This is a genomic window from Paeniroseomonas aquatica (genome assembly GCF_030409335.1).
GTDB classification, from domain to species: domain Bacteria; phylum Pseudomonadota; class Alphaproteobacteria; order Acetobacterales; family Acetobacteraceae; genus Belnapia; species Belnapia aquatica.
On sequence record NZ_JAUFPN010000015.1, the window covers coordinates 1 to 57,315 of the forward strand.

The following is a 57,315-nucleotide window of genomic DNA, read 5'->3' on the forward strand; positions in this document are numbered from 1 at the left end:
TGCTGCCCGCGAGCAGTTCGAGTTGCTGCGTGAGCGCCAGACCCAGATCCGAGAATTGCGAGCCGACCTGGCTCGTAGATCGACGATCGAGCGGCCGCGTATCGCCAATTTTGATGTCCTATGGGCACGCCAGGCCCGGCGACCAGACCCAGATAAGTTCGTGACCCTCGACCGCGACGTAGCAGAGGCGCGCAAGAACTTATCCGCAGCGAAGGTGTCCGGCGTCGATAAACAAACCTTGGTTGGCCTGCAGACCGCAGTCGACGTGACCGAGTACCAGGTCCGCCGCGCAGAGCTGGCGGCCCGGAGTGGAGAGGCCTGGGAGAAATTCCGCCAGGTCCAAGCCCTCGCTCAGCCTATGTTGACTGAGCTCAAGCGGCTCGAGGACAGCGTCCTGGCTGAACACGAGGCGTCACTGACGACAGCGCTTGAGGGAAGCAACACCCGACCGGATCGAGTTTACCGGGCAGCGCCAGAACCGGATCATCTTCACGCGGCGCCCAGCCCTTCGATGTAATCGCCGGGTATTAAGCCGCGCTGCATCCCGAAGCCACTGTGGAGCAGTGTCGATGGGTGGTGTGAGGGCGGGAGGGCTCCATTCGCGCCAGCAGGTCTCACAGTCCTCATTTTAGAGGAGTGGACGATGCGACGGATTCTACTTCTGGCAACCACAATCTTGGCTGCACCAATGATGGGTGCTGTTGCTCAGACCTGTAGCTTGGATGCCGCAGCAGCGCCGGTGGATCAAACTCCGGTTGTAGCAGCCGCGGTGCAAACGCCCCGTATCAGTGATGAGGAGATCAGGAGCCATCAGGTCCTGCGTCGTCTCGCCAGCCGGGGCGCGATCCTTCGAGACCTCGGCAGCGAACATGGCGTGCGGGGCATCCTGGCACAGGCCCCCGGCGGCGAGGCGCAAACCTTCTACCTGCTGCCTGATGGGATGGGGGTGGTGGCAGGAATGCTCTGGGATGTGACGAACCCGGACCGCAACGCATGGGATGCCACCAGCCGGCAAGTCCGGCCATTCCTGCCGGCAGTGCGGGTGCAGGATAGGGGGCCAGCTCTCCAAGCCAGGGGGGCAGCGCTGCCACCTCTGACCGGGGTAGACGATACCGTTCGCCCAATCAGTGGGGGGGCGGTCACCGAGAGTCCAGTCCTCACGTATCTGGCGAGCGAGGGCGCCGCGCTGTCAGACATCGGTTTGGACCATGGCGTCCGAGCAGTCTTCGGCAGGACGCCAACCCAATTCCAGACGTACTATGTGACCCCTGATGGCCGAGCCGTCATCACCGGCATCTTGTGGGACCTGACGGCGGCAGACCCTGGTAGGCGCAATGTGACGCTACGGCAGACGCGGTCCATTCCCGGTGTGGTTCCGACAGTAGCGATCGGAACACAGGCTGCGGCAGCACTGCAGCAGCAGGGGCAACCGGCCGTGGAGGTCGAAAGGGTGCAGGCGGTTGACGGTCTTTCGCTGCTCGCAAATGCCCATGTTGGCGTCGTTGGCCAGGCAGGAGCGCCGATCGTCTATATGGTCTTCGATCCTCTCTGCCCATATTCGGTCAGAGGAATGGATGAGCTGCGGCCGGCGATCGCTGCCGGCCAGTTGCAGATTGCACTGCTGCCAGTGGCAGGGCTCGATAACCACAACAACGGGCAGAGCACGCTGGCCGCGCGCTCTCTCCTCTCTGTGCCCCCCGAGGACATGGCCGATGCGTGGACAAAGGTCGTTCAGGCGACCCGGCGTCGGCAGTCATTTGGGATTGGGATCCTGACAGGATCGGATGTGCAGTTGCAGGATAACAAATCCATTGCGGTAAGCCTGGGCGTTGAATCCTTCCCCACCTTCGTCTGGCGTCAGCCAGACGGCACTGCTGGCACGTTCGTAGGCTCGGGCGGTGTTCAGCAGATCCTGCGGGCGGTAGGGCGCTGACTGCGATGAGCGACCTACCAGCGGCCTTCCGGCCCAAAAGCGGATTTTGGGGGCAAGCGACCAGGCCAATCGTGGCGGTCGCGCGCTACAGCTACCAATGTGCTAACCCGCGAGCGATCGCAGCGGGCGCAAGAGACATCCAGTCGCTTTGGACACTGGTGCGCCAAAAGCGTCCGGAGGCCATGCGTATTATCACGACTGGTGGCGGGGAGTTCGACGTCGCCGCAACCGCGATGCTGCACAAGATGCAGGAGCAGGAAGTCGAACGGCGGTTGCACGCCACTCTCTGGCGGAGTGGCTGGACAGCGCGGTTTTGCCTCGCAACAGCCTTGGGAGCCCTGGTTGGTTGGATCGGATTGATCATCAGTGGGCAGAGCATGGGCGGCTTGCAATCGGCCGCCCTCCTCGTTCTCGTTCTGACCGTCCTCACCCTGAAAACCGCCGAGCATTCCCATCGGAATTGGCAAATCCGGCGGCGGCGGATGGGCACGATGGGCGAATTTCTGCTTACGGACGAAGCGTGGTGGCCGACGACGCGAGCGCGACCGTCGACCGACAGCCAGGCGGCGCCGTAGTGCAAAGATCCCGACCGCGTCTCCCTGGGCCGGTCGTTGGTCGGCGGGGGCCAGCAGCGGCCCCGCCATACCTTACTCGCGTCTTAGAACGTACCCGCGGGCCGTCCATAGGGGCTGCCTGAGAGGTTATGGCTGCCGGGACGGAACACGGTTCCGTCCCGGTCAAACACGCTTGGTCGCCACCGCGCGTTGGCTGAGCCGACAGCCGCGTAGGGGTCGTAAAACGGGTTGGCGATGGGCCTGGCCGAGACATTGCCGTAGTCGGCGGCCGCACGAAGGTTGCCGCGATGCTCACACCCCGGCAGGGCCAGAAGGCCAAGGGCTACTAAGATAGTCACTCGCATCTAACTCTCCATAACTGATCCTGGAAGAAGGATCAGCTATGGCGGCGCGAACGGATCAGTTCGTCTGACGCAGAGCGTCACGCTTCGAGAGCTCGGTCGTAGCCCGGAGGATAGCCTCGTGTACCGACAGCTCTTGCCTCAGATCCGAGACCTGGACCTCTAACTCTATGGCTCGGCTGTGGTACTGCCGGGCGCTAGTCTCCCAACCTGTAGCCAAGGCCTCAGCCCTGGCCAGGCGCTCCTCCAGAGCCTGCCGATCAGCTGCAGCCTGCTGGAGATGCTGCGCAGCCTCCTGCAGCATACCCTCGGCGATAGTCAGTTGCGCGTCGAGGTGCCGTGCCGAAGCCTCCCATTCGGCAGCATGCTGCTGCCAAGATGCTACGGTGCAAGCGGTCCGGCGGTTCTGCCGGAGACGCTGGAAGTGAAGGACGGTTTCCTGGGTGTGCGCGGCGCTCTTCGCCGCGGTGTTCCCAAGAATCCATCCTGTCATGAAACTCATGGCTAGCTGTCCTTGGCCGGGGGAGAGGAAGGCGGCGGAGGCACAATATCAGAGGATGCGGCTACTGTCCGATCCAGAGCAAATGGCCCCTTAGAAGTTCCCTCCGGCGCCGGCATCGCAGGCGAAGTGGCATCTCCTCCTTCTTGCACCGCAGACTTGGCCATCGTCGCCACGCTCGTCTTGATAGATTCGAGGCTCGTGGCCATCCCGGCCAAGCCCATCTGCTGAGCAACAGAGTCCATGTCGACCCGATTTGCCGGCGCGATGCCAGCCAGCTTGACGATATGGTGGGGCGCCAGGCTGATCAGGCGAAAAGCCTGGGTGGTAGTGACGATGTGCATGACGACGAAGCAGCACATCAGCAGGACAACGCCGAGCAGGTTGCCAACAAACCAGCCATTGCTGAGGGCGAAGCTGGCGACGACGCCGAAGCTCCTGGCCAGGACCCAGGAGCCGACGCCATAGATTACGTAGCCCAGGAACAGGCCGATGAGCATCAATGCTGGCCGCAAAAGGATGTTGAAAATAAGCGCATAGCCCTCGAACCCGCGCCCGTGCAGTCCTTCACCGCGATAAGTCAGGTGAGCAAACATCCAAAGGGGAACTGCGATCACCGCCTCGATCACCAGAATCAACCACCCCAGGACCCCGGCGTACCAGAAAAAATAGGGCATTAGGGGCAGCAGGAAAGCCAAGATCAGGCCGGGGATCAGTAGCGCCATGAGCCCGTAGAAAATGGGCGTGGCGAGGAATTGCATTGTCAGGTACCCGGCCGCTGTCGCTGCCGCCCCGCTGAAATTGAAGGTTAGCACGTTGACTGCCATCGTGCCCGCAGCCCCGGTAGTCGACGCCAGGATGCTCGCCATGCCGAGCGCGCTGAGCGAGATGAGAATCAGCCGGTGGCCGAGCTGGATCTGCGCCGCGAAGGGATCCTGCCAGATCTGGGATGCTGGCGCGGTCACGGTGATGAAGGCATTGAGGACCCGCTCATTGATCCGCAGACTGCGGACCACACGCTCCAGGGTAGTGGCGCCGTCATCACCCGGGGTCGCACCGACGAACAGATCAGAGCTACCGCCAGGCACGTCGAGGCCATCAACCGTTTGGACGTAGTTGTTGAGCCGGTCGCGCCAGGTCAGCGCGGCATGCACAAAGGGTGCGAGATCGGCCGAAAGATTGGGCCCAAGTCCGGCATAGGTGGGAGCGGTCACCGATGGCAGGGCTGACAACAGGCTGAGCGTTGAGCCATTGAGCCGCATCATTTCGAGCGCATAGGAACCAGCCGACCACCAGCCCAACGCTGACAGCCGGTCCATGCTTCCCTGCACGGCAATTGCGCCGGTGCGGGCACTGTCGGCCGAGACGGCACCGCGGAGCTTGCTGACAATCTCTGTGGCGGTGCTTGTCAGCTGTTGCGTGTAGGCATTGGTTGCGGTGATCAACACCGCCTGCATTGGCGCCAGGGAGGCGGCCTGCCTGCTCCGCCAGAAATTCGCCGCTACTTGCTCGATCTGGGGCCGGATGTTTTGCTCAAGCACGTTGGTGAGGATCTGACGCTGTCGATCCGACATATCAACGCTCACCCCCATGATGTTGGCGCCAGCCGTCTCCGTGGGTTGGCGGACGGTCACTGTGCCGCAGACCGGGGCGCTGGTCTCATTGCCTGGAGCCAGGGAGTAGGACCAGGAGACATAGCCACCCATGGACCGGAGCCCGCCGGTTGACGGCGTAGGCACGGGCACCATGCGGGGATTATTGGTGGCCAGATTGATCAAGGCACGGCACAGCTCGTTGTGCATCAGCCCCGACACGATCGTTTTAGTCCCGGGGACCATGGGCGTAGCGATGGGCACGGCGTCCGGCCCAATGCCCTTAACTGCCGCAGCATATAGGGTACGGGTAATGCCAATAGAGGCCAAGCCGGATTGGACGACCAACTGTGCTCCGGTGGAGGTGCCGACGTCGGCGTGGGGATACATCATGATGGCTGCGATCGGGATGCGGACGGCGGCAAGCCAGGACGTTTTTTCGTCCAAAACCACACCCTTTTCGCCGGCGGCAAACATGGCCACGAGCGTCTGATAGATGATCAGTGTCATGGCAATGATGCCGACCGTCGCGGAGAACAGACCCATCAGAATGCCGATGATTGTTCTCTGATTGGCGATCCCCTGGCCTGAGTTGGTCAGGAAGAGGTCGCGCAACACCTGAGCCAAAACGTCGTCGCCAGGGTCGAAGGCGGCCCAAGTGAGGTCGAAGGGGCCAGCCGAAGCAACGGATGGGATGGCCAGGAGTAAACCGGCCAGGGCTAGTTTCGGCATCATAAGAAAGCACCCTCAAGGTTTCCCCTGAGGGTGCTCTGCGCTGGCGCGAATAGACTGCGGTTTACGGGGTGGGGGAGGGTGACGGGCCGGAGGAGGCACCGACCGATGCCCGGACGGAGTTGACCGTGCTGGCAACCTTTTCGATAGCTCGGCGGAAGAACTCGGCCAGACGCTGCGCCATCTCCTCGAGGTGGGATTTTCCAGCCTCGACGCCGGGGAGTTTGGAGGCCTCCTCGCCGATCATCGCATCCGTCCGATCGAACCCGGCAGTCCGCGAGCCGTCTAGCCCGCGGGCGACTTGATCCATGGCAACCCGCTCCCGCGCCGCAGCATACGTGCCGATCGCGGAGGTCGTGGCTTGGTAGGCTCTGGCGAACTCCGGCCGGGCCATCATGGCCGTGAACTCGGACCGGAGCGCCTCGTGCCGCCCGCCAGCACGCATCTCAGACATCACAGCCTGCATGCCGCCCGGTTCGGAAGCTGCGACGGCCTCCAGCTTTGAATAGAGCTCACGGGCAGGGCCCGCGCTGAACCGACGTACGGCATCCATGGCAGCCCGAGCCCCTTGCTCCGCCGTGCTGATGAGGCGGTCCGTTTTAGAATCCGCTAGGAGGGTGCCGAACTGGCCGAGACGCTGTGCCAGGCCGACTGAGTTTGTCTCCCAAGGCGCAGGACCGGATCGCTCAGCTGGACCCTGCGGCAGGAAGCGCGAGAACAGAGTGCCGCCAGGATTAGCTCCGGCGGCGCGACCTGCCACAGCCGCGGCCGCGGGCATCGCGGCGGCCGGAGGAACCTGGCCCTGCAGGCCCGCGGCTGGCGGAACATGGTGGCCAGGGCCTGGGGAGGGGATAGTGTGCCGGGTGGCGGCCAGAGCCTCCGGAGCCGTGTCTGTGCTGCCCGTCTGCTGCGCAACAGATGGGGGTACCTCAGTTGCGGGAGTAATCGCCGCAGGGGAAGGGGGCGCCACTTCGGCCGGCTTGGATCCGGTGGCTTTGGTGGCCTCCTGCACTGCGACGGCAGCCTGGTCCAGTCCGGCTGGAATGGGCGGGCCGAACATCTCCGCAGTGCCAGTAGGTGGGGGTGCGGTCGGGCTGGTCGTCGCGGCGGCAGAGGTATCAGCCGCAGGCGCCTTGCCCGTCTTGTAATCGGCGACGGCCATCTGCAGGGCGGTGACGCGCTCCTCGGCGGCAGGGCACTCCTGCGCGGAGCCCATATGCCGGAGCAGATCGGCACCATCGCGGATAGTCTGCACGAGGTGCTGGCTACCAATCGTCGAGGTGACTGCCATGAGGTCAGCCATGCGGGTGTTGGTCAGGCCCGGCGCAATCATGGCGAGGTCAGTCATCTCCTGGCGGATGGCAGGGGGTAAGTCCAGTTTGAAGCCAGTCCGTTCGGCATCCTGGACGGCGTAGGCGACCCTGGCTCTGAACTCGGGGTTGCTGGCCAGCTCTGGCATCTGGGTGACGTTCGCACCCAGCAGATTGAGAATCTTTGCGGCCTTGATCGGGACGTCAGGTGCGCCACTGACCTGCTCTGTGATCTTCTGCAAAACGTCGTGCATTGGAAAGTCCTTTGGTACCGCCTGCTCTGGCGCATTCGGGGCAGGCGAGGGAGTGGTGGGAGGTGACGCCGCCACGGCGCCGGGCACGGCCGCGCCCTTTGCAGAGGAGGGCAGGTGTTGGAGGACTGCATCATCGCTCAGTTGGCTGACGGCTGACTGAGCCAAATCCAGAGCGCGGTATGGCGAGAGGCCCATGACGTTCTCACCATCCGCCACCATTGCTGCGACTAGACGCTGACGCGGTGTCGGCTCAAAGGCAGCGGGTACGGCGGACTGAGACGCTGTCGCCGCCGGTGCCTGAGCATCAAAGAGCACGCTGTCGGGCATTAGCACGTTGTCCTTTCTGGCTATGTTTCGCAGACCGTTGAGCAGTGCGGCGCCGATCTCCTCCGCGGTGCTGACTGTGCCCGCGCGACGGTGCCGGTCATTCCAGTCCGAACCCTCGGATGGATCGACGAACTGCGGTAAAATCGGGATGGAGCCGACGATACGCTGCAGGTGCCGCGCCATGGCGGCGCCGGCGTTCTGCTTGCCGGCCACGTCGTTGTCGGCAGCGTCCAGCAGGAGCTGGTCGGGATGCCGCTGCCGCCAAGCGGTCATCACCGCCTCTTTGTTGCCGACATCCCAGCAGACGACGACAGGCAAACCGGTGCAGACGTTGAAACTCTTGCCGGTTGCCCAGCCTTCGGCAAAGGCCACGGGGCGGGTTGGGTCACTGGCATCGCCGATGACCATGTAAGTGCCCTCTTTGAGCACCCCAGCCGGGAACATCTTGTTTCCTTGCACCGGAAACTTGAGCTCCCGCCACTTCTCGCCGCCGTCGGGAGCGATGCGCTGCACACCCACCATCTCTCCGGTTGGCGTCCGCATTGGCGCAAGCAGGTTGCCGTAGCGGTCTAACCGCAGCTCGTCCGGCGAGACCTGCTTCGAAGCGGCATAAGGGTGGTCAGCAGGAGCCGGTTTCGATCGCTCCCACTCCGCACGAGACTTAACCGCGACCTCGCGCTGCTTGGCAGCAATCTCTTGTTGCCGCCGGACGTCAGCTGCGGCTGCTTCCACAAGCGCGGCAGCCTGGCGCTCTTGGTACTGCCGGCGATCGGCATCCGATAATGGCCGAGCCAAATCCGGGGCAGGGCGGTTGAGATGGGAGCGTGCCCAATCGATAGCTGCCGGCAAAGAGCCGACCTGCGCCACGACGAAATCGAACAGGCTGCCGCCTTGGCCGGCGCCCTTGTCGTGCCACAGCCCGGTGTCGAGGGAGACTGAAAGCCCACCCCGAGGGTAGTAGCGGACATTGCGTGGTCCACGGAACGTCGGCTCCTGCCGCAGCAGGGCAGTGACGACCTTTTCGGGATTGCGCCGTAACTCATCTTTCAGCTCGTAGAGGTCGTTGCGGAGGATCTCCGCGCGATCAGCGCGTCGCTCCGCATTTGTACGGTAGGATCCGTCCGGCATCGGGGTCACCTCGTTGTTGGGACGGGCATGGTGGCCAAGCCAAGCAATGCCTGCTGGGGGCGACCGAAAGGTGCTTCGGCGCGATCTGCCAAGATGGCCGACAAAAGGGCAGTTTGAGTTTGGCTCGCCTTGAACTGCTGCCAGTCAATGTATGCCCGGAAGGCGTCTAGCTTGATTTGCTCGATCTGCCGGGCAGCGGGAGGCATGCGCTGCAGATCGCGGGCCCAGGCTCGGCCTGAAACGTAGCGATTCACTTCGAGCTCGGCTGCCAGCATCCACGAGCCCTTGGCGGTTTGGGTCATGCCTTGGGCGCGCTGCTGCTCGCGCTGAGCCGGCGTCAGGGTCACGGTGTTTGTCCGTGCCGCGACGATGTCGTTCATAGCGGTGCGGGCCAGAGAGATCATGGCGTTGTAGCGACGCCGCCACGCCTGCTTGTCCTGACCGGCAAGCGATCGCACCTCATCAGTCCGAAGCGCTCTGGGCGGGACGGGTTGGATGAGGTTGGTGACGTAGTCGTTGGCTGCAGTCAGGTCTTCCGGGGTGTCGCCATAGGCCAAGGCCCCGAGCATGGTACTGGCCCGCTGATCCCAGTTCGGCCGGCTGCCAAGGGTGCACATACCGTCCTGGGCCTCGCCTTCGCCGCAGTAGCGGCCGAGATGGATCGCGGTATTGGCTGCCTGGGCATTGGCCTGACCGACATAAGCCGGCATGTTGGGCGCGGCCTCGCCGCGAGGATCGCTCACTCGGCTGATGCTGTTACTGACAATCCAACTCTGCCCGGCGGCAACAGCGATTGCCTGACCGTTGTCGAGGGCTTCGCAGGCAGATGGTGTGGCAACATGCTCGTCGCGGACTACAACGCCTCGCAAATCCTTCTGCACGGCGAAGTTGGCGACGTTGCTCGCGTCGGTCGTCTGCTGCAGCGCTGATACCTGCCCCTTCAAGTAGTTGCTGACCTGAGTAAAACCCTGAATGGTCCGCACCATCAGCTGGACAATGGCGGCGGTATCGGCGACCTCGGCGTGTGCGGGGCGCGACACGTTCGAGAGGGCGGCGGCGGTAACCACCACAGCAACCGTTGACAGGAGGAAAGTACGCATCGGATCAGCGCCTCTGGACCGGGTAGCCGGTCGGCGTCATCGGCTGCCCATTGATGTAGTAGCCGTTGTAGTTAGTGCCTCCGCCGATGGTGGCACTGCCGATCGTTGCACCGCCTCCGCCGAGGCTGATGTTCGGGCAGTAATTGCCCCCGCCAAGGCCGCCAAATCCGAGATTGAAGCCGCTGACAGTCAGGCCGCATTGAATCGACCCGACTTGGCTACGCCATGCCGACAAAGCGACCTGGCACGCCTGGGCCATTAGTTTCTGGCCCGCAGAACTGAGCATGGCCATTGGATCAATACCGTCGGTCAGAACGTTGAGGCCTACGCCGTCGAAAAACCTGTCGAGGCAGGACAGCGAGGTGACGCTCTGGGGCGGGTGGATATCCCGCTCGTCAGCGGCCATGCGTGCCGCCATACCACTGGCCGCAGCCTGCTGGAGCTCGGCGCAGCCCTCGCTCTGTTGGGCGGTAGCGACGCCTGTTGACAGAGATGCCATCAGCACGAGAGCCGATGCCTGAATTCGCTTCGTCACGCGGGAATCTCCTCACTGTTGGCGCTGCGGCATGCCTCCAGCAGCTGTTTGACGCGGTCTGCGCCAAAGATTCGGGCTAGGACGGCCCGACGGTGCAGTGCGACCATCTCCGCCCGCAGGAAGCCGCTGTCCTGTTCGTCGCCCAGAAGTGCGGCAATCAAGGCCTCACCACGAGGGAGCGACACAGCGATCCAGTCGATGAGACGAACTCGGCGGGCTGGACCAATCTGCTCGAGAGCCTTGCGCAGCAGGGCAAGGCTCGGGACGGCCTCAAAGGCGGTATCGAGGTGCTCTCCGGCTGCAGTGTCGAGCGCCAGGCCGAACTCCTGCAGGAGCGCAAGACTCTCGGGATCAGCGTCGACGGCAGCTGGTCGACAGAGGCGATCGGCTTCCGATGGCTCGACCGCGCGAACCCAGGCGGTCACGTCGGGGAGGCTGAGGCTGGGCACTGGGGATCCTTCCTGACTAGCAAATCAGGAAGGAAGGTCAGTCCCCTTGGCGCGAATGGCGGCGACGATCAGCGCGAAATGAGTGCCGTGTTGCTGGTGATCGTCAGCCGCAGATTGAGCGGTTTGAGAACATCCAGCAGAACCTGGTTCCAGGGCCGGCCGCCCTGCCAACTGACATTGGTAGTGGTGTCCACATTATCGGCGATTGCGAGCGCGACGTCAGACGGGACGATTTGCCGGGCGGCAAATCGAAGGCTGATTTGCTCACCGAAACCCTTGGCGGCGGGCAGAACCCCAGGCCGGCGGCTAGGTGCAGCGACGGGCGGCAGGGAGGGGGCGGCAATGGCCGCCGTGCCGGGAGTGGGATTTGAGTTGCCGCCCATAAGCAGCTCCGCGCGAACGGGCGGGGCAGCAGCAAGGAAGGCTGCGGTGAAACCAAGAGCTAAAAGGGGTCGCATGACGATACTCCGAGTGACCCCTGAGCATCTACTAGGCCGCGGCGCGAACGCGGCTAAGGGTGTCCGCGCTTTATTTCCGGCTTGCCGCAAACCCTGTGGGCCTGTTCGCGCCGGATAAGAGCCAGAATCCCGCTTGGCGTTAGAACGGTCAGGTGAGAGTTGGCTTTAATAGCATGCCGTATTGTTACGGATAAACGATATAAGGGGGCTATCAGCAATGATCGAGACATTGGAGGTTGTTGGGATCCTGTCCCGACATGGTGTAAGGGGCCTTTGATATGAGTGTACTGCCCCAGACATCCTGGGAACCGGCGCTCCTACTTAGAGGCAATGCGGAGCTCATGGGCGAGGATGAGGCTGGCGGAGCAGCTGAAGGGGCCGAAGAGCAGCGCAAACTCTTTGGCGCCAGGGTGAAAGAGCTCCGTAAGACCTTGAACATGACGCAAACCGAGCTGGCCGAGCTCACTGGCCTCGAACAGATGCACATCAGCCAGATCGAACGAGGCAAGGTGTCCTCTCGCCACGACACGATGTTCCGGCTCGCTAAGGCGCTCGGGCAGGAACTTCACACAATGTTGAAGCCCTAGCGGTTTATATAGTTAAATCACTATTGCGGCCGGGCTGCCAAGTGTTTAGTGAGAATAATCACTAAACAGCTGTGGCGATCAGCCGATGCCCCTCATCACAGTCTCCGGAACGTGTCAACGACGATGAGACAGGGATGGGCCTAATTTACGCTTGAAGGATCAGCCTTCTGGCTGGGTGGGTTGATCCAAACGGCGGTGGGCTTGGCGGGTGGCGACGGTGGCTGATTGACGAAGCGCTCGGGATGGGCGGCGAAGGCGTGGTCGAGGGTGCGTTGCCGAGCGGCATGGATGTCGTCGGCCTGGCCGTAATGGACCTGATCAGGGGTCATCAGGCCGAGGCCGCTGTGGTGGTGGTCCTGGTTGTACCAGACGAAGAAGTCGCGGCAGAACTGTCGGGCGTCCTCGATGCAGCCGAAGCGCTGGGGGAACTGCGGCTGGTACTTGAGGGTCTTGAAGTGTGCCTCGGAGAAGGGGTTGTCGTTGGAGGTGTGCGGCCTGCTGTGCGACTTGGTGACGCCGAGGTCGGCGAGCAGTTGGGCAGTGGCCTTGGCCTTCATCGGTCCGCCGCGGTCGGCATGCAGGGTGAGCTGCCCTGGCGGGACGTGGTGCTTGTCGATGGCGTCATCGAACAGGGCTTTGAAGATGGTGGCGCTCTCGGCATCGGCGACGGCCCAGGCGACGACGCGGCGGCTGAAGATGTCGATCACGACGTAGAGGTAGAAGTAGGTCCACTTGGCCGGGCCCATCAGCTTGGTGATGTCCCAGGACCAGACGGTGTTGGGTGTGGTGGCGAGCAGCTCGGGCTTGCGGTAGACGGGATGCCGCGCCTGGTCACGGCGCTCACGGACTTCGCTGTGGGCGTCGAGGATGCGGTACATGGTGCGGATCGAGCAATGGTAGACGCCTTCGTCGAGCAGGGTGGCGTAGACCTCGTAGGGCGCGAGATCGGCGAAGCGTGGCTGACGCAGCAGGTCGAGCACGACCTGGCGCTGGGCGCTGCCCAGCGCCCGCGGTGGCGAGGGGCGCAGCAGCGGCGCTGCTGGTGGCAGGGCCTGTTGACGCTGCCTGCGGTGCAGGCTGGCACGCGAGACGCCCAGTGCGGCACAGGCGTCGCGGATGGGGACCGGCGCGGGCGGGCTGGCGAGGAGGCTGTCCATCAGCAGGAGCTGTCGCTGTCGATCGGCGGCAGCGGGATTTGCAACAGGTCGGCAACTTTTTTTTGAAGCTCGATGATGGCTTCGGCGCGCTCGAGGCGCAGCCGGAGCCGGGCGTTGTCCTGCTGCGCCTTCGCAAGGTCTGCGGCCAGCGGGTTGGGCTGGTTTGGCTTCGGACCGCGCCTGGCCGGGGTCAGGCTGCCGAGGATGCCAGCCTCGCGCTGGCGCCGCCATTCGGTCAGCGCCGAGGAGTAGAGCCCCTCACGACGCAGCAGGGCGCCGATCTCGCCGGGGGTGGTCGCGCGGTCGGCCTCGGCCAGCACGCGCAGCTTGTCCTGCGCGGTGAAGCTGCGCCGCCGAGGGCGCTCCGACAGCTCCGGGTTGGCGGCCGCTGGCGGCGGCACGACGGTCGGCTTACGGCCGACCTCTGCGCCGCCGCCAGCGGCCGCCTGCTGCTCGGCAATCTTGTTGGGCATGACCACGAGACATCTCCTGCGCCCTCAAGCCTAAACTTCCGGGGGAGCGCTGTCTCACTGTCATTGGCACAGAGGGCTCCCCTTCCGCTGCGCCGTGCGCAAGTCAGTCGGACCTGCTCCAAGAGCTTTGCCCGCCGCCCACCGAGGCGGAGATCCTGCAACGGCGTCTGATCAAAGGGTTGATCCAGGCCAAGAAGGGCAGGAAGGTGATTGCCGCCGTCCTGGGGCTCACCGACGACGCTCTGATGCAGCGAATTGTCGACCTCGACCTCCCAAGCCCGGCAGATATTCCGTATCTGGCGCCGCAGGGAACGAAGTGTTGGACCTTGCCGCACATGCAGCGTCTGGTCCAGTTGTGGACCTTCAACGTCACCGGCGCCGCGATCGGAGTTGAGCTCGGCCGCAGCGCCAGTAGCGTCTACTCCAAGGCGCGAAGCCTCGGCCTGTATCGCCGCGAACGGGCACAGCTCGTCCGAGTGATCCACGCGGTTAGCGAGCCCAGCCGCACGGGCGCGGAAGCGATCTCTGGGAAAGCAGCAGCGCGCCCAAAGCGCAAGGAAATCGCCTGGACGGAAGACCTTGAGGACCAGCTGGCCGATCGATGGTTCGCCATGCAGCATCATGCCGCCATTGCCGTTGTGTTTGGAGTAAGCCCCACAACCGTCGCATCCAAGGCATACAGGCTGGAGCTGCCTCGGCGCTGCGCGCAGCTGCTGACGAAGGATTATGATGCGGGCCGCAAGCAAAAGGGCATCGCAATGTATCCCGGCATCATGCGCAAGCAGTGCAAGTTTACGCGCAAGGTGTTCTGGGGCTACCGCAGTGGTCCGGCTACGTCGGCCTATGCCAAGCGTGAACTGGCGGGTTATGCCGCAGCGACGGCCGTGTCTAACTAAGGGCTAGAGTTTTTGTCCGTTCGCATTCGCGCCGCTGTGGCCCAGCTTCAAGCAGAGGTCATGAGGCATGCTCCATGGAAAACTCCGCAGACGCACGAGACAAACTACTAACGGACCCCGCATGGTCTAACGGCTTATTGCGACGCTCTCTTAACGGTAACTGCGTCCAGGCGCTGGTAATTCTGGTTCTCGCTGGGCACGCGGTTTGGGCCGAGACGCGACCTGTGGAGCGTGTGTACTTTGCCACCAACAGCATGTCTGAGCCGGTGCGGATGGCGCCGCTGAGTGAGTCTGTGGTGAGCAATGCCGATCTGCTTGAGTGGACGAAATCGGCGGTGGTTGCCGCCTATACACTCAACTTCCTCGAGTACCGGCAGCAGGCTGAAGCGGCCAAAAAGAATTTCTCCACGGACGCCTGGGATTCATGGAGTTCATCGTTCATTACCGCAGGTAATCTTGAGAGGCTCGTAGGCGGGAACATGCTATCGACGGCGGTTCTCACTGCGGCACCAGTGATCCGCGAAGAGACGGTGGTCAATGGAATCCGGATGTGGATCATCCAGTTTCCCTTCGTCCAGACCTTCTTGAATAATTCCCAGGAAAACTCGGATCGCTTGATGGCGAATGTGCGTGTCAAGCGCACAACCGATCCGCGCTACCCGCGGGGCATTGTCCCCGACCAGTTGGTCGTCGGTCCAGATCGTGACATTCGCCGAGGAGGGGGACGGTGATGGATATCCGTAGTGCGCTTGCGGTCCTGGCCTGCTGTGCTCTTGCTGGACCAGTTCTCGCCCAAGGCGGGCCAGATCCAGCAGCGGCGGACGCCAGCTATGGCGCGGCCCGGGGGCGGGAGTTCCGACTATCGCCGCAGATGATCGAGGATCTGGCGAAACGATATGACGAGGATCAGCGGGCCCGTGCTCGGGTTGGGTCGTCCGCCACCTTTGTGTCGCCTATCACTCGGCGGATCGACGTTAGGTTCACGCCCGGGGATGCCGTTCCGATCGTCGAGGCCTCGTTGACCTATCCGACGGTGCTGAGCTTCTTCGATAGCTCGGGCCAGCCGTGGCCAGTTGTACGCGATCAGAATTCGAATCCTAAGGGCGAGGGGAACACTGGCGGCTTTGAAGTTACGCGCCCCATCGAGGGTGGCAATACGGTTGAGATCACGGTGACATCGCAGTTTCCGCGAGGCGGTCTCGTGGTCTACCTACGCGGCGCTCCGAAGCCGATCAGCTTTATGCTTGTGTCGGGCCGAGGCCGTTACGATGCCAATGCGTCGGTATTCATCGCTGATCGGGGGCCGAATGCACTGTCGCCGGTCGTAGTCCGGCGGGAAGTGCCAGACACCGGGGACGAGGAGATGGGCAAGATGCTGGACGGCATCACGCCTGCCGGTGCCCGCTCCCTCACAATCGTCAATGGATCGCCGGATGAGTATCGCGCATGGCGCATCCGGAATCTCGTTTATCTGCGGACAACCCAGATGCTGATGCTGCCCGAGCCGGTCGCCTACAAAATGGCGGAGGGCGGTTTGCGCCTCTACGCCGTTCCCGTGGGCAACGCCGGCGACACGTCCTTCCTCCTCTCGGATGGCAGCCAGAATTTCCGTCTTCGTACCAGGGAGCAATAACAATGGCCGGTACAGCTCTCCGTCGCATTTGGGGTGCGCGTCCTACCACCGGGCACAAGCGGCTAGTGCTACTGGCGAGCTCCGCCTTGGGCACTCTGGTCGTGATTGGGCTGGTCGCCACCCTCGCACGCACGCGACATGAAGTGGTTGATCCCTCAGAAACCGCCGAAATTCCTAACCTCGATCGGAAGCCCGGCGGGATGAACAGCAACCTTGAGCTGGAGCGGCTTCGGCGTCTCGACGCGGAGCAGAAGGCAAGACAGGCGGCCGAGGATGGGCGGAGTTTTACGCCACGGATGGCAGGCGGCACAGGGTACGAACCGGGGTTCACGCCTCCTGAGCGGCTAGTCACGGCCGAAAGAGTGGCGCCATTCATTGATGTTGCTCTGCCGGCGGCTACGCCTGTGACAGAACCACGCAAGGAGGCGAACAACGACGACATCGAGGCTTATCGCGCCGCCATGTCAGGTCTGCTCGCCTCCTGGAGGGGGAAGAGCCCGGCCGGTACTACCTATACCGATGATCGCAATTCCGGGCCTGCGAATGCAGGACGAGGCAGGGCGGGCACACGGGACGATTTCGCGCCTTCCCAGGCGGCCGGGAGCGCAGGCGCTACCCAGACTGTGTCAGCCTCGGCTCAGGGCCGCAAGCGGGTGCTGTTGCCAGCCAACACCGGTGTGTTTGGCGAGGTGGTCATGGGCGGCAACACCGACCAAGGCAACATGCCCGTCATCGTCCAGGCTCTATCGGGTCCAATTGTGGGGATGCGAATGAGCGGCACCTTCGTTGGATCACAGCCGTCGGCGTGTGGCCTGCCGGTGCGTCTGGACAAACTGACCCTGCTGGACGGTCGACAGGTCCCTGTGGATGCATATCTTGTCGCTCCCAACGACATGAATACCTGCGTTGCCTCGCGGGTAGACCCGCACACGCCAGAGCGCGTCATCTATCCTGTGTTGGGCGCGTTCGCGGCAGGCGTCGGCCAGGCGCTCGGAGCATCAGGCTCGGTGATCTCGCAAGGGCCTTACGGCGGTTACAGCGCCTTCCGCAATTTCAACGCGTCGCAGGTCCTTGGGATCGGAGCCGGAGCCGCAGGGTCGGCCGCCAGCCAGATCTTCCGCGAGCAGGCCCCACGAGGTCGAACGGCCTATCTCGATGCACGGGATCAGGTCGGCATCATGTTTATGGCGCCGGTCGAAGTGCCTGACTAAATCAGCGGCACCATTCGCGCCAGGGCTTCTCATCCTCCGGTGATCCGACGGAGGCTCCCATGGACACTCACGCTACCGTTCTCGAATCCAATCAGCAGCATTACACGATGGCCTTGCCGGGCGAGGAACCCGGTGAGGCCGTTGCTGCATCTGCTGCCTCGCCTGGTAATGCGCCTGCATCGCAGGGCGAAAAGTCAAAGTTCGCCAGCACACTGGACAAGCCTGCCAAGCTAAGCCTCATCCGCGGTTGGTGGGCGGTGACCCCGCGACGGACCAAGCTCCTGGCGGGGGCGGCCATCCTGGCGGTCGGGACCCTTGGGGGGTACGGCCTCTATGCCAGCCAGACTAATTCCGCCCTCCTGAGCGTATCCGCTGAGCCTGGATACACGCCGAGCCGCGCAGTCCAAGACCAAGCCGCCGCTTTGGAGCAGTCTGCGGCGACGCGGCAGACTATCGTTCCGCGTGAGCTGCCACAGGAGGCGGTTCTACCAACACCGGCGCCGATCGCTCAGCCTCTGGTGGTTGCGGGGGTGCCAGTCGCAGTTGCACCGCAGGATCCAGAACCCGCGGTCCAGATCGCCGCGACGGCTGATGATCCCCAAATCGCAGACATGCGATGGCTGGTCCGTGAGGCGGCGACCGCGCCAACCGTGGCCCCGCCGAGGGCCGATGCGGAAAAGGCTCAGATGGCGGCCATGGTCACCGCGCTGAGCGGCATCACCCGGGAGTCTCTCGAGCAGCAGATCCAGCTGCGCAAGCAGCTGACCCAGGCGATCTCCGATCTGCAGGCCGAGATTGCCGATCTCAAGCAGCGGCTGACTTTTGCCGAGGCTCGCGCAGGCTTCCAGGCTGCAGTCGGTGCAGCTAGCTCCGATGCGCGGGGTCCTGCCCCTCGGCTGGCTTCCGGGCCGGTGCCGGCGCCACAGTCGCAGCGTACGGCGGGCCCGGCGCCGCAGTACCGGATCAGTGCCGCCAGTACCGGCATGGCAGCCTTGGTGGTGGTCAACGCAGCGCCTGGTCAAACCGACAAGGTCGAGGTCTTCGTGGGCGACGTCCTGCCTGGCTACGGCAAGGTACTCAAGATCGAGCAGAAGGGCACGGCGTGGCAACTCATCGCTGAGCAGGGCAGCGTGGGGCAGTAGATACCATGCAAGCTCTAGTCAACATCGCCAATGCCTTTGCGGGCATCGTCCTCGCCTGGCTGGGACCATGCTGCTATGTGGCGGGCGCGTCCTCGGTGATTGGTGGAGCCTACCTCCTCTACCAGTCACGCCTGCCGGGTCATCCGTTACGGCATCGCATGTGGGTGCCCGTAGCCATCATGATGATCGGCTTCATTTTCTTCGGGTTTCCGGAATTCCTGAACCTGGGAACGGCAACCATCGGTGGCTCGGCACGTGCGTCCGCAGGTGCCGCTCTGACTTCCTACACCGTACCGGATGGCAACTCCTGGCTCGGACTGTCTCCGACGGACACTCTCCTGGCCATCATCCAGAGCTTCATCCTGTTCTTCCGCGCCTTCGGAGCGATGTGGGTTTTCCAATCGCTCACCGGCCTCAAAGGCGTTTGGCAGGGCACGCGACGTCACGGCTGGTTTTCTTCTGCCGTGAAAGGGATCGGCGGCTTCCTCGTCATGAACATCGACACCGTCGCGCGCCAGTTCCTGACGACAGCACAGGGTGGCGGGGCCGCATAAATCCTCGAACGCATTCGCGCCACGAGGACTGACTTTTCCAACACCGGGAATCATCCCGACGAAAGAAGGACGCGATTATGCGTATTCGTAAGCTCGCTGCTGCCGCCCTCCTGGCCACCACTGCTCTGGGGTCCGCGGCACAGGCGCAGGGTATTTTCGAGCAGATGGGTCGGGCCGGCACGTCGGCCGGCAACGCGGCGGACCTGATCGTCCCGGCGATCGCCTATGGCCTAGGTGCCTTCCTGCTAATCGTTGGCGGCTGGAACATCTACAAGCACTTCCGCCGCGATGGCCGGCAGGAGGGCGGCCTGGGTCTCGCGGCCGGCGCCTTCATCGGCGGCTTCCTCATCCTGGGGATGTCGGCATGGGCGGGCCTGGGCACCAACACCATGACCGCCGCGGCGCCGTCCGTGAAAAACGGCACCACGGCACTGCGTTTCTGATCGGCGCGGGAGATGCAGTCCAGCCAGACCAGCGTGGAGGCGGACCATGTGCGCCGCCTCCTGCCACTCGCCCTGACGTCGTCTCCCACGACCTGGACTGCTTCCATGGAGGCGACGGGACCTACTGCTGTTTGTGAGGCCATGCAGGCGCGGGATGCTGGGGTCTGCCGGTTTTGTGGCGATACCCAGCCGGTCGCGCCCGGCCCGTACCATCTTGATGACGACCACTCCCATTGGAGCGTGGATAACTTGGCAACCGCCTGCCTCCTCTGTCACTCGGCTCAACACCTGGGCCGGGTTACTACTGATGAGGAGGTGTTGCTGATCTGGGTCCCGGATAGCATCTCCCAGGCCGCCATCAACCGAACCGTTCGGGCCATCCATGCTGTTTTTGATGCGCATGGTCAGCCCCTCCACTTGGGCGCCGCTCCGACGGTTGACACGCCACGGCTGCGGGCGGCCTACCGGTCATACCAAGCCCTCGCAGACCTCTCCCAGGAGGCAATGGCCCTGGTGAAAACGTCATCCGCGCAGGCCTTTTGCGCGTCACTAATTGATGCGCCGGCACGAGCCGCGGACCTGTCCAACTTGCGACTGCTGCACCGGGGGCGGTTCTACCGCCGCGGTGTCGATGTCTATCCGCAGCTGCTCGCTGCTGCCTCTCCCAAGGCCTAGGAGCCGTCCCATGGGCATGCTCACCCGTATTCTGGCCGATGTCGCACTAATGGCGCGTCAGCCTCTCGGCAGCTTCGTCGATATTCGCTCCCCGAGCAGCGACGCTCTGTACAACAACCGGGGTGATGCAATGACCCTGGTCCGCATCCTGGGCGTCCGGCGTACCCTAAGCGAAGCGGATGTCGTGCAGACGGCCGAGGGTCTCCGCGAGGATCTGAGCGGTCTGGCGGAACAGCCGGGGTATGTCCAGCAATGGTGGTTCGGCAGCGATCCCACGGTCGCGGGTACCGAGGTCAAGCGGACGGTGGACGCAACCCGGTCGACAGCTCGGCAGCTCGGCCTGGATCTGGATATGATCTTTGACGAGCAGGAACGTCGATTGCCCCGCATCATGCGCTGGGAAGCCTGCTACCTCGCCTTGTGGACCCGCCGGTCTGCGGTCCTGAACTCCGAGGAGGAGAAGATTGCAACCGCGCAGGAAGGCGCGGAGCGCGAGAGCGTACCCCCTCTGGGCGACGCCCAGGACCCATTCATCGCGGTCGATGTCGTAGCAGACAAACACCGGGCTTATGTGGAGCGGGTACTGAGCTGCCTACATCTGCACGGGATTGGAGCTCTCAAGATGGATCCCCGAGATATGGTCGGGGCCATCCGGGAGAGCATCTACCCGGGCTCGATTGGGACGGGCTGGCGAGCCCGTTTGCTGGGTGACCGAATGCATCCACGGGTTCCGGAGGTGGGTCAGGAAGGCTCGGCCGAATCGCTCCTGCCGCCGAGCCTGCGGGACCAAATCTGCTCCGAGGATGCCAATGAGCTCGAGTTGCGCACGGTGCAGGTCGGCCAGCACATCTGGGCCAACGTTGATATGACACTCGTGCCGGAGCGGTCCCGTCCTTTTGCTGAGCTGGTGCGGACGATGTCAGGCTCGGGCATCCCGTGGCGGGTCTCGTTGCTCATCGAAGGAGGCGGCGAGACGATGTTCGCCGTCAAGCGCGTCGCGGCTACGTTGCTTGGCTTCGGGAAAAATCGCCGGATCTGGAAGGCAATCGCCGCCAATGAGGAGCTTGCCGCCAACACGAACGAGCGGTTGGTCAAACTCCGAGTGTCCTTTGCGACCTGGGCGCTAGCAGGACGGGAATCGGCCCTCGCGTCGCAACGGGCTCTGCTACTGCAGTATGTCCAGTCATGGGGGAACGCGCAGGTCGCGACGGTCGCCGGCGACCCCCTCGCCGGGGTGATGAGTAGTGCCCTGGCGGTGGCGCCACGTTCGACCGCACCGGCCACCCAGCTGCCGCTCAAGGAAGCTCTCAAGATGCTGCCCTACGGGCGGCCGGGCTCGCCCTATACCCATGGGCCGGTGTTGTTCAAAACGCCGGACGGACGGATGTGGCCATACGATCCGGTGGGACCGCAGCGTTGGAAGGTGACCAACCTGTTTTCCGGGCCAAGCCGGCGTGGCAAGTCTGTGCTGGCGAATACGATCCTCCGCGGCACGATCCTAAGTTCGGCTGCCGAGGGTGCTGATGGGCCCAAGATCCCGCTGATTGCCAAGGTCGACATCGGCAAGTCGGCCAAGGGCCTGGTGGTGATGATCCAGGAAGCGCTCCCTGCGGATCGCAAGGGCGAGGCGATCTACGTTCGGTTCGACCTGACGACGCAGTATGCGGTCAACATCTTCCAAACCCAGACCGGCTGCCGGGCCCCACTCGAGCTCGAGCGGGCGTTCCTGACCAGCTTCCTGTCCCTTGGCCTGGCTCCGCTCTCCCGCGAGCGCTTTGAGGGCATGGACATGCTGATCATGGCCGCACTCACCGAGCTGTATCGGATGCTCGGCACCGAGGGGCCGAACCTGCGGACCAAGCGGTATGAGCCTGGCCTCGATCCTGCGATCGACGTGGAGATCGCCGAGGCAGAACTGGAGATTATTCCGCCGAACAGTGATCCCAGTCGTGAGGTCTACTGGTGGGATGTGGTGGACGCCTTCTGCCGGCGTGGCATGTACGCCGAGGCGGACAAGGCGCAGCGGTATGCCGAGCCGATCCTCGAGGACCTGATCGACGCCGTTCGCAATCCGTCCATCCGGCAGCGGTTCGACAGGGTCGTGCCGCACCAGAAGGAAACGCTATGCGAGCTGTTTGAACGTTACCTGCTGGCCTTCATCAAGAAATATCCCACGCTGAATGGCCCGACAAAAGTCGATTTCGGGCCGGCGCGGATCATCGTTCTGGATCTCGAGGCTGTCGCCCCCAGTGGCTCGCCGGAGAACAATCGACAGACCGGCCTCATGTTCATGCTGGCCAGGCACCTGATTGGCCGAAATTTCTTTTTGCATCCGGAGTACGCCGACCAAGTGCCGTCCATGGTGCGCCCCTATCACCGCCGCCGTTTCACGGAGGTCTATGAGGCGGTCAAGATCCTCGAATACGACGAGTGGCAGCGGACAAAGGACCAGCCAGAGGTTCAGGAGGCAGCGGAGCGGGACGACCGCGAGGGAGCCAAGCATGGCGTTATGCTGGGCTTGAGCTCGCAGCGTATGACCGATTTTGGCGATCATCTGGTGAAGGTTGCGACGGGCCTATTCATCTGTGGCGTCGGCAACATGGAGGAGGCAGACGAGATCATTAAGGCTCGCAAGCTGTCTGAGGCTACCGGGCAGATCATCCGGCATCGGTTGACCGGCCCGCGACGTGACGGCGGCGGCGCTCCCTTCGTGGTGGTGCTCAATGCCTCGGATGCACAGTGGGAACAGGTCCTGGTCAACGTGCCGGGACCAATCGACCTATGGGCGCTTAGCACGACGCCAGAAGACTGCGCCCTCCGCGACCGGTTGTATGAGCGGCTTGGTGCAAGCGAAGCCCTGCAGCGGCTGTCGGCGGTGTTCCCGACCGGCAGCGCGGTGTTGGAGATCAACCGACGAAAGGAAGGCCGTCTCCGTCGGGGAGAGGATGACGATGTTGCGGCGGCCAGTGTCATCGAGGAGATGATGGGCGAACTCTACAACGGGACCGGGCTGGGGGTGATTCTTCGTCCTGCCGCATAGTCTTGGGTGCATCTGACCGCCAGCTATCCGGATCGTGTGCCCGTCACGACTGTGGGCACACACGCCGGTCAGGCATCATCGTTGGTGCATCGCCATAGGAAACGACCGTGAAAGCTGTACTACCACTCGCCCTTCTGTTGCTGGGAGCGGGCTGCACCGGAGACTATAATCGATCGGACGGATGTGGCCTGATCTCCTGCTCATCCTCGCCTCTGACAGAGGCACGAGGCATGGCAACGGTGGGCATGCAGGAGGATCGCGCAATATCGCTGATGGGACTGCCGACCCGCATCGTGAATCACGCTGAATCCAGGACGCTGCTCTATTCCCGCTCTGACGGGCGAGGGAACATCTGTACGGAGGCTTTGACCTCGATTGGAGGGACCATTCGCCATTGGACCTCAGAGGGTAACTGCGGGCTCGCTGCGGCGCAGGCGAAGCGCGAACAGCGTTCCTAGTGCAGCGACACAGACGGAAGATTCAGGGCTCCGTCACAGCACCACTGAGCGATAAGCTGAAGTCCGAGGTCACCTGCATCTTCCGTCTGTGTCTGAGCACTAGCTGAGCTGGAGGCTGGCCAGAAGAAGGGCGGTCACTTGGCACGGTTCAACCGAGGCTGTGGCTGTGTGCATGCGTTCAGCAGTGTAAATCAAGCCCGGCTCCAGCGGCACCGCACGGTGGCGCTGGAGGTGTTGTCGGGCAAGACATCTTCCATACTGGCAGCCCTCTCGGCATCGCCTGACGTTTAGGCTCTAAACGGCCTAAGGGACCGAATGGTCCTGGTAGGGCTGGCAGTTTGGAAGGCTACCGCTTGGCATGAGTGTGAGGAATCGTTCTATGCTGTCTTGGCAGTTGGGTGGATGAGTACGTGTCAGATAACGACTCCAGCAATCAGAACGAACCGCCTTTGAACGCCTACTTCCAACAAGCACTTGAGTTGTTAGCAGCAGCACAAAATGTGGCCGCACGCGAGCCTGGTTCGCATGAGGCATCGAGTGACTATGGACAGTACCAAGTTGGTTTGATGGAGTTGAGGAGCCTCCTAGCGAGGGGGCCAGGCTTGCTTTCAAATAGTTTGGAAACGCAATCGAGATTTTTGCGGTCTTTCTTGAAAAGCAAGTCAGTTTCTCCTCTCTTGAAGGCGATCTTATCCGAAAACCTCAAAGTGCAAATGCCTTATCGCTTCCGGCCCCCTGAGGAGGTCTTCAATCAGTACAAGACTGCATACAGCATCGTGCTTCATTACACTGAACTGGTTGATGGACTTGATGATACATCGCAAGGCCCTCCAAGCGACAGACCTGTTCTAAGGCTACGCCGTCCCCCGGCATCTCAAAATTTCCGCAACCTAACCGAAGAAGAAGAAGAAGAAGATCTTTCAAACGAAACGCAACGCCATGTGCAGTGGGTAAGGATATCCAAGGCAGTACCAGAACAGCAAATTGCGCCAGTCTATTTTGATATCACTGGTGCCAAGATCGTACTCAAGGACGTCAAGAGCGATTTTCCTGAGCAAGACAAAGCCATCGTTGATGTTGTTCGTGCTCAGGCAATTGAATCTGGGCGCAGGCTAATCGAGGTTCTTCAAGACCCCAATAGGACGCAGTTCAGCGCGCGATACCTTGATCAGCTGACTTATCTGCAGGATAAGTTGGAAAATGATGGTAATGCAATTGCTGTGGCGATGGCCAACGTACCTTGCCAACTCATCATTCAGGAAATGAAAGATGAGATTATGGAGGATTTGCAGGGCTTGATGACAGGCCATGCGATTAATGTACATGGCTACGTAGCACAGTTTCCTGACTTTCATAAATATTCCGACAACATCAACTCGCTCAAAATTAGTCAGGACGATATCAGGGATATTCAAACCGGCTTTGATAAGTTTCTCGCTGTCATTGAGGAAAACTTAGACCGAGTTGATGTCGCAGTGGTGGATGCCCTCAAGCGTCTGCGCCAATTTCTCAGTATGTCTGGTGAGAAGAAAACCAGTGTCTTTGCGGTATTGCGGACAGTGGGCAACTGGATCAGCAATGGCTTTGAGCATATCAAGCCATTTTTCACCAAATTAGCAGTAAAGACATCCGAGAAAACTATTGATGGCTTGGCAACAGTGATTTCTAAGGGGGTGGTGTTTGCTTTCCTTGGACTGATTTATCAGGGTATCACCGTGGTATCACCAACTGCTGCCAAGGTAACAGAATTTCAATGGATTCCTCAGTTTGAGCAGTTCATTGGAAAGCAGATATCTGAGTTGACCAAGCCTAAATAGGCTTCTCAGAAATCTAGCCAAATTTTTCCATCGCTAGTGGATAAAACCTGACGCTTGGTACCCATCGCGCCATAGCTGCTCTCGACTTGAAGAAGACACCTGAGGCGCAGGCTGGGCGCGGGTTGAGCCCGTTTGTAAGCCGTCGGTCTGATCTGCCTCGGATGCACACGGCCGAGCAGGCGCGTAACTGGATCGCTTGTTTCGTCCTCCAGCGTTGCCGCGTGTGGATCGCTCGCGAGAACGGCGGCCGCGCTGTGGGCTTCCTCGTTCTCGACGGCGACGAGGTGGACCAACTCTACGTCCTTTCGGGGTGTCAGGGGCGAGGGATCGGCTCGCAATTACTGGACCTCGCTAAGAGGGAGGCCCCAGGACGGCTACGCCTCCAGACATTCCAGCGGAACGCGTGGGCACGCGCCTTTTACGAAGCGCGGGGGTTCCGTGCCGCGGCCTTCGACGACGGGTCACGCAATGAGGAATGCAAGCCGGACGTGCGCTACAAGTGGGAGGCCACGCCAATGGCATGAGCGGATGCGAAAAATCCCGCACTCCATTCGCGCCAAGCCTGCCGATCCTCCACTCCTCAACAGGAGGTCGGCAGTGCCAAAGACTCTCTCAATCCTTCCCGTGCTGGCCATTGCTGGGCTGCTTTCGGCCTGCGCGAACCACGCCGTCGAGCGTCCTGACATTGACGCGGAGGGGATGGCCAACCCCGAAGTGGCCCTCCAGACCAGCATGACCCGCATCCAGAAGGCGATGGCAGCCCTCCAGGCTACCCAGGCAGGAGCGCGGCCTGTGGTGCCGGATGAGCTCAATCGGCCGATCGTCTGGCGGTTCGACGGCCCTCTCGACAAAGCGGCGAAGGCAATCGCGGAAAGCATCGGCTACAGCTACGCCCCGCCCGCCACGGACATGCCGGCTGTTATGCCGCAGGTCTCGGTCAACGCGAACGGCCGCCCTGTCATCGAAGTGCTGCGGTCGCTCGGCACTCAGTCGGGTGACCGTGCAACGCTGTTCGTCGATCCCGATCACCGCATCGTTCAGGTTCGCCGCCATGTTTAAGCACCTTCTCTGTGCCACCACGATCCTTGCTAGCTTGGCGGCTCCGCCGACCCCAAGCAGGGCAGCGGAGCGCGAAGTGGGTATCACCGGCGCCCCTGTCCCTCCCATGCCCGATGCATCGGAAATCGAGCGCGCTCTCAAGACTCTGGGCCGCGGTACAAACAGCCCCATTACCGGAGCTTCGCGGAGTGGCCAGGTAACGGGTGGAACCCGTCTTCCATCCCTTGAGGCCCTGCAGGGACTGCGGGCGAGTGAGCTGCCCGGCGAGGGCGCGGAAGGCCTCAAACTCCAAGGCATCTGCCAGGAAGGAAAGCGGCTTGGGGCAAGTGGCGGCCTGGCGGCCCGATCCTCCGCTATTGTGGAGTTGCTGCGTCGCTACGAGGACCGGCTAGACCTCGCCTTTGATTTCGAACCGCTGATGCTGCCGGCAAGTGGCCGGATCCGCATGCGGCCGCCCGTGGTGACTGAGGCCCAACTTTCCGTGGCACTGTCAGATGACGGGCAGGCGGCGCGGGAAACCGGACGCATCTACCAGATCACTCGCCGGGCAACGCTCAGCGCCGGCAAGCCGAACTGGCGCTCCTACCTAGTCCCGGTCTTCTCGCCTCCGACGATGTCGCCAGAATCCCTGCGCCCTCGCACGGATAAGGAAGCCGTGGCCTGGGATCGCTGTGTGGCTCAGGGCTGGGCCGACGGCGAGCGCATGGCGGTCGAGAACTTCCGCGACGGTTTGGGCAACCTCGAGCGCGACATGATTGGCATGGGACGCTTTCTCGTCCTGCTGCGGGCCGGGCTGGTTGAGCCGCCACGGGTGGCAATGCGTCATATCCGGGTCCAGGGCGGTGGCAATGACATGCGCCTCAACGACACGCAGCTGAACATCACCGGCGGCGCCCGTCTCAACAGCAACCAGGGTCGTTGGCGGGAGACGCCGCAGATTGCGCCTGGCGGTCCGATCGGCACGGTGATCCGGTGAGCGCGGCCCTCACCCTGGCTCCTAGCCCGATCATGTGGCCGGGTGATGGGCCTCGCCTGACGGCGGAGCGGCTCGACGGACTGCTCGCCTGGGCGTCGAATCTCGGTGCATCGGACATCCGGTTGGAGACCGGCAAGCGAATCATCCTGCAGGTTCACGGGCGGGTACTGAAAGTCTCTACCCGGCGGCTGACAGAGTACGAGGCGGAGATGGCGGTCAACCGCCTGACCAACCAGGACGACGGCGTCGCCTGGCTGCGGACGGCGCGTCCGCTCGACGTGGCCTATGAGCCCGGCCTCTTGGAGGGCTATGGCCGCCTCAGGTACCGCATCAACGCCAAGGGCACCCTGTTCAAGGGCCAGGGTGGGGTGGCGGTTATCGCCCGAACCCTCCCGACGACACCGCGCCCGCTCGCTACGCAGAATGTAGAATATGGCATCCTGCGGGCTTTCAAGCCCAAAACAGGATTGGTCCTGATCGCCGGCGGCACAGGCGAAGGAAAATCGACTTTGGCAGCCGGGATGGTCCTCGACATCCTGCTAGACCCCAGTAGCAACCGCATCATCGTGGAATACTCCGCACCGGTCGAATATGTCTTTGACGGGATCGATGGACCGTCATCCGAGATTACGCAGATACAAATCGGCCTGAACATCGAGACCTTCGCCATGGCAATCCGCGATGCCATGCGATCAAACGCGGACACGATCGTCATCGGTGAGTGCCGGGATGGCGAGACGATGGAGGCGGCGCTCGACGCCGCCCTCGCCAACCACGCCGTCTACACTTCGATTCACGCGGGTACGGCCTACGAGACGATCCAACGCGCCGTGCGGCTGTGCCCCGTGGCGCAGCGGGATGCCTTGACGACGTCGATGGCCCAGGCGCTCCGACTGATCGTCAATCAACGGCTACTGTGGTCGGCCGACGGCACGCGGACGCCGGTCAGGGAGTACCTGATCTGCGACAAGGGCGTGCGGCGACAGCTGGCGCTGACGAATCCTGAGAAGTGGCCGCAACTGGTCGAGGCCCTGGTCGAGGAACGAGGCACGAGCTTCGCCCACTCCATCCGTCGCGCCCTCGCCGAGGGACGGATCTCCGAGGAAGTCGCCAACGACAACCTGCTGGGAGAGGCCGCCCATGTGGCGTGATACGGCGCGGCGCATCACCATCGCCGGGCTAGAGGCCTGGGCGTTGCTGCCGCTGCTGCTATGGGCGGGCCACATGCGGTGGTGGACCCTCTACGTGGCCATCGCGGGCGTCGCGGCCTTCGGGCTGCTCCAATACCTCGGCCTCACCCTGTTCGGCGCCCTACGGCGCATCCGGTCCTGGTTCGCAGGCAAGCGCCGGCCGGGCATCCCCCATCACAAGCAAAGGCACTTCGTCTGATGCGCCCGAACCGCCTGCCTGCCATCGCAGCCGTGCTGCGCGAGGTCCTCCAACAGTCGGGCCGGACCATCACGGTGTTCGACCAGCCGACCCGCCAGACCCTGCCCGTCTCGCTCGACATCGCCGTCTCTGAGCGGGGCCTGCTGCCGGTGTTTTTGGCCTCAGGGCAGGCCGTCTGGCAGGACGCGACCGGGCACGGGCTCGGCGTGGAACTCCAAAGGGACCGGGACACGGTCCTGGGCTACCGCGCCATCAGCGTGGGCTCGGCGTCGACGGCCGTGGTCTTGCTCAGCACCATGGAGGCGATCGAGCGGGTGGCCGCCCTAGGCATCCTGCAGGTCAACCGGCTGAACGCGGTGTGGCGGGATGCTATGGCGCGGGCGGCGACGGTGCAGCCGGAGGCGGATTATACCCTGGCGCCCTCCAGCCCCTTCCGGAGGGTTGCCCGGTGATCCGCAAGGCGCTCCTGGCGGGGGCGACCCTCGCCGTGTTGCTGGCGGGTGAAGCTGGAGCCTTCGAGCTCCGCAATGCCCCAGGACCGGTGCCGGTGGCGATGCCGGGGCAATCGGCGCAGCAGGTCATCCAGGTCTGCATCGAGACGGCGGCGCGGGTTCACCGGCTGCCGGCGCAGATCCTCGTCGTCATCCTCCGTGTGGAGAATGGACGCCTCGGCCGCATCAGCCCGAACGCCAGCGGTGCGCCGCCGGACGTCGGGCCTATGCAGGTCAATGCCATGTGGCTCACCAGGCTTGCCGCGAGGTGGGGCGTCAGCCGCGAGGAGGCCTTCCTCGCGCTCCGCGACGACTTCTGCACGAATGTCGAGGCCGGAGCCTGGCTGCTGCGGGAGGCGATGAACGATGCCAAGGGCGACTTCTGGGAAGGGGTGGCCTTCTATCACTCGCGGACCCCGGAGTTTAAGCGCCGGTACAAGCGCCTCGCCCTGGAGCAGGCCCTGGCAGTGGCGCGGCTTGCCCCCTCCCTCGACGCACTCACGACAACCACGGCGGCGGCTGCCCAATGAATACGCCCCCTCCCGTCCGGCAGAACCGCGACGAAGACAACCTCATCCTGTTCGGCCTGATCGTGTTGATGATGGCGGGCCTTGGTTGGCTGCTCTGGATGACCTTCCGGCCGCAACTCGCCGCGGCGGTGATGACCTGGCACCACTGGCTGATCCAGGGAGCCTCCCTGTTCACTGACCGCTTCGCTGCAATGGACCGCCAGTTGCTAGCCGCTGATCCCACGTCGCCGACTGTGACGTTCGATCGACTCTACCGCCTCGCCCATAACGTCGGCGGCTTCTACAGCTACCCGGTCGCCGCCCTGGCCATCGGGCTGGCGGTCTGGTGCTGGAGGCGAGTGGGTACGGCCCGGTACCGGCGACGCTTCGACGTAGAGGGCCTGCTCGCGGAGCAGGCCACGGTGTTTCCCTTTATGGCGGCCTATGTGGGCCGGGGGCTGCGCCCCGTGAATCCGGCCGAGGGTGAACCTCGCCCGGCTGATCCAGTGCTGCACGCCGGCGAGTGGGTTCAGCGCTTCGCCCGCGGGCCCAAGGGTGAGTTCTGCGAGCGCCAGGCGCGCGAGGAGATGATGCGCCAGCTCGGACCGATCTGGACCGGCGTGGCCGACGCGGCGCCGCATGTCCGGGCCATGGTCGCCGCCATGGCACTCCATGCCGCTCGTCGACGGGAGGACGCGGTGCAGATGCTAGGCGCGCTGTCGCGGAGCCTACCGATCGACGCCAAGGACGGCCCCGCCGGTCCGGCGCAGCCATTGGAGTTCTCGGCCAAAGCGATCGCCATCGCGGACGAATACCTCCGCGACCCCGACCTTCGAGGCCGGATGGAGAAAGCCGCGGCTGGGCATGCCTATACCGCGACCGCGCTGATGAGCATGTTGTGTGAGGCGAGGGCACGCGCCGGCATCTTCAATCCAGGCATGTTTCAATTCCTCCAGATGGTCGACCGGCGGCTGTTCCTGGCCCTGGACTCCCTCGGATTTCCGGTCATCGGCGTGCCCTGGCACTTGATCGCAGCGCAGACTCCTTTTGCCGAGGCGGCCGCTGCGCGCAGCCATTGGGCAGCTGAGCGCGAAGCGAAATGCCGCCTGGTTTTGCCGGTTTTTGGGCCAGCCATCGTCACCATTCGCGCCAAGGCATCCGACTTTGGTCCGCGTAAGCAGGAGCACGTTCTATGAAATTTGATTGCCCGAATGGCACGACGCTCGAGATCGACCCGACTGCAGGCGTCACTGTGCGAGTATTTCCAAGCGGCACGATGGAAATCCAGGGACCGAAGAAAGCGGGGGGAGGGAAGCTGGCAGTGAGCGTGATGCTGTCTATGGTCGCCGCCGGCGCAATCGGTTTCCTGGCATCTGACGTGATCCGTGATGCATCCAATGTCGAGGCCGAAAGGTTAGCGCGATACGATAATACGACCGCACCACGCATCCGAGGTGCCGAGCCGCCGGCATGGGTTGGGTCGCCGGAAACTGCGGAGGCTATTCCGCAGTACCTGCCTCCGCGTTCACGCCCGGCCCCACCAAGTAGCGCTCCAGTGGTGATCACGCCCTCGGATGTGGAGCGACTTTACCAACAGACGAACCCCGCTCGTGCACCGGCGCAGTCTCCGAGTAATGCGCCGCAGAGCCCATTCGGGCTTGATGCTCCGTGAGCACCGTCCCGCGGGTCCAGCATGGCCCGAGCGCCGCCAGTGAGCGCCAGGCACAGCAAATCTACCGGCCGATCCGCTCACCATTTCAGACTGCCCGGGAGATCCTGGAGGGGCGAGGATCGGCGGTAGTCCTGGCGCTTATGGGCGGGTTTGCAGTGGCGGAGCCGGCAACGGTCACCGCCATTGCTCCCTTGAGCCTGCTGTATGCCGGGACGGTTCTCAGCCGCCCGGTCGTTCTGCCGTTCCGGCTGCCCAAATCGGCGGGGATCAAGGATCGCAACTTCCCGGCGCCCGGGGGCCGCAAGCCGCAGACAGCAGCAGGCATCTTCTACCTCGGCTACGACGCCGAGACGGGCGAAGAGTGTTGGGTTACCAACCCGGACCTCCGACAACACATCAGCGTCCCCGGGATCACCGGCGCGGGCAAGACGGAAACCTTGCTGGGCTTCTGCTTCAACTGCATGTCGGTTGGTTCAGGCCTCGTCTATGTGGATGGCAAAGCGGACACAGACCTCTATGCCCGGATCTACGCACTCGCCCGACTGCTGAACCAAGAGCGCAACATCCGGGCGCTCAATTTCATCGTCGCCAGTGGCGACCGCGACTCTTCCACATTCAACCCCTTCGGTGCCGCCTCGCCCGATGCCATGCGCGAAATGCTCATGGCGCAGATCGAATCGAATCCAGAAAAGGGAGGTGGTGAAAACCACATCTTCATGCAGCGCGCCGGCGCCCTCGTGGGTGCGCTAACGCCAATCTTCGATTGGGTTCGCACAAACTTTCGGATCGTGCCCGACATCGAGTTGATGCGCTTCTCGATCCTACTCGAAAATATCGCCAGCATCGCCGTCGATCGCATGTTCCCGCGCCTGAACGTGGATACCAACGAGGTCGAGATGGTGGACATCTCGGCGATGCCGGAGCGCTTGATTGCACCATTGGTGAGCTTTTTGAAATCCACCGGCGGCTATGACATGACGCTTCCTTGGAATAAGCAGCGGAGCGAGGAGCCGACAAGGCAACACGGCTTCGTCGCGATGCACTTCGATGCCTGCTTCACGCAACTTGCTGGATCTCTTGGGCACATTTTCCGAGCCGGCATCCCCGATATCGACATGCGCGATATCGTGTTGAACCGGCGCATCCTGCTGGTCAACCTACCAGCTCTCGAGAACTCAGGAGAAACCACTACGAGCCTGGGCAAGCTCACGATCGCCGTTCTCCGCAGCATGATGGCGCAAAGCCTCGGTGGGCAGTTGGAGGGTGACTACGAAGAGATCATCGCTAATAAGCCCGCCACGGCCGACACCCCCTTTGGAGTAGTGCTGGACGAGCTGGCCGCCTTCGTCTCGACCAGCACAACGACGCTGCTCCAGCAGGGCCGGGGCCAAGGCTACAGTTTCGTCCTGGGCTGGCACGATGTAGCGGGGCTGCGAGCCAGAATCGGCGACGCTGCATATACACTCCTCAACAACGCGCCCCTCCAGCTCCTCATGCGACAGCATGAGGGTGGCGAAAACCGGCGGCATATCGAGTCCACGGTTGGCGAAAGCGACACAACCCAGATCACCAGCTACCGCTCCAAGGATGGCGGCGCCTACCAAGAGGCAGAAACGGCAGAGGTCCGACGCACGAGCCGGGTGGACTGGCGGGATCTCCGAGGGCTGATCGCGGGCGAAGGCGTCATGGTCCTGGGCAATACCAAGGTTCACGCGAACCTCTTCTACGCCAACACCTCCGCCAAGGGGGCCATCCGTCGAGCCCGACCAGTGCCCCTGACCATGCACGATCCCGCGGCGATCCGCCAAGCCGTGGACAGTGGACAGCGGGTGCGGAAAGCGATCGAAGGCGCAGACCGTCCCGAGCGGGTGACACCACCCCTCTCCCCGGTTCTGCAGGCCCTGTTCCAAGGGTTCGGCACTGCCAGAGCAGCGGGCATCGGGGTGTCCGAAGCGATCGACGCGGGGATCAACGCGGCCGGGGCGGTGCCCATGGAGGATTCGCTGTATGAGGCCGAGCCAACACCGGCAACGCCACCAGACGGGCTGGGCGAGGCTCCGGTAACGGAGTTCAGTGCGACCCTTGCCTCGGTGGTTGATCGGCCGCAGCACGCCGCCAGTGAACAATCGACGATTGTCTCTGTCGATCGCCAAGTGGCGGACCTATTGCAGCAAATCGCTGAGATCGAGGAGAGAACCGGGCTCGACCCTGCCGATGCCAGGACAGCCTCGATCCAGGCCTGTACGGAGCGGGATGCCGCCCTGGACGGCCTGGCGCTGCAGGAGCCGAGGGCACTGCCGCCGGAGGAACTTCGCCGGCTGCTGGGGTCGTTGGTGGCCGAGGTCAGGCGGGCGGCGTAGAAAGGGGGAAACCGTCTCAAACACCGATAGAGGCCAACTGGCGTGTGTCCGTTCGCGCTGCCGGTCACTGTATTTGGGACCGGCCACACAGACTTGCGCAGCGGGGGACGACGGTATGGATCGGGCACATGGCTAAGGGCATTGGGAAGCAGAAGCCCTCCCTGCCGCGGGCATCGGATGAGCGGTGGATGGTCATCCGTATGGGCTCCGATGAGCTCGAGGAGCTACTGACCGATCTACGCGGTATGATCCGCGGAAGCCGGGGTCGGCTTACCAAAAGATGGGTAAGCAACGTCTCCAGGGCAGCCGTCATCCGGGCCGTCTTGGAACGGCGGGAGAAAATTGCCCCGAATGTCGAGCCCGGCGACGGGCGGTCGTTTGACGAGGCGGTTATCGAGGAAGCGCCACCGGAGGAGAGCGGGCCGCCAACCCTGACGAAGTACACGACCTTCATCGACCTCTGCCTGTTGGGCCTCTGCCGCATAGACGATGTGGATGGGTGGGTTCGGGCTTGGAATACGGGCGAGCCGGCCGTGATGTCGGAGGAGCCTTTGAACTTCTCTCTCGGACTGTTTGCCGATGAGATGGAGGCTTGGGAAAGTGGGACGCTGTCGCTTAGAGCGATCTTGGCGAAACGGAAGGAGGAGGCGCTGGCTCGCGGCGCCTCAATGAATGCGGTTCAGCAAAAGCCTGAACCAAATGGGACGAACTAGATTGATACCAGGTCTTCCATCCACCTTTGCCAAGCAGGGGTTACAGCTACATCCCTGGTGATGGCGAGAACCGGGGACTTGGCAAGATAGGCTCTGGCACGGGCATCCTACGCAGAGTGGTGGCCGGCGCCATGCGCTCCGGCGCCAGCCCGTCGAGGGTGGTCCGCATCCGAGATGCCATACCATCCAGTCGTGGCGCCAGGGCAACCCGAATCTCTTCGGACTGCGCGGCCTCCTGCCGCTCGGCAGCGGCGTTGCGGCCATCCAACTCCTGCCGCTGTACCCGAATGTCGGCACCGATGAAGCGGGTCCGGGCGATGGCTTCTTGTTCCTGGAGGGTGGCCTGCAGGTCCATACCGAGAGATTTGTAGGTGGCGCGGGACATGTCCTTGCCTGCCTGTTTCCAGAGATCCTCCGAGGTGATCGGGGTCTGCTCTCCGATCGCCCTCTTAGAGCGAATGGCCTCGAACTGCCCGGCCTCGCCGATCATCGTCCAAGTCCACCACTCGGCACGGCTCTCGGCGGTGTAGCCGCGGAACTTGCCCATGGCCGCGGTGCCGCGGGGCATGGCGTCGATGTGCTCGTCCGAGGTAACGCCCTGGATGCTGTCGATGGTCTGCGCCCAACCAAAGCCGAGCAGCAGCCGGTTGGAGCCATCGGCCTTCAGGCGGCGCCACTGGACGTCGCCCACCACGCCCGCCTTGGTCCGGATCCGCAGCCCCTGATCGGTGACGGCCTCCACGGTCACCACGTCGCCGTTGGAGCCGATGCTGGCGCCCTCGCCGTCGATGGTGGCCCAGGTTTTCCGGTAGAGCCGCACCCGATCACCGACTGAGAGGGGCAGTTGGTACCGTTCACCATTCTGGTCCTCCGCCTGGTAGACGGTCTCGGCCGAGGCGATCTCTCCCCGTGCTTTGAGCCGGCTCCGGATGGCTCGACTGATTTCGCCGGCGTCCTGGTTGGTCAGGGTCGAGCAGGTGATGCCCTGCTTGAAGCCCGCCGCGGCGAGGGCATCCTTCCGGCGGATGAAGTGCTCGGCGATCGCCTCGTTCACCTCCTCGAGGTCGCCGCCCAGCATCTGCGCCGAGCCGTTCCGCCGCTTGAGATCGAGGGCCTTCGCGGCCTCGCCGTCGCGGAAGTAGTTGGCAATCCGCAGCCCTTCAGCCGTTTTTTGCCGGACTGAGGATAGCAGGGCGGGCCGCTCGGATTGCGGCAGAGTTCGGTTCAGGATCTCGATGCTGTCGCCCGCCTCAATTGCTTGGCACTGCTCGCGGTCGCCAAGCCCTTTGATGACGCAGCCGGTACGGGCCTGCAATTCCAGCAGCGCGGTCATGGCCCGCGGCGCGATCTGGCTGACCTCCTCAAGGATGATGACGGTGTTCTCGGTCGGGCGGAACTTGCCAGTCTCCATGGCGCGCAGCAGGGTCGCCACAGCGTATGTCTGTTTGATGCCCGCGCCCTTCAGAGCATCGGCCTGGCCCCAGGCAGTCGACACGCCGATGACGTGCCGGCCGCCCGGGTCGAAGCGGGTATCGGCCTGGTAGGCGGCGACAAGGGGCTTGAGGAGCGTCGACTTGCCGGCGCCCGCCACGCCGGTCAGGAGGGTGAGGGCGCTGCCGCGGCCGAGGGCGAAGATTGCTGCCACTTGGGCCCGGCCATGGTCGTTGTCGAAGTTGAGACCCGAGGCCCTAATCTCCTTGACCAAAGCCTCCTCGGACAGCGCGCCGGAAAAATCCCGGCAGGCCGCGAGGGCGAGCTCAGTCATGCGCCGCTCGATCTCGACCTGGACAGAGTTGGTGACCCGGACCCGGCCGTCCATGACGCCGCTGATGAGCATGGCCTTCTGGCCACGGATGGTGATGCCCCGCTCCTCGAGGAGGGCGACCACCTTCTCGATGTCCTCCTCGCCCTTGAACCCGACCCCGATGAGGCCGCGGGTGGCCCACAGCGCCAGCTTGTCCCGGTCGAGGACGGCGTCGGTGTAGAATTCCTCAGCCAGCCGGCTCGCCGCGATCTTGTAGGCGATGTCGAACCGCTGCTCGTCGGTCAGCTCCGCCGGCTTCACCCCGCGCAAGACGGTGGAATGCTCCCAGGCGATGGAGGCGGCCTGTTGCCGGTAGAACTCCCGGTCGGTCGGGGCTTCGTCGACGGGGACGCCGGCGCTGTTCTTCTTCAGCCGCTCATTGGTCGAGGCAGAGCGGGCGAGCTCGTACTTCGTCTCGGCCGAGAGGTTCGACCAGTCGAGCCCCATCCGCTTCGCCGCGGCCTTGGCGTTCCGCAGGGTCTGCATGTGCCCCTTGGAGAACAGATCGACGGCATCGCCACGGATGTCCGTGAGGATAGCATAGCGGCCGCTCGGATCGACGGAGACGGCAATGCCCTGGTCGCGCAGCTCTTGGGCCAGGATCGCCTGGGCATAGGCCGCGTAGAGCAGGACGCGGGTGTCGGTCATCCGCTGAGAGTCGAGCGAGCCGACCCGGCCGTCCTTGGTGACGACCAAGTTGAAAAACGCATTGTGGATATGGGCGTGCGGGTCGCCTGGCGCCGAGAGCTCGACGAGGTAAGTGACGCCGGTCTTGCCGTCACGGACCTGGTGGGTCGGCCGCGCCTGGTCATGGCGGAAACTAACCCAGCCGGTCTCGCCGGGATCGACGCCCTCCTCGCCACCCTTGCCGCGGCGGGCCCATCCGAGATCCTTGCCGATCAGGGTCATGGCCTTGTGGTTCACCCGGTCGAGGATGGACCACAGCAACCCAGCCTCAGCCGGGGTGTCGGCAAACTCGACTGCGAGCGAGATGGACTTGTGGGGGGCGAAGGTGAAGTCGAAGGCCGAGTTCACCCTAGAAAACCTGCTCCAGGCATCCCCGGTATCGCCGCGGCGGGCCTCGAATAGCCGGTCGAGCTGCAGATCACTCGGCAGCGCGGTGGGGTCGATGCCCAGCACCCGCGCGACCGAGGCTGGCATGTCCTTTCGCCAGTGCGCCCGGCTGTCCCGCCCTGTGTAGTAGGACGTCAGCCGCCCGGATGCGTCTGGCTTCTTCTCCGGCTGGCACCGGAGGTTGGTCGGCTCGGGGGCGTTCTGGGTCAGGTAGGCGCGGACGAGCTTCCCCGCCGAGGTCGCCAGGATCTTCCGGAAGGTGATCACGGAGACTGCCTCTGAGCGAGGAGCGCGACGGTCTCGCCCGGGATGGCTTTGACCGCCCTGGTCAACTCGCGGATCGCTGCAACCTGCGCGGTTGCAGACGCCTCGATGACAGTCACCAGCTTCTCGATGGCCTCGGTCGTGGTCGGACCTTCCTGAGGCTTCGGTGTCAGCAGCTTGACGATCGTCTCGAGCAGTTCGCCCTGCTCGAATTGTCGTTCGCCGAAGGTGGTCATCGTCTGATTCACGATGACCAAGCTGTCGGTCAGGCCGTCGTTCAGGCCCTCGAAGGCCGCGATCAGGTCTTTGTCCATGGTCCCGAGGGTGACCCCTCCTGGCGCGAATGGAGCCACCCTGCCGCACCGGAAAAATGCGCGGTCAGCGCAAAACTTGTCCCGCAGTGAGCCGCCTCGCACCAAAGGTGCATTCGTGTATTACCACTCTTTCTTTTCCCTCTCCTCGCCTTTTCCTGGCTGTTTCCTCGCCAGACCCTGGCTAAATCCTCGACAGATCCTCGCCGCAGGCGGCCGGAAGCGTACGCAGGCGCATCGGAAAGCCGGATTCCATTCGCGCCGTCGGGGGACACCCTTCCGGGCATGACGAAGCGATCTGCCCCGAGGCCCCTGAAAGACCGCGTGAGCGAGCGCGTCCACGGCAACACCTCCGAAGCCTACCTGTGGATCCGGGTGGCCTATCGGCGGCTGAGGTCGCGGATGGCCGTCCGCTACCCACCCTACGACAAGCTGACGGCTGAGATGGTGGAGGCCGGAGTACCTGGCGGTGGAGGTACCGTCCTCACGGCAAAGGCAGTGCGGCGTCTCTGGCTGAAAGTCTGCGAGGACATCGAGGCCGAGGCGAAGGCACGGGGAAAGGTAGCCAAGGCAGCACCCGTCGACTGGAAGCCCCAGCCCACCCGGCCGCCGGCGCCAACCGCTGCCGTGGCTCCCAGGCCAGTGGCCGCCGTGACGCCCCGGCCAGCCCCGATCCAGGCCGCTCGGCCCATGGCCGACATAACTTCCGGTCAACTGGCCTCCCTCCTTACGAAGCGACCGCCAGAGAGCCGAGAGGAGAGGCTGCTGGAGATTGAGAGGACGCGGGCCGAACTGCGAAAGCGCAACGAGTAGCGGCCCCAACTAGCACGTCCCATTCGCGCCACGGCCCCTCACACCATTCCGACCGGGCCGTCGTCCGGTTGCATCAGAGGACGGACATTGATGACCAAGAAGCAGGATCACAGCGGGGCGGCCGTGATGGATGCCGTAGGCACCGAGGCCTTAGTAGAGCGGCTCGGCCAGTCGTCGGATCAGATCGGCGATGGGAACGCCGGAGCGGTCACGGAGGACACCGCTCCAGTCCTCCTCGTGCGTGGCGGCCGCGGTAAGAGCGGTGGGTCCTTCTTCCTCGACCACGCCATTCAGCGGGCCCGCCACGCCGGCCGCCAGGTCAAGCCGCTGGATGCCGACAAGCGATCCGAGACGCTGATCAGGGCCTATGGCCAGCCGGCCGACCTGAAAGACAGCCGGCCGATCGACCCGCAGTGGGCAACCGCGCCAACCTCCGAGGATCCGATCGTGGTCCGCGACTGGCTCATGCAGGAACTGGACCTGATGGCCGAGGACCGCATCTCGCGGGTCATCGACTTCAACGGCGGCGACAGGGTGATCTCGGATGTGCACCGCGACCTCGACCTCGGCCCCTTTTGCCAGGCGATCGGCGTAAAGCTGGTGAGCGTCCTGACGCTGGGCCCCGAGGTCGAGGACTTCCGGCACATGGTCAAGGCGGCTCATGCCGGCCACCTCGAGCCCCATCAGATCGTGCTGGCCTTCAATGAGGGCGTGATCCCGATGGGCGTCACAACGTTGGGCGCCTTCGAGCCGATCCTGGCAGCGCCCGAGCTCGAAGAGCTGGTCGCTATGGGGGCGGAAATGATGGTGATGCCGCGGCTGGCCTGCGTGAAGGGGCTGAAGGAGGCGGGGCTTTCGCTCTACCAGGCAGCATATCCGGCCCAGGGCACAAGGGTCAGCGCGACGCTGCTGCACATGACCCGTCAATGGCTGCAGAAGCAGGAGAAGGCCATTGTCGAGAAGGGCATCGCGGAGAAACTTCCTTGAGCACGACCGCCGAGCCCGGCAGCTTCCTGCAGCAGCACCTGGACCAGATGGTCGAGGCGGGCTTCCGCGAGGGTATCCTGCCTGATAGCCCGCTAGGTCAGTGGCAGGAGGCGGTGGTCCTGCTGACCAGAGACTTCGACCGGGACCTCAAAGCGGTGGTCGGCGAGGCACGGGCTGCGGCCCAGGCCTCAGCCGCCATGGCAAATGCCGCTTCGCACAAAGCGGAATCCATGGTCCGCCATGCCGAGATCCAAACCGAGCAGGTATTGGCTCAGACCGTCGAGCAACTGACGCCGGCGGTTGCGAAGGCATTGGGGGAGGCGGTGGTTATCCGCGAGCGCCGGTGGAACCGTCAAAGACACGCCATGACGGCAACCGCTGTGGCTGCGGTGCTGCTGGGGGTGTTCGTCGCGGGCTACGTCGTCCGCGGCTTCCAGGACGGTCCCAACGCGGAGCTGGTGCAACGGTGTATCCGGGCGTCGGTCAAGGATGCCGCCGGCAACACCTACTGCAACATCATGGCCCTACGAGATCCGGTGGGGCAAGGAATGGGAGCACGCAGACCATGATGCGAGCAACGATCGCAGCCCTGGCGCTGGTTGGGTTTGCTGGGGCGGCATCTGCCCAAACACCGGAGGATCTTCGTCGCTTGGATCGCTGGTCGGCCGAGCGGAGCGCGGCTCATCCAGTCCGGCCGATGGCCCCTCCCGTCGCAGCGCCGGCGCCGAGGATCACTCCCCTGAGCCGTCATTGGGTGTGCATGTCCGCGGCTGAGCAACAGCCGGTCTACAGCTCGCCGACAGTGGAATCCCGGCAGATCGGCACCACTCTTGAATTCGTCGCCTCGACCGGAGCCATGGTCGACGGCTATGTCGAGGTGCTCCACTACAGCGGGCAGATCGGCTTTGTACGGCAGAGCGCTCTCCATGCTTGGTCTGGGACACAATACAATCCGCAGGCAAGCTGCCGGGTCCTCGGCGTGCGGGACAATAAGACGCCGGTATTTTCGATCCGATGATGCGCCCTCCCCTAACGCTGGCGATTACGATTGCCCTGGCTGGTCCCGCTGTGGGCCAGTCCGTTGTTGTGCCGCCTGGCGGCTGGCCGCCGCAGGTCATCCCGCAGTTGTCGGAGCCGGGTCAGCCGCAGTTCCGGATTTCCGAGGGATCGCCAGGCTTCATGGGCGACGCAGGAGGCACCGTATCAGGTGGCATCGGTGCAGGGTCGGACTATGGCGGTACGGCAGGCGACGGAGCGGCTGTGCTCGCTACGCTCTCGTCTCAGAGTTATGGACAGACCGCTATCTCCACGGCACAGCGGCTTGGAGTTAATCCCATAACCTCGGCCGCGATTGCCGGGGCCGAGAGTAACTTCCGCAACGTCGGTACGGCGAACGGCAGCACGACGGCGAGCGGGCCCTGGCAAATCACGGGCCCTACTTGGGCTGATGCGGTATCGCGCTACAATCTGCCCTACTCCGCTACGGATCGCGGCAATCCTGAAGCACAAGCCGTCGTGTCGGGATACATCATCCGCGAGTACGCGGCGACGACACAGAATGCCTTGGGGCGACCAGCAACGACGCAGGATACCTGGGCTAGCTACCTGTTCGGTCCAACTGAGGGCACCAGGGTTGCCGCTGCAGGCAGTCCTGACACGCCGCTGAGCAGCCTCGTATCGGCTAGGTCACTGTCGAACAATGGCATGAGCAGTTGGACCGTCGGGCAGTGGAATACCTTCGCCAGTCAGCGGCTTGGCGGAGCGGCTGGACAAACAGTGTTGCAGACGCCGGGTAGATAGCTCATCAGAGAGCATAAAACCGAGCAGACCTGCCTCGCGCATTACTTCGGACTGTCCACCTTGTTCGCAAGCCACGATTTGGCCGATCATCGTTGGGAACTACAAACATGCCGACCATCACGATCGACTTCCCAGAATCGGTCATGGCTTCGCTGGAGCGTCTTGCTAATGGCGCCCCCCTGGGCGATCTGTGTGCGGCTCTCGTAGAGGATGGCATCAGCCTCGCTCTCAACGAGCTTCCACCGTCTGAAATCCCGTCGTTGCTCTACGAGCCCCATGATTTCGGAGTACGGCGAGGCCATCTCGTTACCGCCTCTGATGAGCCGTCCATCCTCAAGCAAGTGGGCACGGCGCAGATAGCGGCGCATCGAGGTCAAGGATCGCTGTAGAGCCGGCCCTTTACCTCGATCAACTATGGCCGGCAGTATTGCGAGATGGAGAACACCCATCAATGCTAATCCCTTTGTGTGTGTCCTATGCAGTAAGGGGCCAGGCCGCAGCAGCGGGTGCAGTCTGGAACGGTGACGCCAAAATTTGGGAGATCGATGAGGCGCTGGTGACTTCGCGCTTCGACGCCCTGCGCCCCTTCCTCCCGCGAATGTATCGGCCGGATCGCCGGCCTCCGTACATCCGACCGCACATGGTTCCGCAGACCAGTTGGGGCAAAAACCTGCGCGCGGTCCTCACCCCGGATGAGTGGAAGAAAGTCAAAACGCACGCCTACCAAGCAGCGGGTTATCGTTGCATCGTCTGCGGAAGCAAAGGGCCAGAATGGCCGGTCGAAGCAGATGAGGCGTGGGAGCTGGACGATCAGAGCAAGCGGCAAACCTTGAAGGGCGTAATCGCCCTTTGCCCGGACTGCCACCTCGTTCGGCATTGGGGGCAGGCGACAATCTCAGGGCGGACCGAGGTTGCGCTAGCACAGATGCAGCGGGTGAACCGGTGGACGCGAACGCAAGCGGAGGCGGCGGGCAAGGAGGGCATGGACGTTTGGACTGCCCGCTCCCGCCACCATTGGACTATCGACTATGCGTGGGTCACTCGGGTTCATGGGCTCACGATCACGGCCACAGGCCTTAATCAGGCTGAGGCAGCAAACCGGGAGCTCGTAACAAAGGCCGAGGAGCGCGCTACAGGCGCTGAGAGATCATGGCTCAACCATCTCCTCAGATAGCCGCATAAGCCGGAAGGGACCTTCGCTGCGATCCACGCCGTTGGCGGCAGATACTCATGTCACCTCAGCGCGCTTCAGAATGGAGACGGAATAGCCGCTTTGGGTGAGAAGCGGACGATCACTTGCCGGCCGGCGCCCTGTTGTACACGAAACGTCACACCGCCTCCGGAGGCCGCCATGCCAATACGCCCCGCCGCCGTCGTCTTCGACATGGACGGACTTCTGTTCGACAGCGAAGCCCTTTACCGAGAGGCGTTCTTCGTGGCCGCGCGAGACCTGGGCCACCGCTTTACTACCGAAGACTTCCTGGAGCTGGTCGGCCGGCCCTGGACCGCCAACCGCGCCACGCTGCAAGCGCGTTTGGACGGAACGGGCGACGCCGACGCCCTCAAGTCCGTCTGGATGCGGCATTACGAAGCTAAGCGGGCGTCCCTCGCGCTAAAGGCCGGCGTGGCGGAGTTGCTGGACCGGCTGGACGAACTCGGCCTGCCGCGTGCCATCTGCACCTCGTCGAGCCACGCGGATGTGCGCTACAATCTTGCCTTGCACCGCCTGGGCGGGCGTTTCAATGCCGTCGTCGCCGCAGGCGACTACGCCCGAGGCAAGCCTGCGCCGGATGCGTTTCTGCGCGCGGCCGAGGTGCTGGGCGTGGCTGCGGGCGACTGCCTGGCGCTTGAGGACTCCCACAACGGGGTACGGGCCGCCGCAGCCGCCGGGATGTGCACGGTCATGGTCCCGGACTTGCTCTCTGCGACGGAAGAGGTGCGGGCTCTCTGCCACTGTGTCGCGGCGAGCCTCCACGACGTCCGCGCCCTCCTGGGCTGACGGCAGAGCAAACGGCGAATGTCCGCATCGGGTCGAGAGCTACTGTTCCGTTCTCATTTTGAAGCAGGCTCTCACAAGTCCAAGGTAGCGGCCGGGCTGTCTTCGTACCGACCGACAACCTGGCCAGTAACGAGATGACGGGCTGGACGGTGAGTGACCTACAGGCCTTCACCTTGCGCCGCCTCGGCCATTCAGTTGCGCCGCCAATCTTCGCCTTAAACCGCACGAGATAGTGAGGTCAGGCGATCGATAGGAAGCTATATCAAGTCGTATGCAATCGTGTACCATGTGTCCACGATTGCATACGGGACCGAAAATGCGCTTTCCAACCCTCCATAACCTCTTTGGCTTGATGATCAGCCGAGGGGCGCAAGCGGGTTCCGCCGCGGTTGCGGAGATCCCTGGCGATACGGCGACCATCCCCCTCAGCGTGCGGGTACAGCCGCGAGTGAAGGCCTATTACGAGGCCCAGGCCGATGCCTGCGGGGCGGCTAGCGCGTCAGCCATGGTCGCTATGGTGCTGGAGGGCGTCATGGCCTCCACTCAGTCGTCCCAGGTGTCCCAGGCGACTAGCTCAGCCGATCTCCTCCGCGGCAACGTCTCACTCGTGGTGGAGCGGTTTCTTCACCTGTTCCATATTCACCGCTTCACCCCACTCATGATCGCCGACGTCCTGGAGCCGTACGGCATCACGCTGGCCGACATCATGGATGACAGCCGGATGCTGCCCCTACTCAGCGACACCGTAATGTCGGACCAAGCGATGCGCTTCAACGCTTCCCTCGAATGGCTGCATGGCAAGAAGGTACGACCTGTTGCAGACGTTCCTCGCTTCGGCAAGCAGCCAGGAGTGGTGTGCAACAAGGTCATCGACCTACTCTTGGAAAGCGATAATCAGCGCAACCTGACCGTCATCTTCCTCAAAGACATGGAGCTGCGCTTCAACACTGCGCACAATGAGATTTATAGGAGTGAGAGGAATACCGGCAACGTCAGCATCGTTCTCCGGGAAACCTACCGTACTTCTACGGGCAAGCCGTACCATCGCTACCAGCCTTGGGACAGTGTGCCGTGGGATTATGGTGAGACGCGTTTGACCGTGAAATCCCTGATCCTCTGGCTGAAGCGGCTCGACAAAGGCACATACCATCATGTCCGGGTGGAAGGTCGTGAGATCGACCCACAAACCCTCATCGCCCTCACCCGTGGTGACGTGCTGCCGGCCGAGGTGTTGGATGATGATGCAAGCCGGCGCCTGAAATCCTGGGATCCAAGCGATTACGTGGCAAAGCCCGAGATCGTGCTGGCGAAGGCGACGCTGCCTAATACGTCAGCCCGGGAAACCCAGGAGCGGGCAGTGGCTCTGTACTATTACGACCTCTATAAGATCGAGGGCCTGTTCAACCGCCTCACCCATGTAAACCGCGAGGCCCTTGCCGAACCGGTCGGTGAGGAGTGGTGGTGGAATAACTGAAATCAGCAGATTCCTGAACAGGGCAGATAGCGACCGATCATAACCCCACTGCCGCTGCGGCACTGTCCTCTACCAGCCAGGCCCGGAGGACGTAGCAGCGCCTACCGACGGCGGCCTTCATCGCCGCCCCAACGGCCTTATTGGATGTATTGAATGCCGCTAATGCGTCGTCGATGGCAGCCATTGCCGCATCTGCCTCGGCCAGGGTAGTTGCCGGGCGGCTAGTGGCTAGGCACAGGCTCTCTGCTGCCCGGCCCAACTCCTCAACAGCGGAGACGAGAGACGCCTGCATCGGCCTAGCAGGCATGGCGCGTACATCGCCTAGGAGCTTCGCCGCAACCAGTCTGTGCCTTAATGCCACGGCGTGCATCTCGGGCATGGCCTGTGCTGCCTCCTCGAGCTCTTCAGAAGTGTACGGCTCTGGATCGGCCTCTACAGCCGCGACATCACTCATTGTCGCACTCCCGACGCTTGGCATCCCCGTCGTCCATAGCCTCCCACTCCTGGCGGTATTCTCGCAGCAAACGTTCCGCTTCGGCCTTTACCAAGGGCATCGCACCTCGGAGATAGACGGTTTGAGGGCCGGAGCCGCGGCTAGCGTGAATCATCTCCACCGCAAACCCGCCATCGGTCAGCAGGCTCAGGACGGCGGTGAAGACGTCATGATCGAGACCGAAGCCATCGCTATAGTTGTGCTCGCGGCCTTCGAGTTCGGCAAACCATTGGCTGCCTCGCCTTTCCCAGGTCAGAGCAGCAGCCGCCGCGCCGTCCGCTGTGTCGATGGGCTCTGTTGACGGGGTCGGGTCTGCAGCACGCGCCATGCCTCTATCACTCCTGTTGCCGGATCCGGCGGGAATTGACGCGATCGAGGATAGCAGAGTCCTCCTAGTTTCGCGAGCTTCTATGTGTTGATAACCCTTTGTTATCAATCCTTAAGATGTCGGATGAACGCTTGGCTCCTCGATGATTGCTTGGCCAGCGTCGATCCGACGCTGAAATAGCCTTCCGTCCTATTAGGCTTGCGCCCGACCCCTGTTCTCATTGAGTGTGAGGGGAACGAATCGGGAACAATTGCTATGCTCGTGTCTATTCCACTCGCTTCCTTCCTCACCACCCTCCCCATGCCAATGCATGGCCGCTTCGTGCCGGCAGGCTTCCCCTCGCCTGCCGATGACTACTTGGAAGGCGAGATAGACCTGGCGACGTTTCTGATCGAGCGGCCCAGCTCGACCTTCGTCATGCGCGTCTCCGGCCAATCGATGACCGGCGCGGGCATCATGGACGGCGACTACATCATCGTGGATCGCAGCGTGACGGCGCGGCATGGCCATATCGTCGTGGCGAACTGCAGCGGTGATATGACTATCAAGCGGCTGCATATGCTGGCCCGAGGCCGCGCCGTCCTCCGCGCCGAGCATCCCGATTTTCCGGAGTTCGTCATTTGCGAGGAGACCCCTGCCGAGGTGTGGGGCGTCGTCGTCGCCACCTTTCGAAAAACGCTCTAACATCATGGCCGGTCCGACGCCGATTGCGCTGATCGATTGCAACAACTTCTATGTTTCCTGCGAGCGGGTGTTCAATCCCCGGCTTGAAGGCGTGCCGGTGCTGGTGCTGTCGAACAATGACGGCTGCGCCATTGCTCGCAGCAATGAGGTGAAGGCGCTCGGCATCAAGATGGGTGACCCGGCCTTCAAGCTGCGCCCGCTGATCGAGAAGCACGGCATCCGGGTCTTCAGTTCCAACTACGTCCTGTACGGTGATATGAGCCGCCGGGTGCAGGAGGCTTTGGGCCAGTTCTCCCCCGAGACCGAATGCTACTCCATTGACGAGACGTTCCTGGATTTCGGTGGTTTCCCGCATGTCGATCTCTGGGCCTACGGCCAGGAGATGCGCGGAACGGTCCAAAAATGGACGGGCATTCCGACCTGCGTCGGGATCGGCCCGACCAAGACCCTCGCCAAGCTGGCGAACGCGGTCGCCAAGAAAAACCCGACTTTTGGCGGGGTGTGCGACGTGATGGAGGAGCCGGTACGCGCCGCCGTGCTACGTGCCTTCGAGGTGTCGGACATTTGGGGCATTGGACGGGCGACGACCGCTAAACTGGCAGGTATCGGCACCACCACCGCCGCCCAGCTACGCGATCTCAGCCCGAAGCGGGCGCGGAGCATGGGTACCGTCGTCCTCGAGCGCACCATTATGGAGCTGCGCGGTCTGCCCTGCCTGGCACTGGAAGACGTGGCCCCGCAGCGCAAGGGAATGGCCTGTACCCGCTCCTTCGGGCGGGTGGTGACGAGCAAGGCTGAGATGCTCGAAGCCGTTGCCTCTCACGCCAGCCGGGCCGGGGAGAAGCTGCGCCAACACGGCCTGGTAGCGGGCAAGCTGACCGCCTTCTTCCACACCAGCCCGCACCGCGACGACCCGCAGCATCATGCCTCGCGCGTGACCAGGCTGTTTCCGATGTCGAGTGATACCCCGACCCTCATCACGGCCGCCTCCCGTTGCGTCGAAGCCGCCTGGCGGCAGGGTTTCCGCTACGTTAAAGCCGGGGTGTTGCTCGATGACCTGTGCCGCGCCGAGGATGCACCGCGCACCCTGTTTGATGCGCCGACCGAGCGCGAAGCGAAGTGCATGGCGACGATGGATCAGCTCAACGTCCGCTTTGGGCGCGGCACGGTGGCACTGGCGGCTACCGGCATCGAGAAGGGCTGGAAGCTGCGCGCCGAGCATCATTCGCCCTGCTACACCACCCGGCTCGCAGAGGTGCCAGTCGTTCGCGCCTGATCGGGTCAGCGCTACTCCGCCGACGTCGAGGCAGCAGGTTTGGCATGTCTCGAAGGGGCTCAGTCGTCACTCGGATGACAGGTCGCTTGGCGAATGCAAGGCCAAGGCCGAGCGCGACCATCGCCGCGCCTGAGGCTTCACGTAACCGCCGAACGAGACCAGGGCGTGCCTCATCGTACAGGCTGGGCTAGGATGGAGACATGCTGAAGTATCATCATGTCACTTCAAGCCGTGCCTTCCTCTCCGCTGCGACGGTTGGAGAAGGCCCGCCCGTCATTTTCCTTCATAGCAATGCTGGCGACCGTCGCGAGTGGTATGCATCGATGAAGGGATGTGTCGGCACGACGCACCAAGCCGTTGCCTACGATCGACGCGGCTTCGGCGAGACAACGGCCGAGCGGGAGGACCACTCCGCAATTGCGGACCTGATAGCTGTACTGGATGCCGTGACGGACGGCGCGCCTGCCGTCCTTGTCGGCTGCTCCATGGGCGGCAAAATCGCGCTCGACGCTACGCTACGGCATCCCGCGCGCGTCTGCGGCCTAGTTTTAATTGCGCCGAGCGTCGAAGGCGCACCCCGGCCGGATCACCCCCCAGGTATTGCGGATACAGTGGCTTGGGCGCAGGCAGCAGAGGCGTCGGGCGATCCTGGTCGCGCGGCGGCGGCGAAGGCGCGGCTCTGGCTTGACGGCCCGCTCGCGTCGGAAGGACGTGTTGGGGGGACGGCACGTCAGCTGTTCCTCGACATGATCGGGATCGCGCTTCGTACACCGGCGGTAGGGTCGAACCTCGACCGGGCGCCGGCTTACGGGCGGCTCGACGTGGTTACGGTGCCAACCCTTGTTGTCCAAGGCAACCTTGACTTCCCGCATATCCAGGCACGCTCGCGCCACGTCGCCGCGACAGTGCCGGGCGGTTCTTGGCACGAGATAGGAGGCGTCGGGCACCTGCCAGCGCTTGAGCGGCCTGACGAGGTGGCAAGCCTCGTCAGCAATTTCCTCGCCCGCTACCTGGGCTGAAGGTGGTACGTCGGTGCGCAGAACAGTTGTCAGCGGGACCAGAGCTGGGCACTGGATGTGCGCATTTCACTCAAAATGGTCCGCCCGCTTTGGGCGCAATCATCGGACTGATTTCAAGTTAGTGGCCAAAACCTGACGCTTGGTACCCGCGCTTAGATTAAACCTAAGTGGGAAGCAGACTTTGGTCAGGCGTGGATTGAAATCTACCTTCGTGGCAACCTTAGTATCATGGAAAAGACCTTCGTTGCCGGACGGGAGGACCGCCCTGGAACGGCGTGGCTCGCACGCTTCCAGGCAGGGCGAGACGAGGCCGCGCGCTGGTACCGCGGCGCGGGGCTCACCGAGCCGCCGACAGCCTCCGAATGCCGCGCGGCCATGCGGCGGTACATGCCCGAACTCGTGCCCTGCTACGATGACGTATGCCGTCTGGTAGGGGATGACGACGTCGCACATCGTATCCTGAGCCACTACCGCCCTGCATCGCTCCCGCACGGATGCAGCCAAGCAATCTGGCTCGGAAAAGACGGCCCGGCGCTGGTGCGCAATTACGACTATCCTCTCCACATCATCTCCGACCGCATTGAGCTGACTGCGTGGTCGGAGCGCCGTGTGATTGCAAAATCACAGCGCCCATGGGGCGGATGTCTCGATGGGATGAACGATGATGGGCTGGTAGCCAGCCTCACGTTCGGCGGCAGCGGCAGAAACGGTGTGGGTTTCGCCATCATACTCATGCTGCGCTACGTGCTTGAGACGTGCCGCTCCGTACCCGAGGCGGTTGCGGCTCTCTGCCGCGTTCCCGTCGCACAGCCTCAAAACGTCATGCTGCTAGACCGATTGGGCGATTATACGACCCTGTTCCTTGGTCCCGATCGCGAGCCGGCGGTTACCCGGCTCAGGACATGCACAAACCATCAGGAGACGGTCTCAACGGCTTCTAACTCTGCCCTGCGCAGACGCGTACTGGACGAGGCTCTCGATGCGTCGGCGATGACGCTTCCATCACTGGTAGACCTGTGCCTCAAAGCTCCGTTGTATTCCCGCCACGTCGGCTTCACCACTGCCTACACCGCCGTCTACAGGCCGGAACAGGGACGGGTCGACTATCTTTGGCCCGGTCGGTGCTGGACCCAGAGTTTTGGGCACTTCGATGAAGGATCTTACACGCACGCTTATGGCGATCTGGTCCAATGACCGCTCAGCGTAGAGCGGCTGGCCATGGCCGTTGAAACATCAAGGCTGGTCCTGCGTCGGCCGCGTTTGGCAGATGTGACGGCTCTGTTCATAAACCGAACTCCATCAGACGACCTGCAGTTTCCGGAGATATCAAATGCTCCACGCCTTGCCGCTGAGTTCAGAAATGCCGCTCGTTTTTCGGCGAGAAGTGTCGTGCCTAAAAGAATCGGCTGCGAACGAAGGGCTGGGCCGTCTTATGGCCGCGTATTTGAAAAGTCGAAGCGTAAGTTCGGATCGACCCATTGCAGTCCTTGAAGCCATCCAAGCTAACGTCCTCATCTCATCCCGGGTGAGGGCGTTTTAGTGAGCACCAACATGCAGATTAGGCCGGCGTCTCCCGACGATAGGGCAGAATGGCTTAGCCTCTGGCAGCAATACTGCGCCTTCTACAAAGTATCCCTGCCGCAGCACGTAGTTTTTGGGACTTGGCAGAGGATTGTCACAGAAGGGGAAAGTATCAATAGCCTTGTCGCGGTCGGAAGCAATGCAAAACTTCTGGGTTTCTGCAATTACGTACTCCATCCCAACACATGGAGTGACCAGACGGTCTGCTATCTTGAAGACCTATTTGTCCATGATGCTGCACGGAGGCTGGGTGTCGGTACTAAACTCATCAATGAACTGACCACTCTAGGACGCCAAGAAAACTGGTTCAGGATTTACTGGATCACCAACTCCGACAACCAAGAGGCGCGCGCCGCATACGACCGTCTCGCCAAACGGACTGAGCATGTGCGCTACGAGATAGCTCTTTAAGTCTGCTGTCCAACTAAAACCAACCTAAGCGCAGGGTACCGAGCGTCAGACTTTGACCGCTAGTGGATAAAACCTGACGCTTGGTACCCATCGCGCCATAGCCGCTCTCGACCCACAGTAAACCTAAACCAACCGATTCAAAAAGATTTTTTGAGAAAAAACCGGGTGTGACCGGGTAGGTAATCCTCGATCATTCCAAACACGCTATAGCCAAGGCGTTCGTAAAAGCCTCGTGCTTGGAAGCTGTAGGTATCTAGCCAGACCCCGCGGCATTCACGCCTGAGAGCCTCCGCTTCTGCATCATGCATGATCCGGCTACCGATGCCTGAGCCGCGGAGGTCTTCCGGGACAAAAAGCAGGTCTATATGGAGCTGTGTGAAGTTGGTGCCGCCCCACAAGCCACCAACAATCTCGCCTGTATGTACATCCGTGATCAGGATGGCGAGCGGTCGGAATTCCTCACATCGACCACTCTGTGCCTCGTTGAAGCGGATGAGCGGACGAACGATGGCCTGACGTACCGATGGGTCGGGAGTGTCGGTCAGCGTTAGGAGCGGCTGCATGCTCATCTTTCTACTAGGCTAGGTTCAACCACGGCCAATAACCCCTTTCCGCCCAAATCTGACCTCTCGCGCGGGTACCAAACCTCAAATTTTGACCACTAGGGATGAAATCTGACAGATGGTACCCAAGGCGGGAAGATCGCTTTAGCTGCACGCCGATTTATGCGGTTAAGTAGATGACGGTCGCCCTCTCGGGTAACTCGGCAAACCTGGGGGGACCTGAGCCCAGGATGCTGCTGAACCGGTGTAACTTTGGTAAGCGGGGGTTATGCTGTTTGGGTCATCAAGCGCTCCCCCTTTGACGTAGATGCGGTCAGGGTAACGGTCCAAGAAAGTGTAAACCGGTGAGCCGCAGTCGGGACAGAACAGCCTCGTCAACTTGACGCCTTGATCACTAGCTTTGGTAAAGCCCTTCGGCGACCCAGAAAGAAGCCTGAAGTTCTCTCGTGTGACTGGAACGCTAATATTGAATGCACTGCCGGTTGTTTTGCGACAATCCGAGCAAAGGCAATAGGCGGCCAATGCCAACGGTTTGGAGACGGCAAACCGGACCGATCCACACAAACATCCACCTTCGACAGCGTTCTCCAAGGTCATGGCGCTTCACCTTATTCTGCGGGGACTGAGCAAACTCTAGGAATGTCATCTAGCTAAGTCCACACTATGAATGACGAAATTTCGCGTAATAAATAACTGGCGCGCGTGTCCAAGATGGGAAAGAGGGGCGAAGGCGCAGATGGCAGACGACCCACAGCGATCCTTGCCATTTGATACGACAAATTAGCGCTCCAACTTTGTACGGTCGATAGCATGCTTTAATCAACAATGAATTGGCGAATGATTGGCATTGCTTCAGCCTCCGCGTCGGCAATCACCCCGTGTCCGCAGCGTGCGAAGCGTTCAAAGCGCACCAAGTCGGACGGCAGGGCAGCTGCAATGTCAGCTTGGCTTTCAATCGGAGTCATCGGGTCGTCCTCTCCACCCAAAATAAGTATTGGGCAGCAGATGCGCGGCAAGTCAGGAACTAGGTTAAATTCCTGCCCTTCACCGTCTGGGCGTGTGAACCAACGCAGCACCTCGGGATGCTTAATCGCGCGCTGTGCCACGTGCGGGTTTGGCTTAGAGCGTGTGTAATGCGGCATCGCTAAACGGATCCAGGCGTCCATGGTAGCAGCGTCGCTTTTGCGTTCGATAAACCTTTGATAGGCCAGCGCGCCAACCTCCGGGCCGCCAAGCCTGTTGAACAGTGCAACCCGTTGCTTGCGATACGAAGTGCCGACCGCTTCCGTGCTGACGAGGATGAGCTTGGCGGGGTGCTCAGGGTGGCGGGTGGCATATGCCATAGCCACCATGCCGCCGAACGACACGCCTAAAACAATTGGTCGCTCAATTCCAAGTGCATCGCAGAAGCCACGAACATCATCGCCCCACTGAGCGAGATTCCAGGTTTCGGAGGAAGCTGGATCACTACGGCCATTTCCACGGTGCTCTAGGAAAATAACTTGTGCGATGTCAGCCAAGGTCGAATAAGCGGGTTTGAATACGGAATGATCAAAACCAGGTCCACCATGTAGCAAAATTAAGGTTGGTTTTTGCCGCATTATGGAACCGTCTGGCACCAAGCTGGAGCCTTCGACATCGAAGAAAAGTCGAGTACCATTAACAAGTATTTTCATGGACTAGGATCCTTTTATCGTTTTGAGGAATTATTTAATCTTATTAACATGCGGGTGGCCCTGAACAATCATTTGAAGAGTTTAGCACCCCCGATGCTATAAGACTTCCTGCGACGCTTTCGCACCTGGACTCAATTGAATGAACCCTACTGCACAACTTGCTCATGTCGGGGCCGGGCTGCTGCATGCTGCGTTCGCACGCAATCCCCGAGCCGCGAGCGGAGGCGGTGTAAATACAGCCCAACCGTAAGGCAGGCACCACCCACCAGGCCGCACCAGATACCGGCTGCTGGATCCGGGCCAAGCCATGCCAGCACGAGGCCTAAGGGAAGCCCGAAGCCCCATCCGCCCAGGATGGCGATCAACAACGGTCCCTTGGCATCGCGGAGGCCGCTGAGCGCTCCACCCGCCGCGGATTGCACGCTTTCGAGAACAAGTAGGCAAGCGGCGATGGGGAGCAGCGCCGCCGCGGCCTCAATATCGGCCGGATCAAGGTCGCCCAGGACCGCGCGCACGATCGCCGTGGGCGCGAGCACCAGCATGGCGGCAGCGCCGAGGCCGACAACGGTCGATAGTTGGACCGCCACCCATGCTGACCGTGCGGCATGGGCCGGGTTGCCAGAGCCGACAGCATGACCGACGCGCGCGTTCGCGGCGTCGCTGAAGCCGAAGGTGAACACCCCGCACAGGTCCACGATGCGGGTGGCAACGACATGAGCGGCGACAGCAGCGGCACCGAAAGGGACTAGGACAAAGGCTGCGGCTGGCAGGAGCCCCTCCCGCAGGACAATGCGGCAGGCGAAGGGTACCCCAAGCTGGACGATCTCCCGGCAGCAAGTGCGATCAAAGACGAAAGGGCTGCGCAAGCTCGCGCCGAGCGCGCCGGCGGGGCATAGCCGTATGGCGATGGCCAGTAGCATCAGGGCAGCATGACCCGTTGCGGCGTAGGCCAAACCCGCGCCGAGGGCTCCAAGCGGAGGCAGAAAGAAGCCGCCAAAGACCAACCACGGTGCCAATGCGGCATGGATCGGGATGACGGCCAGCATCACGGCAGTCGTGACCCGAACCTGTCCGGTCGCCACAGCCAGGCTGCGGACCGCGACATACAGGACCCAGGCCGGCAAGCCACCGGCTGCACCTGCGAGGTAGGCCGAGGCGCTATCGGCTTCGATACCCGGCCCCATGGCGGCCACGAGGATGGACCGGCACCCAAGCAAGACGAGGACGCCAGGAACCGATACCGCCAAGCCAACCAAGAGCCCTCCTTGGCCGTATCGCCGTAGGCGCTCGAAATCACCACGGCCGCGGGCTGCCGCGGCCAGGGGCGTGACGGCGGTCACGACACCCAGGGTGGCCAGGAACACCAGGAGGTCGATGCTCAGCGCCAGGGCGACGCCGGCGAGCTCGTGGATGCCGAGCCTTGCGACGATCAGGATCTCAACCGCTGAAATGGCAAGTTGAGCAAGCATGGTGATGGTGACGGACGCGGAGATGCCGGCGAGGGTGCGCGCTTCGGCGACCCATTCCTTGCTGATCGAGGGCATAGCTTATCCTGCTGAACCGGCCTCGCCGCGGCGGAGGTGCGGCAGGCCTCGTGGAAGCTGGAGACGATTCTCCGGGCGAGCGTGTGCCCATCGAAGATGCGTCCGTCAGGACCGGTTCAGAATGGAAGACGCCGAGGCGTCAGCGCAGGCTGGAGGCCGGCCCTGCGACGTGCTGTCGCAGGGCGTATACGGGGCCACGGGGGTGATGCTGGTTGTACGCGGTCATCCAGCTCCCCCATCCTGCTTTGTGTCGCGCGCAGCCTAGCACTTTTCAAAACTCGGATAGCAAGAGAAAGCAAAACCTCTTAAATCGTCAGCACCAACCCAGCGTCTCCTAAACCCGTCCGGTCGATGTCCAGCGTGCCATAGCCGGCTTGCCGTTCTCTCGAGCCTGCTGCGCGGCTCGGTCCCAATCATAGACAACAGCGCGGAGATCGACTGACCATTTGCCGCCCTGCCCGCGCGTGACCACCGCGTAGCGGGCGTGCGGCGTCCCAGTTTCAATCACGTGCGGAACCGGATTGTCGTCGGTGTATGCCGGCATGCCGATGCTACCGGGGTTCACCACGGTCACGGCACCGACCTGGACCACACGCGGCATATGGGTATGGCCGCACAGGACGAGGCGCGCAGAGCCGATGCCTGCCAGGCGTGGCCGAATGACGTCATAAGAAGCAAGGACCGATCGGCCGCTTCCGACATCATCAAGAAGGTAGTCGAGATCGCCGCCGGCGGGGCTGCCGTGGCAGGCGAACACCTCATCGCCCGCAAGCCGCAGTGTCTTGGGCAGGCTCTGGATCCATAACATATGCGTCGCCGACAAGCGCGGGCGTGCAAAGGCGACGGAGCTGCTGGCGTCATCTCCTTCAACCAAGTTGCGCTCGTGGTTGCCAGCCAGGGTCGGGCACCCTAGCGCGATCTGCGCATCGGCACTGCCGGCCGGATCGAAAGGGCCCGTGACTAGGTCGCCTAGATTGACGATTAAGTCGGGCGCCTGCGTTCGCATATCTGCCAGCACGGCTTTGAAGGCGAGCAGGTTGCCATGGGCATCAGCAAGAACGGCAATGCGCATCAGTCAAATCTTCGATCCGGAAACAGCACAGCCTTGTTTGGCTCAACGACAGCCTTGGTTGGCCTGGGATCAAGATTGCCAAGAAATCTCAGAGCATGACGTGCCATGTCCACCCTCCGTTGAATCAAGCAGGAAGGACGCAGTGGCATTGACCCGTTTGGTGCCGGTCGGCCACATCCTCCCTTGCGGAAGCGCCACCTTGCCCGGGCGGGCAGGTTGGCGTTAGGCGTCCGCCCAACTCTTGATGCCCCGTTGATTTAGAAAGCAAAGCACGACTTTGCAATGCTGCCGCATCGCAGCCTTCGGTTTGTCGTCCTTTAAGGACACCAACCGCCTAACCGGCAAATAGCTTTCCACCAGAAACATCCTCTACCGCATTGGGCGGTTAGCGGCTGTGGAAGATCAACGCCCGAATGTCAGCTCCATCCTCCTGAACGGACATGGGGAGGAGGCCGCCTAGCCTGACGCCCAACGGCATGGTCTGGCCGAAAGCGGATCGGCTGTTTACGAGCCCGTCAATCGGGAAGTTGCCGATCACTCCAGTGATATCGCCGTTGGAGAAACTCATCAGTTGCTGCGGCTGGGAGATCGATAGGGAGACCCGGCAGCCAGTCTGCATCGGCTGCTGATCGGCGTTTCGCATGGGCCATAACCTGATGCCGAGAGATCAGCCGGAAAAACTCAGAAATGGCTGAGCTTAACGAGGCGTGCCATCGCATTTCCAAGCTGCGCAGATCATCCGAGAAAAAACGCTCCAACTCGGCGAACGACCTTTGCTGCTCACCCTCGATGAGCCAGCCCACCACGCCGTAGTCCAATGCGCTCCGAGCGAGAGAAGTGAGGTTCTGCCCCTCGTCCTCCGCAAAATTCCAGCCCTGCCATCGCTCGAAGGCCGCGCGCCAAAGCGCACGTCTGCGATCGGCGCCAGCCCGCGCTCGAAACACCGACAGACAACGGGTGACGTTTGCCCGAGTATCGCTATCCGACGTGCTCAACGAGACGCTTTCGACATAGGCCTGAAGCGCGGTTCCATCGCTACGGGCCAGAGCCCGACCGAAAGCAGCCTGCATGTGGGGATGGCGAACGGGGTAGTGATTGCACACGGCAAGCCAGCGCGGCCAGTCATCCGCGTCCTTCGCCAGAACGATCAGCAGGTTTCTGAGTGCCGTTTCCTCCTGAGGCAGCAGATCGCGCACTTCTCTGTAGGCGACGCGTTCCAGTGTTGCGAACTGGGCGTATCGATTCCCGCTGGCTAACGCGAGACGAAGGGCATCCACGAGCGGCAGTGGCGCTATAAGGAGATGGCTATGCAACCACCCCTCGCTTCTATTTGCCAGACGGATCAGGCGTGGCCAGTCGAGAAGAGAGAGCGCCAAGGTTGCTTGTCGCGCACCCGGATCGGGGTTTGGCAACTGCTCGAAGGCTCGGGCCCGCTTACTCAACTCCGCCCAGTCCCGCGCCCGTTCGGCCTCCTGCATGGCATGCAGATGTTCGCGCTCCCAGACCGGCGCATCATCGGGAACTCGTGCTACCGGTGCTCGATGGCGCAGCACGATCTCGATCGCCGCGATCGTGAGGCGACATCCTCGAAGACGAGCCTGCACCGCTTCCCAGAAGCCCCCATCCACGTTCCAGGCCGACACAGACGCCAACG

The 57,315-nt window shown here is 62.7% G+C and carries 55 protein-coding genes and 1 riboswitch (1 of these 56 only partly in view); of the genes, 36 read left to right on the plus strand and 19 right to left on the minus strand.

The window, feature by feature from the left end; translation table 11 throughout:
- From QWZ14_RS01645 to QWZ14_RS01655, 3 genes are all read left to right on the plus strand, one after another.
- The coding region (locus QWZ14_RS01645; protein WP_290314814.1) for a hypothetical protein at positions 1-517 on the plus strand (517 nt) is incomplete at its 5' end.
- Positions 518-643: 126 nt separating this feature from the next.
- Positions 644-1,933: a thioredoxin domain-containing protein gene (locus QWZ14_RS01650; RefSeq protein WP_290314815.1), complete on the plus strand. Its 1,290-nt coding sequence runs from the start codon at positions 644-646 to the stop codon at positions 1,931-1,933.
- 71 nt (positions 1,934-2,004) lie between these two features.
- Positions 2,005-2,508 carry a hypothetical protein gene (locus tag QWZ14_RS01655; protein ID WP_290314816.1) on the plus strand — a complete coding sequence of 168 codons (504 nt, stop codon included), beginning with the start codon at positions 2,005-2,007 and terminating at the stop codon, positions 2,506-2,508.
- Between the two features lie 399 nt (positions 2,509-2,907).
- Here the strand turns inward: QWZ14_RS01655 and QWZ14_RS01660 are convergent, their stop codons facing one another.
- The 7 genes from QWZ14_RS01660 to QWZ14_RS01690 form a co-directional block, all read right to left on the minus strand.
- The gene (locus QWZ14_RS01660) at positions 2,908-3,351 is read right to left on the minus strand and encodes a hypothetical protein (protein ID WP_290314817.1); all 444 of its coding nucleotides are present in this window, start codon (positions 3,349-3,351) and stop codon (positions 2,908-2,910) included.
- A gap of 2 nt (positions 3,352-3,353) precedes the next feature.
- On the minus strand, positions 3,354-5,672 hold the full coding sequence (locus tag QWZ14_RS01665) for a DotA/TraY family protein (RefSeq protein ID WP_290314818.1): 2,319 nt from the start codon (positions 5,670-5,672) through the stop codon (positions 3,354-3,356).
- A gap of 64 nt (positions 5,673-5,736) precedes the next feature.
- A complete protein-coding gene (locus QWZ14_RS01670; protein WP_290314819.1) occupies positions 5,737-8,691 on the minus strand; it encodes a toprim domain-containing protein in 2,955 nt (984 codons plus the stop codon).
- A gap of 5 nt (positions 8,692-8,696) precedes the next feature.
- Positions 8,697-9,791: a hypothetical protein gene (locus tag QWZ14_RS01675; RefSeq protein WP_290314820.1), complete on the minus strand. Its 1,095-nt coding sequence runs from the start codon at positions 9,789-9,791 to the stop codon at positions 8,697-8,699.
- A gap of 4 nt (positions 9,792-9,795) precedes the next feature.
- Complete coding sequence (locus tag QWZ14_RS01680) at positions 9,796-10,326, minus strand: hypothetical protein (protein ID WP_290314821.1); 531 nt, start codon at positions 10,324-10,326, stop codon at positions 9,796-9,798.
- Positions 10,323-10,775 (minus strand): hypothetical protein, encoded by a 453-nt coding sequence (locus QWZ14_RS01685; protein ID WP_290314822.1) that lies wholly within the window; start codon positions 10,773-10,775, stop codon positions 10,323-10,325. Before QWZ14_RS01685 ends, QWZ14_RS01680 begins: the two co-directional genes overlap by 4 nt.
- Before the next feature lie 68 nt (positions 10,776-10,843).
- A complete protein-coding gene (locus tag QWZ14_RS01690) occupies positions 10,844-11,233 on the minus strand; it encodes a hypothetical protein (RefSeq protein ID WP_290314823.1) in 390 nt (129 codons plus the stop codon).
- 341 nt (positions 11,234-11,574) lie between these two features.
- Here QWZ14_RS01690 and QWZ14_RS01695 point away from each other — a divergent pair, with 341 nt between their 5' ends.
- Positions 11,575-11,820, plus strand: a complete 246-nt coding sequence (locus QWZ14_RS01695) for a helix-turn-helix domain-containing protein (protein WP_290314824.1) — start codon at positions 11,575-11,577, stop codon at positions 11,818-11,820.
- A gap of 140 nt (positions 11,821-11,960) precedes the next feature.
- Here QWZ14_RS01695 and QWZ14_RS01700 read toward each other — a convergent pair.
- Positions 11,961-13,456 (minus strand): IS3 family transposase gene (locus QWZ14_RS01700; RefSeq protein ID WP_408903522.1). Its coding sequence is split into 2 segments (ribosomal slippage): positions 11,961-13,030 and positions 13,030-13,456, totalling 1,497 coding nucleotides; the frame shifts between segments, so codons are not numbered across the junction.
- A 173-nt stretch (positions 13,457-13,629) separates the two neighbouring features.
- Between QWZ14_RS01700 and QWZ14_RS01705 the strand changes: the two genes are divergently transcribed.
- From QWZ14_RS01705 to QWZ14_RS01750, 10 genes are all read left to right on the plus strand, one after another.
- A complete protein-coding gene (locus QWZ14_RS01705; protein WP_290314825.1) occupies positions 13,630-14,346 on the plus strand; it encodes a hypothetical protein in 717 nt (238 codons plus the stop codon).
- Between the two features lie 74 nt (positions 14,347-14,420).
- The gene (locus QWZ14_RS01710; protein WP_290314826.1) at positions 14,421-15,077 is read left to right on the plus strand and encodes a DotI/IcmL/TraM family protein; all 657 of its coding nucleotides are present in this window, start codon (positions 14,421-14,423) and stop codon (positions 15,075-15,077) included.
- On the plus strand, positions 15,077-15,979 hold the full coding sequence (locus QWZ14_RS01715; protein WP_290314887.1) for a DotH/IcmK family type IV secretion protein: 903 nt from the start codon (positions 15,077-15,079) through the stop codon (positions 15,977-15,979). Before QWZ14_RS01710 ends, QWZ14_RS01715 begins: the two co-directional genes overlap by 1 nt.
- A gap of 200 nt (positions 15,980-16,179) precedes the next feature.
- Positions 16,180-17,190, plus strand: coding sequence for a DotG/IcmE/VirB10 family protein (locus tag QWZ14_RS01720; RefSeq protein WP_290314827.1), 1,011 nt, complete (start codon positions 16,180-16,182; stop codon positions 17,188-17,190).
- A 59-nt stretch (positions 17,191-17,249) separates the two neighbouring features.
- Positions 17,250-18,332 (plus strand): hypothetical protein, encoded by a 1,083-nt coding sequence (locus QWZ14_RS01725; protein WP_290314828.1) that lies wholly within the window; start codon positions 17,250-17,252, stop codon positions 18,330-18,332.
- Positions 18,333-18,337: 5 nt separating this feature from the next.
- On the plus strand, positions 18,338-18,886 hold the full coding sequence (locus QWZ14_RS01730; protein ID WP_290314829.1) for a hypothetical protein: 549 nt from the start codon (positions 18,338-18,340) through the stop codon (positions 18,884-18,886).
- A 77-nt stretch (positions 18,887-18,963) separates the two neighbouring features.
- A complete protein-coding gene (locus tag QWZ14_RS01735) occupies positions 18,964-19,329 on the plus strand; it encodes a hypothetical protein (protein ID WP_290314830.1) in 366 nt (121 codons plus the stop codon).
- 318 nt (positions 19,330-19,647) lie between these two features.
- Positions 19,648-20,004, plus strand: a complete 357-nt coding sequence (locus QWZ14_RS01740) for a hypothetical protein (protein WP_290314831.1) — start codon at positions 19,648-19,650, stop codon at positions 20,002-20,004.
- A gap of 10 nt (positions 20,005-20,014) precedes the next feature.
- Entirely contained in the window at positions 20,015-23,044 is a 3,030-nt protein-coding gene (locus QWZ14_RS01745; protein WP_290314832.1) for an ATP-binding protein, read from the plus strand.
- A gap of 868 nt (positions 23,045-23,912) precedes the next feature.
- Positions 23,913-25,319: a hypothetical protein gene (locus QWZ14_RS01750; protein WP_290314833.1), complete on the plus strand. Its 1,407-nt coding sequence runs from the start codon at positions 23,913-23,915 to the stop codon at positions 25,317-25,319.
- 5 nt (positions 25,320-25,324) lie between these two features.
- On the opposite strand, the gene QWZ14_RS01755 is transcribed toward QWZ14_RS01750, so the two are convergent.
- A complete protein-coding gene (locus QWZ14_RS01755; RefSeq protein ID WP_290314834.1) occupies positions 25,325-25,612 on the minus strand; it encodes a hypothetical protein in 288 nt (95 codons plus the stop codon).
- Between QWZ14_RS01755 and QWZ14_RS31890 the strand changes: the two genes are divergently transcribed.
- The 10 genes from QWZ14_RS31890 to QWZ14_RS01800 all read left to right on the plus strand — a co-directional run bounded on the left by QWZ14_RS31890 (position 25,511) and on the right by QWZ14_RS01800 (position 34,488).
- Positions 25,511-25,843: a GNAT family N-acetyltransferase gene (locus QWZ14_RS31890; protein ID WP_353959257.1), complete on the plus strand. Its 333-nt coding sequence runs from the start codon at positions 25,511-25,513 to the stop codon at positions 25,841-25,843. The two genes, QWZ14_RS01755 and QWZ14_RS31890, sit on opposite strands and share 102 nt — an antisense overlap.
- A gap of 73 nt (positions 25,844-25,916) precedes the next feature.
- On the plus strand, positions 25,917-26,378 hold the full coding sequence (locus QWZ14_RS01760; protein WP_290314835.1) for a DotD/TraH family lipoprotein: 462 nt from the start codon (positions 25,917-25,919) through the stop codon (positions 26,376-26,378).
- Positions 26,379-26,484: 106 nt separating this feature from the next.
- Positions 26,485-27,354: a type IV secretory system conjugative DNA transfer family protein gene (locus tag QWZ14_RS01765; RefSeq protein ID WP_290314836.1), complete on the plus strand. Its 870-nt coding sequence runs from the start codon at positions 26,485-26,487 to the stop codon at positions 27,352-27,354.
- A complete protein-coding gene (locus QWZ14_RS01770) occupies positions 27,351-28,505 on the plus strand; it encodes a type IV pilus twitching motility protein PilT (RefSeq protein ID WP_290314837.1) in 1,155 nt (384 codons plus the stop codon). The genes QWZ14_RS01765 and QWZ14_RS01770 overlap by 4 nt, the downstream gene beginning before the upstream one ends.
- Positions 28,495-28,743, plus strand: coding sequence for an IcmT/TraK family protein (gene icmT / locus QWZ14_RS01775; protein ID WP_290314838.1), 249 nt, complete (start codon positions 28,495-28,497; stop codon positions 28,741-28,743). Before QWZ14_RS01770 ends, icmT begins: the two co-directional genes overlap by 11 nt.
- Positions 28,743-29,195, plus strand: coding sequence for a hypothetical protein (locus tag QWZ14_RS01780; protein WP_290314839.1), 453 nt, complete (start codon positions 28,743-28,745; stop codon positions 29,193-29,195). The genes icmT and QWZ14_RS01780 overlap by 1 nt, the downstream gene beginning before the upstream one ends.
- A complete protein-coding gene (locus QWZ14_RS01785; RefSeq protein WP_290314840.1) occupies positions 29,192-29,764 on the plus strand; it encodes a lytic transglycosylase domain-containing protein in 573 nt (190 codons plus the stop codon). The genes QWZ14_RS01780 and QWZ14_RS01785 overlap by 4 nt, the downstream gene beginning before the upstream one ends.
- The gene (locus QWZ14_RS01790) at positions 29,761-30,939 is read left to right on the plus strand and encodes a secretion/conjugation apparatus DotM-related subunit (RefSeq protein ID WP_290314841.1); all 1,179 of its coding nucleotides are present in this window, start codon (positions 29,761-29,763) and stop codon (positions 30,937-30,939) included. The genes QWZ14_RS01785 and QWZ14_RS01790 overlap by 4 nt, the downstream gene beginning before the upstream one ends.
- Positions 30,940-31,411: 472 nt before the next feature.
- On the plus strand, positions 31,412-33,775 hold the full coding sequence (locus tag QWZ14_RS01795; RefSeq protein ID WP_290314842.1) for a type IV secretory system conjugative DNA transfer family protein: 2,364 nt from the start codon (positions 31,412-31,414) through the stop codon (positions 33,773-33,775).
- A 128-nt stretch (positions 33,776-33,903) separates the two neighbouring features.
- Positions 33,904-34,488 (plus strand): hypothetical protein, encoded by a 585-nt coding sequence (locus QWZ14_RS01800; RefSeq protein WP_290314843.1) that lies wholly within the window; start codon positions 33,904-33,906, stop codon positions 34,486-34,488.
- 46 nt (positions 34,489-34,534) lie between these two features.
- Here the strand turns inward: QWZ14_RS01800 and mobF are convergent, their stop codons facing one another.
- Positions 34,535-37,633, minus strand: coding sequence for a MobF family relaxase (mobF, locus tag QWZ14_RS01805; protein ID WP_290314844.1), 3,099 nt, complete (start codon positions 37,631-37,633; stop codon positions 34,535-34,537).
- On the minus strand, positions 37,630-37,944 hold the full coding sequence (locus QWZ14_RS01810) for a hypothetical protein (protein WP_290314845.1): 315 nt from the start codon (positions 37,942-37,944) through the stop codon (positions 37,630-37,632). Before QWZ14_RS01810 ends, mobF begins: the two co-directional genes overlap by 4 nt.
- 321 nt (positions 37,945-38,265) lie before the next feature.
- Between QWZ14_RS01810 and QWZ14_RS01815 the strand changes: the two genes are divergently transcribed.
- From QWZ14_RS01815 to QWZ14_RS01845, 7 genes are all read left to right on the plus strand, one after another.
- Positions 38,266-38,754, plus strand: a complete 489-nt coding sequence (locus QWZ14_RS01815) for a hypothetical protein (protein ID WP_290314846.1) — start codon at positions 38,266-38,268, stop codon at positions 38,752-38,754.
- Positions 38,755-38,844: 90 nt separating this feature from the next.
- Positions 38,845-39,741 carry a hypothetical protein gene (locus QWZ14_RS01820; RefSeq protein WP_290314847.1) on the plus strand — a complete coding sequence of 299 codons (897 nt, stop codon included), beginning with the start codon at positions 38,845-38,847 and terminating at the stop codon, positions 39,739-39,741.
- Positions 39,738-40,310 carry a hypothetical protein gene (locus tag QWZ14_RS01825; protein WP_290314848.1) on the plus strand — a complete coding sequence of 191 codons (573 nt, stop codon included), beginning with the start codon at positions 39,738-39,740 and terminating at the stop codon, positions 40,308-40,310. The genes QWZ14_RS01820 and QWZ14_RS01825 overlap by 4 nt, the downstream gene beginning before the upstream one ends.
- Positions 40,307-40,759, plus strand: a complete 453-nt coding sequence (locus QWZ14_RS01830; protein ID WP_290314849.1) for a hypothetical protein — start codon at positions 40,307-40,309, stop codon at positions 40,757-40,759. The genes QWZ14_RS01825 and QWZ14_RS01830 overlap by 4 nt, the downstream gene beginning before the upstream one ends.
- Before the next feature lie 889 nt (positions 40,760-41,648).
- Complete coding sequence (locus QWZ14_RS01835; RefSeq protein ID WP_290314850.1) at positions 41,649-41,930, plus strand: hypothetical protein; 282 nt, start codon at positions 41,649-41,651, stop codon at positions 41,928-41,930.
- Positions 41,931-42,892: 962 nt separating this feature from the next.
- Positions 42,893-43,540 carry an HAD family hydrolase gene (locus QWZ14_RS01840; RefSeq protein ID WP_290314851.1) on the plus strand — a complete coding sequence of 216 codons (648 nt, stop codon included), beginning with the start codon at positions 42,893-42,895 and terminating at the stop codon, positions 43,538-43,540.
- 316 nt (positions 43,541-43,856) lie between these two features.
- On the plus strand, positions 43,857-45,014 hold the full coding sequence (locus QWZ14_RS01845; protein WP_290314852.1) for a hypothetical protein: 1,158 nt from the start codon (positions 43,857-43,859) through the stop codon (positions 45,012-45,014).
- Positions 45,015-45,051: 37 nt separating this feature from the next.
- Here QWZ14_RS01845 and QWZ14_RS01850 read toward each other — a convergent pair whose 3' ends face one another.
- Positions 45,052-45,468, minus strand: coding sequence for a hypothetical protein (locus QWZ14_RS01850; RefSeq protein ID WP_290314853.1), 417 nt, complete (start codon positions 45,466-45,468; stop codon positions 45,052-45,054).
- Entirely contained in the window at positions 45,461-45,835 is a 375-nt protein-coding gene (locus QWZ14_RS01855) for a hypothetical protein (RefSeq protein WP_290314854.1), read from the minus strand. The genes QWZ14_RS01850 and QWZ14_RS01855 overlap by 8 nt, the downstream gene beginning before the upstream one ends.
- 255 nt (positions 45,836-46,090) lie before the next feature.
- On the opposite strand from QWZ14_RS01855, the gene QWZ14_RS01860 reads away from it, so the two are divergent.
- The 5 genes from QWZ14_RS01860 to QWZ14_RS01880 all read left to right on the plus strand — a co-directional run bounded on the left by QWZ14_RS01860 (position 46,091) and on the right by QWZ14_RS01880 (position 50,806).
- Complete coding sequence (locus tag QWZ14_RS01860) at positions 46,091-46,519, plus strand: LexA family protein (protein ID WP_290314855.1); 429 nt, start codon at positions 46,091-46,093, stop codon at positions 46,517-46,519.
- A gap of 4 nt (positions 46,520-46,523) precedes the next feature.
- Entirely contained in the window at positions 46,524-47,795 is a 1,272-nt protein-coding gene (locus QWZ14_RS01865; RefSeq protein WP_290314856.1) for a Y-family DNA polymerase, read from the plus strand.
- Between the two features lie 200 nt (positions 47,796-47,995).
- On the plus strand, positions 47,996-48,814 hold the full coding sequence (locus QWZ14_RS01870; protein WP_290314857.1) for an alpha/beta fold hydrolase: 819 nt from the start codon (positions 47,996-47,998) through the stop codon (positions 48,812-48,814).
- Between the two features lie 228 nt (positions 48,815-49,042).
- Entirely contained in the window at positions 49,043-50,008 is a 966-nt protein-coding gene (locus tag QWZ14_RS01875) for a C45 family autoproteolytic acyltransferase/hydolase (protein ID WP_290314858.1), read from the plus strand.
- 345 nt (positions 50,009-50,353) lie between these two features.
- Positions 50,354-50,806, plus strand: a complete 453-nt coding sequence (locus QWZ14_RS01880; RefSeq protein WP_290314859.1) for a GNAT family N-acetyltransferase — start codon at positions 50,354-50,356, stop codon at positions 50,804-50,806.
- Positions 50,807-50,943: 137 nt separating this feature from the next.
- On the opposite strand, the gene QWZ14_RS01885 is transcribed toward QWZ14_RS01880, so the two are convergent.
- From QWZ14_RS01885 to QWZ14_RS01905, 6 genes are all read right to left on the minus strand, one after another.
- On the minus strand, positions 50,944-51,369 hold the full coding sequence (locus QWZ14_RS01885; protein WP_290314860.1) for a GNAT family N-acetyltransferase: 426 nt from the start codon (positions 51,367-51,369) through the stop codon (positions 50,944-50,946).
- A gap of 168 nt (positions 51,370-51,537) precedes the next feature.
- On the minus strand, positions 51,538-51,966 hold the full coding sequence (locus QWZ14_RS31895) for a GFA family protein (RefSeq protein WP_353959255.1): 429 nt from the start codon (positions 51,964-51,966) through the stop codon (positions 51,538-51,540).
- Between the two features lie 218 nt (positions 51,967-52,184).
- Positions 52,185-53,045 (minus strand): alpha/beta fold hydrolase, encoded by an 861-nt coding sequence (locus QWZ14_RS01890; protein WP_290314862.1) that lies wholly within the window; start codon positions 53,043-53,045, stop codon positions 52,185-52,187.
- A gap of 146 nt (positions 53,046-53,191) precedes the next feature.
- Positions 53,192-54,589: an MATE family efflux transporter gene (locus QWZ14_RS01895; protein ID WP_290314863.1), complete on the minus strand. Its 1,398-nt coding sequence runs from the start codon at positions 54,587-54,589 to the stop codon at positions 53,192-53,194.
- A 334-nt stretch (positions 54,590-54,923) separates the two neighbouring features.
- Positions 54,924-55,661: a metallophosphoesterase family protein gene (locus tag QWZ14_RS01900; RefSeq protein ID WP_290314864.1), complete on the minus strand. Its 738-nt coding sequence runs from the start codon at positions 55,659-55,661 to the stop codon at positions 54,924-54,926.
- A gap of 147 nt (positions 55,662-55,808) precedes the next feature.
- Positions 55,809-55,914: riboswitch (SAM-I-IV-variant riboswitch) on the minus strand.
- 262 nt (positions 55,915-56,176) lie between these two features.
- Positions 56,177-57,315 carry the 3' portion of a hypothetical protein gene (locus tag QWZ14_RS01905; protein ID WP_290314865.1) on the minus strand. The gene runs 301 nt beyond the window's last position, so the window shows 1,139 of its 1,440 coding nt (coding positions 302-1,440); its start codon lies off the right edge, out of view; it ends in the stop codon at positions 56,177-56,179.

Bases quoted from the DNA above. Each gene is read 5' to 3' on its own strand.
- QWZ14_RS01650 (WP_290314815.1), top strand. From the start codon at position 644: ATGCGACGGATTCTACTTCTGGCAACCACAATCTTGGCTGCACCAATG.
- QWZ14_RS01660 (WP_290314817.1), bottom strand. From the start codon at position 3,351: ATGAGTTTCATGACAGGATGGATTCTTGGGAACACCGCGGCGAAGAGC.
- QWZ14_RS01665 (WP_290314818.1), bottom strand. From the start codon at position 5,672: ATGCCGAAACTAGCCCTGGCCGGTTTACTCCTGGCCATCCCATCCGTT.
- QWZ14_RS01670 (WP_290314819.1), bottom strand. From the start codon at position 8,691: ATGCCGGACGGATCCTACCGTACAAATGCGGAGCGACGCGCTGATCGC.
- QWZ14_RS01675 (WP_290314820.1), bottom strand. From the start codon at position 9,791: ATGCGTACTTTCCTCCTGTCAACGGTTGCTGTGGTGGTTACCGCCGCC.
- QWZ14_RS01690 (WP_290314823.1), bottom strand. From the start codon at position 11,233: ATGCGACCCCTTTTAGCTCTTGGTTTCACCGCAGCCTTCCTTGCTGCT.
- QWZ14_RS01695 (WP_290314824.1), top strand. From the start codon at position 11,575: ATGGGCGAGGATGAGGCTGGCGGAGCAGCTGAAGGGGCCGAAGAGCAG.
- QWZ14_RS01710 (WP_290314826.1), top strand. From the start codon at position 14,421: ATGGAAAACTCCGCAGACGCACGAGACAAACTACTAACGGACCCCGCA.
- QWZ14_RS01715 (WP_290314887.1), top strand. From the start codon at position 15,077: ATGGATATCCGTAGTGCGCTTGCGGTCCTGGCCTGCTGTGCTCTTGCT.
- QWZ14_RS01720 (WP_290314827.1), top strand. From the start codon at position 16,180: ATGAACAGCAACCTTGAGCTGGAGCGGCTTCGGCGTCTCGACGCGGAG.
- QWZ14_RS01725 (WP_290314828.1), top strand. From the start codon at position 17,250: ATGGACACTCACGCTACCGTTCTCGAATCCAATCAGCAGCATTACACG.
- QWZ14_RS01730 (WP_290314829.1), top strand. From the start codon at position 18,338: ATGCAAGCTCTAGTCAACATCGCCAATGCCTTTGCGGGCATCGTCCTC.
- QWZ14_RS01735 (WP_290314830.1), top strand. From the start codon at position 18,964: ATGCGTATTCGTAAGCTCGCTGCTGCCGCCCTCCTGGCCACCACTGCT.
- QWZ14_RS01745 (WP_290314832.1), top strand. From the start codon at position 20,015: ATGGGCATGCTCACCCGTATTCTGGCCGATGTCGCACTAATGGCGCGT.
- QWZ14_RS01765 (WP_290314836.1), top strand. From the start codon at position 26,485: ATGCCCGATGCATCGGAAATCGAGCGCGCTCTCAAGACTCTGGGCCGC.
- icmT (WP_290314838.1), top strand. From the start codon at position 28,495: ATGTGGCGTGATACGGCGCGGCGCATCACCATCGCCGGGCTAGAGGCC.
- QWZ14_RS01780 (WP_290314839.1), top strand. From the start codon at position 28,743: ATGCGCCCGAACCGCCTGCCTGCCATCGCAGCCGTGCTGCGCGAGGTC.
- QWZ14_RS01790 (WP_290314841.1), top strand. From the start codon at position 29,761: ATGAATACGCCCCCTCCCGTCCGGCAGAACCGCGACGAAGACAACCTC.
- QWZ14_RS01800 (WP_290314843.1), top strand. From the start codon at position 33,904: ATGGCTAAGGGCATTGGGAAGCAGAAGCCCTCCCTGCCGCGGGCATCG.
- QWZ14_RS01810 (WP_290314845.1), bottom strand. From the start codon at position 37,944: ATGGACAAAGACCTGATCGCGGCCTTCGAGGGCCTGAACGACGGCCTG.
- QWZ14_RS01820 (WP_290314847.1), top strand. From the start codon at position 38,845: ATGACCAAGAAGCAGGATCACAGCGGGGCGGCCGTGATGGATGCCGTA.
- QWZ14_RS01830 (WP_290314849.1), top strand. From the start codon at position 40,307: ATGATGCGAGCAACGATCGCAGCCCTGGCGCTGGTTGGGTTTGCTGGG.
- QWZ14_RS01835 (WP_290314850.1), top strand. From the start codon at position 41,649: ATGCCGACCATCACGATCGACTTCCCAGAATCGGTCATGGCTTCGCTG.
- QWZ14_RS01840 (WP_290314851.1), top strand. From the start codon at position 42,893: ATGCCAATACGCCCCGCCGCCGTCGTCTTCGACATGGACGGACTTCTG.
- QWZ14_RS01845 (WP_290314852.1), top strand. From the start codon at position 43,857: ATGCGCTTTCCAACCCTCCATAACCTCTTTGGCTTGATGATCAGCCGA.
- QWZ14_RS01850 (WP_290314853.1), bottom strand. From the start codon at position 45,468: ATGAGTGATGTCGCGGCTGTAGAGGCCGATCCAGAGCCGTACACTTCT.
- QWZ14_RS01855 (WP_290314854.1), bottom strand. From the start codon at position 45,835: ATGGCGCGTGCTGCAGACCCGACCCCGTCAACAGAGCCCATCGACACA.
- QWZ14_RS01860 (WP_290314855.1), top strand. From the start codon at position 46,091: ATGCTCGTGTCTATTCCACTCGCTTCCTTCCTCACCACCCTCCCCATG.
- QWZ14_RS01865 (WP_290314856.1), top strand. From the start codon at position 46,524: ATGGCCGGTCCGACGCCGATTGCGCTGATCGATTGCAACAACTTCTAT.
- QWZ14_RS01870 (WP_290314857.1), top strand. From the start codon at position 47,996: ATGCTGAAGTATCATCATGTCACTTCAAGCCGTGCCTTCCTCTCCGCT.
- QWZ14_RS01875 (WP_290314858.1), top strand. From the start codon at position 49,043: ATGGAAAAGACCTTCGTTGCCGGACGGGAGGACCGCCCTGGAACGGCG.
- QWZ14_RS01885 (WP_290314860.1), bottom strand. From the start codon at position 51,369: ATGCAGCCGCTCCTAACGCTGACCGACACTCCCGACCCATCGGTACGT.
- QWZ14_RS31895 (WP_353959255.1), bottom strand. From the start codon at position 51,966: ATGACCTTGGAGAACGCTGTCGAAGGTGGATGTTTGTGTGGATCGGTC.
- QWZ14_RS01890 (WP_290314862.1), bottom strand. From the start codon at position 53,045: ATGAAAATACTTGTTAATGGTACTCGACTTTTCTTCGATGTCGAAGGC.
- QWZ14_RS01895 (WP_290314863.1), bottom strand. From the start codon at position 54,589: ATGCCCTCGATCAGCAAGGAATGGGTCGCCGAAGCGCGCACCCTCGCC.
- QWZ14_RS01900 (WP_290314864.1), bottom strand. From the start codon at position 55,661: ATGCGCATTGCCGTTCTTGCTGATGCCCATGGCAACCTGCTCGCCTTC.